Annotated in this window: 58 protein-coding genes, 1 tRNA gene and 1 pseudogene (1 of these 60 only partly in view); 35 read left to right on the top strand and 25 right to left on the bottom strand. The window is 69.4% G+C overall.

What is annotated here, in order from left to right; translation table 11 throughout:
• The 3 genes from EPO51_RS15850 to EPO51_RS15840 form a co-directional block, all read left to right on the top strand.
• A protein-coding gene (locus EPO51_RS15850) for a DUF899 domain-containing protein (protein WP_293352261.1) crosses the window boundary here: on the top strand, positions 1-284 show its final stretch. 472 nt of this gene lie to the left of the window's left edge; 284 of the gene's 756 nt are visible here — the last part of the coding sequence; its start codon lies beyond the left edge, outside the window; the stop codon is at positions 282-284.
• Positions 281-511: a hypothetical protein gene (locus EPO51_RS15845; RefSeq protein WP_293352260.1), complete on the top strand. Its 231-nt coding sequence runs from the start codon at positions 281-283 to the stop codon at positions 509-511. The genes EPO51_RS15850 and EPO51_RS15845 overlap by 4 nt, the downstream gene beginning before the upstream one ends.
• A gap of 68 nt (positions 512-579) precedes the next feature.
• The gene (locus tag EPO51_RS15840; protein ID WP_293352258.1) at positions 580-1110 is read left to right on the top strand and encodes a Rid family hydrolase; all 531 of its coding nucleotides are present in this window, start codon (positions 580-582) and stop codon (positions 1108-1110) included.
• A 4-nt stretch (positions 1111-1114) separates the two neighbouring features.
• On the opposite strand, the gene EPO51_RS15835 is transcribed toward EPO51_RS15840, so the two are convergent.
• The gene (locus EPO51_RS15835) at positions 1115-2962 is read right to left on the bottom strand and encodes a methyl-accepting chemotaxis protein (protein WP_293352256.1); all 1848 of its coding nucleotides are present in this window, start codon (positions 2960-2962) and stop codon (positions 1115-1117) included.
• Between the two features lie 225 nt (positions 2963-3187).
• On the opposite strand from EPO51_RS15835, the gene EPO51_RS15830 reads away from it, so the two are divergent.
• Positions 3188-4609, top strand: coding sequence for a porin (locus EPO51_RS15830; protein WP_293352254.1), 1422 nt, complete (start codon positions 3188-3190; stop codon positions 4607-4609).
• On the opposite strand, the gene EPO51_RS15825 is transcribed toward EPO51_RS15830, so the two are convergent.
• Complete coding sequence (locus tag EPO51_RS15825) at positions 4606-5292, bottom strand: DJ-1/PfpI family protein (RefSeq protein WP_293352252.1); 687 nt, start codon at positions 5290-5292, stop codon at positions 4606-4608. The two genes, EPO51_RS15830 and EPO51_RS15825, sit on opposite strands and share 4 nt — an antisense overlap.
• Before the next feature lie 96 nt (positions 5293-5388).
• On the opposite strand from EPO51_RS15825, the gene EPO51_RS15820 reads away from it, so the two are divergent.
• Positions 5389-6324, top strand: coding sequence for a GlxA family transcriptional regulator (locus EPO51_RS15820; RefSeq protein WP_293352250.1), 936 nt, complete (start codon positions 5389-5391; stop codon positions 6322-6324).
• A 14-nt stretch (positions 6325-6338) separates the two neighbouring features.
• Here the strand turns inward: EPO51_RS15820 and EPO51_RS15815 are convergent, their stop codons facing one another.
• Positions 6339-6584 (bottom strand): helix-turn-helix domain-containing protein, encoded by a 246-nt coding sequence (locus EPO51_RS15815; RefSeq protein ID WP_293352248.1) that lies wholly within the window; start codon positions 6582-6584, stop codon positions 6339-6341.
• A 260-nt stretch (positions 6585-6844) separates the two neighbouring features.
• On the opposite strand from EPO51_RS15815, the gene EPO51_RS15810 reads away from it, so the two are divergent.
• Positions 6845-7519, top strand: coding sequence for a PEPxxWA-CTERM sorting domain-containing protein (locus tag EPO51_RS15810; RefSeq protein WP_293352246.1), 675 nt, complete (start codon positions 6845-6847; stop codon positions 7517-7519).
• Positions 7520-7574: 55 nt separating this feature from the next.
• Here the strand turns inward: EPO51_RS15810 and EPO51_RS15805 are convergent, their stop codons facing one another.
• Positions 7575-8120 carry a DUF1003 domain-containing protein gene (locus EPO51_RS15805; RefSeq protein ID WP_293352244.1) on the bottom strand — a complete coding sequence of 182 codons (546 nt, stop codon included), beginning with the start codon at positions 8118-8120 and terminating at the stop codon, positions 7575-7577.
• A gap of 61 nt (positions 8121-8181) precedes the next feature.
• On the opposite strand from EPO51_RS15805, the gene EPO51_RS15800 reads away from it, so the two are divergent.
• Entirely contained in the window at positions 8182-9003 is an 822-nt protein-coding gene (locus tag EPO51_RS15800) for an SDR family oxidoreductase (RefSeq protein WP_293352242.1), read from the top strand.
• Here EPO51_RS15800 and EPO51_RS15795 read toward each other — a convergent pair.
• Entirely contained in the window at positions 8966-9808 is an 843-nt protein-coding gene (locus EPO51_RS15795; RefSeq protein WP_293352240.1) for a cell wall hydrolase, read from the bottom strand. The two genes, EPO51_RS15800 and EPO51_RS15795, sit on opposite strands and share 38 nt — an antisense overlap.
• A gap of 523 nt (positions 9809-10331) precedes the next feature.
• On the opposite strand from EPO51_RS15795, the gene EPO51_RS15790 reads away from it, so the two are divergent.
• Positions 10332-10508, top strand: a complete 177-nt coding sequence (locus EPO51_RS15790) for a hypothetical protein (RefSeq protein ID WP_293352238.1) — start codon at positions 10332-10334, stop codon at positions 10506-10508.
• Positions 10509-10733: 225 nt separating this feature from the next.
• Entirely contained in the window at positions 10734-11642 is a 909-nt protein-coding gene (locus tag EPO51_RS15785; protein ID WP_293352236.1) for an alpha/beta fold hydrolase, read from the top strand.
• On the opposite strand, the gene EPO51_RS15780 is transcribed toward EPO51_RS15785, so the two are convergent.
• Positions 11643-12752: an aromatic ring-hydroxylating oxygenase subunit alpha gene (locus EPO51_RS15780; protein WP_293352234.1), complete on the bottom strand. Its 1110-nt coding sequence runs from the start codon at positions 12750-12752 to the stop codon at positions 11643-11645.
• Between the two features lie 32 nt (positions 12753-12784).
• On the bottom strand, positions 12785-13975 hold the full coding sequence (locus tag EPO51_RS15775) for an NAD(P)H-dependent flavin oxidoreductase (RefSeq protein WP_293352232.1): 1191 nt from the start codon (positions 13973-13975) through the stop codon (positions 12785-12787).
• Here EPO51_RS15775 and EPO51_RS15770 point away from each other — a divergent pair.
• The 5 genes and pseudogenes from EPO51_RS15770 (at position 13956) to EPO51_RS15750 (ending at position 18675) form a co-directional block, all read left to right on the top strand.
• Positions 13956-14246 (top strand): helix-turn-helix domain-containing protein, encoded by a 291-nt coding sequence (locus EPO51_RS15770; protein ID WP_363200798.1) that lies wholly within the window; start codon positions 13956-13958, stop codon positions 14244-14246. The two genes, EPO51_RS15775 and EPO51_RS15770, sit on opposite strands and share 20 nt — an antisense overlap.
• A 92-nt stretch (positions 14247-14338) precedes the next feature.
• Positions 14339-16576 carry an excinuclease ABC subunit UvrB gene (gene uvrB, locus EPO51_RS15765; protein ID WP_293352230.1) on the top strand — a complete coding sequence of 746 codons (2238 nt, stop codon included), beginning with the start codon at positions 14339-14341 and terminating at the stop codon, positions 16574-16576.
• A gap of 183 nt (positions 16577-16759) precedes the next feature.
• Complete coding sequence (locus EPO51_RS15760) at positions 16760-17101, top strand: hypothetical protein (RefSeq protein WP_293352228.1); 342 nt, start codon at positions 16760-16762, stop codon at positions 17099-17101.
• A 704-nt stretch (positions 17102-17805) separates the two neighbouring features.
• A pseudogene (locus EPO51_RS28145) lies at positions 17806-17895 on the top strand (PEPxxWA-CTERM sorting domain-containing protein); the annotation flags it as partial.
• Between the two features lie 489 nt (positions 17896-18384).
• On the top strand, positions 18385-18675 hold the full coding sequence (locus tag EPO51_RS15750; RefSeq protein ID WP_293352224.1) for a hypothetical protein: 291 nt from the start codon (positions 18385-18387) through the stop codon (positions 18673-18675).
• A 199-nt stretch (positions 18676-18874) separates the two neighbouring features.
• Here EPO51_RS15750 and EPO51_RS15745 read toward each other — a convergent pair whose 3' ends face one another.
• Positions 18875-19402 (bottom strand): phosphoribosyltransferase, encoded by a 528-nt coding sequence (locus tag EPO51_RS15745; RefSeq protein ID WP_293352222.1) that lies wholly within the window; start codon positions 19400-19402, stop codon positions 18875-18877.
• Entirely contained in the window at positions 19395-20219 is an 825-nt protein-coding gene (locus EPO51_RS15740; protein WP_293352220.1) for a DUF3426 domain-containing protein, read from the bottom strand. The genes EPO51_RS15745 and EPO51_RS15740 overlap by 8 nt, the downstream gene beginning before the upstream one ends.
• A gap of 57 nt (positions 20220-20276) precedes the next feature.
• Here EPO51_RS15740 and ftsE point away from each other — a divergent pair, with 57 nt between their 5' ends.
• The 4 genes from ftsE to EPO51_RS15720 are packed head-to-tail and all read left to right on the top strand — an operon-like array spanning position 20277 to position 23247.
• On the top strand, positions 20277-21017 hold the full coding sequence (ftsE, locus tag EPO51_RS15735) for a cell division ATP-binding protein FtsE (RefSeq protein ID WP_293352218.1): 741 nt from the start codon (positions 20277-20279) through the stop codon (positions 21015-21017).
• Positions 21014-21904 (top strand): cell division protein FtsX, encoded by an 891-nt coding sequence (locus EPO51_RS15730; RefSeq protein ID WP_293352216.1) that lies wholly within the window; start codon positions 21014-21016, stop codon positions 21902-21904. Before ftsE ends, EPO51_RS15730 begins: the two co-directional genes overlap by 4 nt.
• A 12-nt stretch (positions 21905-21916) precedes the next feature.
• Positions 21917-22540 carry a YdcF family protein gene (locus EPO51_RS15725; RefSeq protein WP_293352214.1) on the top strand — a complete coding sequence of 208 codons (624 nt, stop codon included), beginning with the start codon at positions 21917-21919 and terminating at the stop codon, positions 22538-22540.
• Positions 22541-22542: 2 nt separating this feature from the next.
• The gene (locus tag EPO51_RS15720) at positions 22543-23247 is read left to right on the top strand and encodes a lysophospholipid acyltransferase family protein (RefSeq protein ID WP_293352212.1); all 705 of its coding nucleotides are present in this window, start codon (positions 22543-22545) and stop codon (positions 23245-23247) included.
• Here the strand turns inward: EPO51_RS15720 and EPO51_RS15715 are convergent.
• Entirely contained in the window at positions 23244-23768 is a 525-nt protein-coding gene (locus tag EPO51_RS15715; RefSeq protein ID WP_293352210.1) for a gamma-glutamylcyclotransferase, read from the bottom strand. The genes EPO51_RS15720 and EPO51_RS15715 overlap by 4 nt on opposite strands.
• Positions 23769-23791: 23 nt before the next feature.
• Here EPO51_RS15715 and EPO51_RS15710 point away from each other — a divergent pair, with 23 nt between their 5' ends.
• Complete coding sequence (locus tag EPO51_RS15710) at positions 23792-24841, top strand: DUF2125 domain-containing protein (protein ID WP_293352208.1); 1050 nt, start codon at positions 23792-23794, stop codon at positions 24839-24841.
• A 17-nt stretch (positions 24842-24858) separates the two neighbouring features.
• On the top strand, positions 24859-25479 hold the full coding sequence (locus EPO51_RS15705) for a class I SAM-dependent methyltransferase (protein ID WP_293352206.1): 621 nt from the start codon (positions 24859-24861) through the stop codon (positions 25477-25479).
• A 7-nt stretch (positions 25480-25486) separates the two neighbouring features.
• On the opposite strand, the gene EPO51_RS15700 is transcribed toward EPO51_RS15705, so the two are convergent.
• Positions 25487-25684: a hypothetical protein gene (locus EPO51_RS15700; protein WP_293352204.1), complete on the bottom strand. Its 198-nt coding sequence runs from the start codon at positions 25682-25684 to the stop codon at positions 25487-25489.
• A 179-nt stretch (positions 25685-25863) separates the two neighbouring features.
• Between EPO51_RS15700 and EPO51_RS15695 the strand changes: the two genes are divergently transcribed.
• Together EPO51_RS15695 and EPO51_RS15690 are read left to right on the top strand one after the other, a co-directional pair.
• On the top strand, positions 25864-26088 hold the full coding sequence (locus EPO51_RS15695; protein WP_293352202.1) for a hypothetical protein: 225 nt from the start codon (positions 25864-25866) through the stop codon (positions 26086-26088).
• 16 nt (positions 26089-26104) lie between these two features.
• The gene (locus tag EPO51_RS15690) at positions 26105-26641 is read left to right on the top strand and encodes a DUF1697 domain-containing protein (protein WP_293352200.1); all 537 of its coding nucleotides are present in this window, start codon (positions 26105-26107) and stop codon (positions 26639-26641) included.
• A gap of 24 nt (positions 26642-26665) precedes the next feature.
• Here EPO51_RS15690 and EPO51_RS15685 read toward each other — a convergent pair.
• Positions 26666-26742, bottom strand: a tRNA-Met gene (locus tag EPO51_RS15685).
• A gap of 101 nt (positions 26743-26843) precedes the next feature.
• On the opposite strand from EPO51_RS15685, the gene EPO51_RS15680 reads away from it, so the two are divergent.
• Genes EPO51_RS15680 through EPO51_RS15670 form a run of 3 tightly spaced genes read left to right on the top strand, consistent with a single transcriptional unit; the run spans position 26844 to position 30560 of the window.
• Positions 26844-27872 (top strand): glycosyltransferase, encoded by a 1029-nt coding sequence (locus EPO51_RS15680; protein ID WP_293352198.1) that lies wholly within the window; start codon positions 26844-26846, stop codon positions 27870-27872.
• Positions 27872-29683 carry an asparagine synthetase B family protein gene (locus EPO51_RS15675; protein ID WP_293352196.1) on the top strand — a complete coding sequence of 604 codons (1812 nt, stop codon included), beginning with the start codon at positions 27872-27874 and terminating at the stop codon, positions 29681-29683. Before EPO51_RS15680 ends, EPO51_RS15675 begins: the two co-directional genes overlap by 1 nt.
• A gap of 10 nt (positions 29684-29693) precedes the next feature.
• Positions 29694-30560, top strand: a complete 867-nt coding sequence (locus tag EPO51_RS15670) for an alpha/beta hydrolase family protein (protein WP_293352194.1) — start codon at positions 29694-29696, stop codon at positions 30558-30560.
• Here the strand turns inward: EPO51_RS15670 and EPO51_RS15665 are convergent, their stop codons facing one another.
• The 3 genes from EPO51_RS15665 to EPO51_RS15655 are packed head-to-tail and all read right to left on the bottom strand — an operon-like array spanning position 30561 to position 33380.
• Positions 30561-31511, bottom strand: a complete 951-nt coding sequence (locus EPO51_RS15665; protein WP_293352192.1) for an NAD(P)H-dependent flavin oxidoreductase — start codon at positions 31509-31511, stop codon at positions 30561-30563. It lies immediately after the preceding gene.
• Positions 31512-31558: 47 nt separating this feature from the next.
• A complete protein-coding gene (locus tag EPO51_RS15660; protein ID WP_293352190.1) occupies positions 31559-32683 on the bottom strand; it encodes an NAD(P)/FAD-dependent oxidoreductase in 1125 nt (374 codons plus the stop codon).
• 34 nt (positions 32684-32717) lie between these two features.
• Positions 32718-33380 carry a TetR/AcrR family transcriptional regulator gene (locus tag EPO51_RS15655; protein ID WP_293352188.1) on the bottom strand — a complete coding sequence of 221 codons (663 nt, stop codon included), beginning with the start codon at positions 33378-33380 and terminating at the stop codon, positions 32718-32720.
• 142 nt (positions 33381-33522) lie between these two features.
• Here EPO51_RS15655 and EPO51_RS15650 point away from each other — a divergent pair, with 142 nt between their 5' ends.
• Together EPO51_RS15650 and EPO51_RS15645 are read left to right on the top strand one after the other, a co-directional pair.
• Complete coding sequence (locus tag EPO51_RS15650; protein ID WP_293352186.1) at positions 33523-34821, top strand: tetratricopeptide repeat protein; 1299 nt, start codon at positions 33523-33525, stop codon at positions 34819-34821.
• A gap of 93 nt (positions 34822-34914) precedes the next feature.
• Positions 34915-36084 carry a serine hydrolase domain-containing protein gene (locus EPO51_RS15645; RefSeq protein ID WP_293352184.1) on the top strand — a complete coding sequence of 390 codons (1170 nt, stop codon included), beginning with the start codon at positions 34915-34917 and terminating at the stop codon, positions 36082-36084.
• Between the two features lie 10 nt (positions 36085-36094).
• Here EPO51_RS15645 and EPO51_RS15640 read toward each other — a convergent pair whose 3' ends face one another.
• Complete coding sequence (locus EPO51_RS15640; protein WP_293352183.1) at positions 36095-36310, bottom strand: hypothetical protein; 216 nt, start codon at positions 36308-36310, stop codon at positions 36095-36097.
• Positions 36311-36419: 109 nt separating this feature from the next.
• Positions 36420-37445: an aspartyl/asparaginyl beta-hydroxylase domain-containing protein gene (locus EPO51_RS15635; protein ID WP_293352181.1), complete on the bottom strand. Its 1026-nt coding sequence runs from the start codon at positions 37443-37445 to the stop codon at positions 36420-36422.
• A 156-nt stretch (positions 37446-37601) separates the two neighbouring features.
• On the opposite strand from EPO51_RS15635, the gene EPO51_RS15630 reads away from it, so the two are divergent.
• Positions 37602-38021, top strand: coding sequence for a surface-adhesin E family protein (locus EPO51_RS15630; RefSeq protein ID WP_293352179.1), 420 nt, complete (start codon positions 37602-37604; stop codon positions 38019-38021).
• Positions 38022-38028: 7 nt separating this feature from the next.
• Here the strand turns inward: EPO51_RS15630 and EPO51_RS15625 are convergent, their stop codons facing one another.
• A complete protein-coding gene (locus EPO51_RS15625) occupies positions 38029-39237 on the bottom strand; it encodes an acyl-CoA dehydrogenase family protein (RefSeq protein ID WP_293352177.1) in 1209 nt (402 codons plus the stop codon).
• A gap of 117 nt (positions 39238-39354) precedes the next feature.
• Here EPO51_RS15625 and EPO51_RS15620 point away from each other — a divergent pair, with 117 nt between their 5' ends.
• From EPO51_RS15620 to EPO51_RS15610, 3 genes are all read left to right on the top strand, one after another.
• Positions 39355-40026, top strand: coding sequence for a spermidine synthase (locus EPO51_RS15620; RefSeq protein WP_293352175.1), 672 nt, complete (start codon positions 39355-39357; stop codon positions 40024-40026).
• Positions 40023-40511, top strand: coding sequence for a YkgJ family cysteine cluster protein (locus EPO51_RS15615; protein ID WP_293352173.1), 489 nt, complete (start codon positions 40023-40025; stop codon positions 40509-40511). Before EPO51_RS15620 ends, EPO51_RS15615 begins: the two co-directional genes overlap by 4 nt.
• Before the next feature lie 80 nt (positions 40512-40591).
• Positions 40592-41539: a YwqG family protein gene (locus EPO51_RS15610; protein WP_293352171.1), complete on the top strand. Its 948-nt coding sequence runs from the start codon at positions 40592-40594 to the stop codon at positions 41537-41539.
• Here the strand turns inward: EPO51_RS15610 and EPO51_RS15605 are convergent.
• A complete protein-coding gene (locus EPO51_RS15605; RefSeq protein WP_293352169.1) occupies positions 41536-44976 on the bottom strand; it encodes an indolepyruvate ferredoxin oxidoreductase family protein in 3441 nt (1146 codons plus the stop codon). The genes EPO51_RS15610 and EPO51_RS15605 overlap by 4 nt on opposite strands.
• Before the next feature lie 142 nt (positions 44977-45118).
• Between EPO51_RS15605 and EPO51_RS15600 the strand changes: the two genes are divergently transcribed.
• Both EPO51_RS15600 and EPO51_RS15595 read left to right on the top strand, forming a co-directional pair.
• The gene (locus EPO51_RS15600) at positions 45119-45616 is read left to right on the top strand and encodes an Lrp/AsnC family transcriptional regulator (RefSeq protein WP_293352167.1); all 498 of its coding nucleotides are present in this window, start codon (positions 45119-45121) and stop codon (positions 45614-45616) included.
• Between the two features lie 23 nt (positions 45617-45639).
• The gene (locus EPO51_RS15595) at positions 45640-46530 is read left to right on the top strand and encodes a pirin family protein (protein WP_293352165.1); all 891 of its coding nucleotides are present in this window, start codon (positions 45640-45642) and stop codon (positions 46528-46530) included.
• Here the strand turns inward: EPO51_RS15595 and EPO51_RS15590 are convergent.
• Both EPO51_RS15590 and EPO51_RS15585 read right to left on the bottom strand, forming a co-directional pair.
• Positions 46484-47335: a CPBP family intramembrane glutamic endopeptidase gene (locus EPO51_RS15590; protein ID WP_293352163.1), complete on the bottom strand. Its 852-nt coding sequence runs from the start codon at positions 47333-47335 to the stop codon at positions 46484-46486. The two genes, EPO51_RS15595 and EPO51_RS15590, sit on opposite strands and share 47 nt — an antisense overlap.
• 50 nt (positions 47336-47385) lie before the next feature.
• Positions 47386-47571, bottom strand: a complete 186-nt coding sequence (locus EPO51_RS15585; RefSeq protein ID WP_293352161.1) for a hypothetical protein — start codon at positions 47569-47571, stop codon at positions 47386-47388.
• Between the two features lie 103 nt (positions 47572-47674).
• Between EPO51_RS15585 and EPO51_RS15580 the strand changes: the two genes are divergently transcribed.
• Positions 47675-49045 carry an L-serine ammonia-lyase gene (locus EPO51_RS15580; RefSeq protein WP_293352159.1) on the top strand — a complete coding sequence of 457 codons (1371 nt, stop codon included), beginning with the start codon at positions 47675-47677 and terminating at the stop codon, positions 49043-49045.
• Positions 49046-49106: 61 nt separating this feature from the next.
• Positions 49107-50384 carry a serine hydrolase domain-containing protein gene (locus EPO51_RS15575; RefSeq protein ID WP_293352157.1) on the top strand — a complete coding sequence of 426 codons (1278 nt, stop codon included), beginning with the start codon at positions 49107-49109 and terminating at the stop codon, positions 50382-50384.
• Here EPO51_RS15575 and pgsA read toward each other — a convergent pair.
• The 4 genes from pgsA to EPO51_RS15555 form a co-directional block, all read right to left on the bottom strand.
• Positions 50366-51001 (bottom strand): CDP-diacylglycerol--glycerol-3-phosphate 3-phosphatidyltransferase, encoded by a 636-nt coding sequence (gene pgsA, locus EPO51_RS15570; protein ID WP_293352155.1) that lies wholly within the window; start codon positions 50999-51001, stop codon positions 50366-50368. The two genes, EPO51_RS15575 and pgsA, sit on opposite strands and share 19 nt — an antisense overlap.
• A 91-nt stretch (positions 51002-51092) precedes the next feature.
• Positions 51093-51257 (bottom strand): hypothetical protein, encoded by a 165-nt coding sequence (locus tag EPO51_RS15565; RefSeq protein WP_293352153.1) that lies wholly within the window; start codon positions 51255-51257, stop codon positions 51093-51095.
• Between the two features lie 122 nt (positions 51258-51379).
• On the bottom strand, positions 51380-53020 hold the full coding sequence (locus EPO51_RS15560; RefSeq protein ID WP_293352151.1) for an amidohydrolase family protein: 1641 nt from the start codon (positions 53018-53020) through the stop codon (positions 51380-51382).
• 214 nt (positions 53021-53234) lie between these two features.
• The coding region (locus EPO51_RS15555; protein WP_293352149.1) for a hypothetical protein at positions 53235-53697 on the bottom strand (463 nt) is incomplete at its 5' end.

The following is a 53697-nucleotide window of genomic DNA, read 5'->3' as shown; positions in this document are numbered from 1 at the left end:
TGTTCTACCGCGATGACGACGGCCGCGTGTTCCGGACCTACTTCGTCAACAACCGCGGCGACGAGCAGATGGGGAGCACCTGGAACTACCTCGACATCACCCCGCTCGGCCGCCAGGAGGTCTGGGAGGACTCGCCGCAGGGCTATCCGCAGACCCCGACCTACAAGTGGTGGAACTGGCACGACAACTACGCGGCCGAAGCCGCGCCCGACCCCAAGTGGGTCGAGGTGTCCGACGCCGGCGAGGCGACGTTCCGGAAGCTCGACGAAGGCGCGCGGTCATGAGCCTGACCCCGCGCAGGGCCGCCGACGGCCTGGCCCTCGCGGCGGCTCCGACCTTCGCGGCGATGGCGTTCCTGAGCGCCCTGGATGCCGGCCCCGGGGTGATCCTGTGTTCGCCCGCGCATGCCTCGCCGCTCAGCGGAATGGTCCCGATGTACCTGCTGATGAGCGTGTTCCACGCCTCGCCGTGGCTGAAGCGGGTCCGCTCGGACGCGCCTCGTCGGACCTGAGGCGGCCTTCGTCGCATTAACGAGGTGTCATTAGCGCGGGTCGGCCCGATGCGCTTAGGGTCCGGGCCATGCTTAAGCCAGCCCTCATCGCCGCCGCCCTGCTCGCCATGGCCTCCGTCGCCCAGGCCCAGCCCGCCGCGGGCGGCTATCCGAAGCTGATTCCCGCCCCCGGCGGCGAGGTGGTCATCCCCGGCCCGGGCAGCCAGCAGGCGTATGACGAACTCAAATATGCGCCGGCCCGCCGAGCGGGCGACTACCTCTACATCTCCGGCGTTATCGCGGGCCCGCGGGGCGCGGCGGAGCGCGACGGCCCCGCCTTCACCGAACAGACAAGGCGCGCCTTCCGGTCAATCGAGGCGATCCTGAAGGCCGAGGGCGTGGGCTTCGCCGACGTCGTGATGATCAACACGTTCCACGTCTGGGACGGCCCGGGCTTCAAGGGCACGCGCGACGAGCAATTCGCGGCCTTCGCCAAGGCCAAGGACGAGTTCATGGCCGCCCCGCACCCCGCCTGGACGGCGGTGGGCACGACGGGCCTGCTGGCCGACGACGGGGTGGTGGAGATCCAGATGATCGCCTACGCACCCCGCAAACGCTAAGCCGTCAGCTCGCCTTCCTGAGCACCGCCACGCCGATGTCCGGGGCGCGGCTGCCCGCGCCCGGATGCACCTTGAAGGCGCTGATCAGCTGGCTGAGGTCGCGCGCCTGGCGCGACAGCGTGTGGCTGGCCGCCGTGCTCTGCTCGACCATGGCCGCGTTCTGCTGGGTCGAGTGATCCATCTGGTTGATCGACGTGTTGACCTGGCCCAGGGCCGACGACTGTTCCCGCGCCGAAGCCGCGATCTGGGTGACCACGACCGCGATCTCGTTGAACTGGCCGAAGATCTGGTTCAGCGCCTCGCCGGTCTGGGCGACCAGGTCGACGCCGGCGCCCACCTGGCGGCTGGAGGCCGAGATCAGGGTCTTGATCTCCTTGGCCGCATCGGCGGACCGCTGGGCCAGCTGGCGCACCTCGGAGGCCACGACCGCGAAGCCCTTGCCCGCCTCGCCGGCGCGAGCCGCCTCGACGCCGGCGTTCAAGGCCAGCAGGTTGGTCTGGAAAGCGATCTCGTCGATCACGCCGATGATCTGGCCGATCTGGTTTGACGAGGCCGAGATCTCGTCCATGGCGGCGACCGCGCGGCCCACGATCTCGCTGCTCGCGTCAGCGCTGGCGCGGGCGGAGGTGACGACGGTGTCGGCCTGCTGGGCGCCCTCGGCGGTCCGGCGGACCGTCGCGGTGATCTCGTCCAGGGCGGCGGCGGTCTGTTCGAGCGTCGCGGCCTGGGACTCGGTCCGGCGGGCCATGTTGTCGGCCGCCTGGCTGATCTCGGCCGAGCCGGCCGACATGGAGTTCGAGTTGTCCTGGATCTTGCCCAGGGTGCGCTCGAGGTTCGACAGCGCGCCGTTGAAGTCGTTGCGGAGCTGCTCGTAGGAGCCGTTGAACGCGGTGTCGATGCGATAGGTCAGGTCCCCGGCCGACAGGCGCGACAGCCCCTGGGCCAGGGCCTGGACGACGGCGGCCTGTTCGGCCTGCACCTGGGCGCGCTCGGCCTCGGTGGCGGCGCGCTGGCGGGTGACATCCTGGGCCGAGACCTCGGCCTCGTGCTCCAGGCGCAGCCGCGCCAGGGCGCCTTCCTTGAAGCTCAGCACGGCCTGGGCCATCTCGCCGACCTCGTCCTTGCGGTCGGCGGCGGGGATGGTGACTTCGTTGTCGCCGGACGCCAGCTTGCGCATGATCTGGGTCATCGCGCGCACCGGCGCGGCGATCGAGCGGGCGAGGATGGCGCAGCAGGCCACCGCCAGGACACCGAGCAGGACGATTCCACCGATCAGGCCCAGCGTCACGCGCTGCATGGCGGCGGCCTGAGCGGCCTTCTCCCGTTCCTGGGTCTTTACGGCCAGGTCGTTGATGGCATCAAGGGCGTCTTCCACCGGTCCGATCGCCTTGTCGGCGACGCCGTCGTTGCTCACCAGGGCGAAGGCCTGCTCGCGAGTCGTCGGGTCCGAGCCCAGGGCGATGCCGACGTTCAGCGCCACCTTCTCGTAGTTGGCGAAGGCGGTCTCGACCGCCTGCACGCGGGCCAGGTCGGCCGGGTCGCCGGTGGCCAGTTCGCGGAGCGCCTTCAGGGACTGGAAGAACTTGGGCTTATGCGCCTCGTTGATCCGTTTGATGTAGTAGTTGTCGCTCGAAATCAGGAACCCGCGCAGGGAGTTCTCCTGGCGCGCCAGCCGGAAGGTCGCGTCCTGCGCGGCCGATAGAACCTGGCGCGCGTGCTCGGTGCGACCCACCGAAGCGCTCAGCGACGCGTTGTTGAGGTAGAGCGCCAGACCACCGGCTGCGATGGTGGCGAGCATCGCCGAGAAGACCAAGATGAGCTTCGCTGAAATCGAGAAATTGCTGAACTTCACGGACATCCTGCCGGCAAGAGGAGATTTCCACTTCGACATACGCGGATATTGCTACTCGCCGATTAAGGTGAACGCGTTCGCAATGGGACAACATGTCGCAGATTCCCATTCTTCCCATGAAAATAAGCTTCTAGCGCTATGGTTGTAGTTCGCGTTGACCAGAGGTTCACTCTCTAACCTTAATGATGTGACTGACTTTCCAGCAGGCCACAGGTCAACACTCGAATGAACAAGCTACTTCGGACGTCGGCCCTCGCCGTCCTTCTCGCGAGCACGTCCGCCCACGCCATGGCGCAGACGACCGATGAGCGCATCGCGGCGCTGGAGGCCAGGATCGCGGCCCTGACCGGCGAACTGTCGGACCTCAAGGCTGAGACCAAGAAGGCCAACCAGGACATCAACAAGAAGCTGGCCGCCACCGCCACGCTCTCCAACGCGCGACCAACGATCACCAGCGCCGACGGCGCCAACAGGTTCGCCATCCGCGCCGTCGCCCAGTTCGACGCCGCTGCCTACGACCGGCGCAACGACGTGCCCAATGGCGCCGACTTCAACTCCGGCTCCAACTTCCGCCGCGCCCGCCTGGGCATCGAAGGCACGGTGGCCAAGGACTGGAACTACAACCTCACCGGCGAGTTCGGCGGCAGCGGTTCGGAAGCCGCCCAACTGAACGCGGCCTATGTCGAGTACGCCGGCTGGAAGCCCGCCGAAGGCGTCGCCGCCCGGCTGCGCATCGGCGCCTGGGCCACGCCCACCGGCCTGGAAGACGCCACCTCGAATACCGAGGGCCTGTTCCTGGAACGCGCCGCGGTCGCCGAGATGGTCCGCAACCTGGCCGGCGGCGATGGCCGTTCGGGCGTCGGCGTGCTGGCCAACGGCCAGCGCTGGACCGCCACCGCCGTCTTCACCGGCGCCCTGGTCGGCGGCACGGGCGAGTTCGACGAACAGACCGGCTACCTCGCCCGCTTGGCCTTCGCCCCGGTCCATGGCGAAGACTACGCCATCCACGTGGGCGGCAATATCCAGGTCGTCCTCAGTGTCGCCGACACCGGCGCCGGCGCGGCCAAGGTCACCCAGGTCCGGCTGCGCGAGCGGCCCGAGCTGCGCGTCGATGGCACGCGCCTGGTGGACACCAACGCCCTGAACGCCGACGGCGTCACGGCCTACGGGCTGGAGCTGGGCGCCAACTACCGAAACTTCCAGATCTCGGCCGAAGCCTTCCAGGTCGACGTCGATCGCACCACCGGCTTCAACCCGCGCTTCGGCGGCTGGTACGTCCAGGGAGCGTGGACCATCACCGGCGAACAGCACGCCTGGTCCAGCGCCACTGGCGGCTTCAAGGGGATCAAGCCCGCGAACAACTTCAGCCCCGCCGACGGGACCTGGGGCGCCTGGGAAATCGCCGGCCGCTACAGCGTCCTCGACCTCGACGACCATGCCGGGAACGCTGGCGTGGCCACCCCTGCGGGCGGCGTCCGCGGCGGCGAACAGACGATCGCGACCGTGGGCCTCAACTGGTATCCGAACGCGGTCTACCGCTTCCAGGCCCAGTACCAGCACGTGAACATCGACCGCCTGAGCGCCACCGGCGTCCAGGTCGGCGAAGATGTCGACATCGTCTCGCTGCGCAGCCAGTTCGCGTTCTAGGCCGGCTGCAGCCGGTTCGCCGCCTCGGCCGCCGCCTCCGCGCGGCTGTCGATGGCGGCGGCCATCCGGGCCTTCACCGCCGCCAGCACCTCCGGCCGCGCCAGTTCCGGCCGGCCTGAGTTGAACGGCGGCGCAGGCGCGTATTCCAGCCCGAGCTGCGTGCCCTCGGCATAATCGCGGCCAGCTAACTCCTCCAGCAGCACCAGGGCGAAGTCGATGCCCGCGGTCACTCCGCCGCCGGTGATCACATTGCCGTCCCGCGCCACGCGCTCCTCCGACACGATCGCGCCGAACGCCGGCAGCAGCTCGCGCCAGGCCCAGTGGGTCGCCGCCCGCTTGCCCTGCAGGAAGCCCGCCGCGCCCAGGATCAGCGACCCCGTACACACGGAGGTGAGGTAGGTCGCCTGCGCCCCCAGCCGGCGGATGTGGCCCATGAAGGCGTCGTTGAGCATCGCCTCCGTGGTCCCGAAGCCGCCCGGCAGGCAGAGCACGTCGCAGTGCTCGATCTTCGCCAGGTCGGCAAGCTTCGTGAAGGTCAGGCCCTCGGCGTCGACATCGACGCCGCCCAGCGACGCCACCGTCACCTCGGCGTTCGGCGTGCGCGCGAGGACCTGGTGCGGCCCGGTGAAGTCCAGGTGCGTCACACCCGGGTAGAGTACGAAGAGGATCTGCAGCTTGGGCATGGGCGCCTCCTGAATTGAGGCCGGCAAGCTAGGCTTGGCGCCGCCTGGCTGAAATGCCATTGTTCCGGCAATTCCTGCCATCCGCGGTCCCAGCCCATGAGCCGACGCCTCGCCCTGGTGATCTTCCCCGGCTTCCAGTTGCTGGACGCGGCCGGCCCCATCGCGGCCTTCGAGATCGCCGAGCGCTACCGGGGGGGCAGCTACGATCTCGCCGTCGTCGCGCCGGGCGGCGGCCAGGTCGCCAGCTCGTCCGGCGTGAAGTTCGCCGCCGCCACCCTGCCTGCGGGGCCGTTCGACACCATCATGATCTCCGGCGGCGACGGCACGCGTTCGCTCAAGGAGCTGGGCCAGATCGTGGCCTGGCTGAAACGCACGGCCGCCCGCCGTCAGACCAGCGTCTGCTCCGGCGCCTACGTCCTGGCCGAGGCAGGTTTGCTGGACGGCCGCCGCGCGACCACCCATTGGAGCCGCACCGACGACTTCGCGCGGCGCTACCCGAAGGTGAAGCTGGACGCCGACCGCATCTTCATCCGGGACGGCGAGGTCTGGACCTCGGCGGGCATCACCGCCGGCATCGACCTGGCGCTGGCCCTGGTTGAGGACGACCTGGGCGCCGAGGTCGCCCGGCGCGTGGCCCAGCAGCTGGTCGTCCACCAGCGCCGGCCCGGCGGCCAGTCGCAGTTCTCGGCCCTGGTCGAGCTGGGCGGTCGATCGGGCCGGTTCGCGGAGCTCATGGACTGGATGCGCGCCCACCTGGGCGAGGCCCTCACCGTCGAGCGCTTGGCCGCCGAAGCCGCCATGAGCCCGCGCAACTTCGCCCGCGCCTTCACCGCCGAGACCGGGACGACACCGGCCAAGGCCGTGGAACGCCTTCGCCTGGAAGCGGCTCGCACCGCGGTGGAGACCGGCCACGCGCCGATCGACCGGGTCGCGGAGTCCGCGGGCTTCGGCGACCCTGAGCGGATGCGTCGCGCGTTCCTGCGCGCCTTCGGGCAACCGCCGCAGGCCTTGCGGCGCGCGGCGCGGGCCTGAGCTCGCCCGGTCGGCTAAGACGCGGCGATCTTGGCGCCCTGCTCGAGGGGCTCGAGGAAATAGCCGATCGGCACGTCCAGGCACCGCGAGAGTTGCACCAGCATCGGCAACGACAGGGGAGTCTGGCCGGTCTCGTACTTGTGGATCTGCTGGAGGCTGACCCCGCAGCGCGCGGAGACCTGCGCCAGGGAAAGGCGCAGCTCGCGACGGCGGTCCCCCAGGCGCTTCCCCACCGCCCTGCTGATATCTTCAGGTGTCACGCAATGGCGCCCCAGGCTGTTCACGGGCGTCGCGGAGCAATCCGCGAGCCATCTACGCCCGCTTGATACCGCCGCCAGCTGACTGGGAGATGAACTGCCTCAGAAGTAGGCAACATCGTGTCGCACTGCAGCAATTGAACCCAATGTTCGCTTGTGAGTTGAAAGGAGGGTGCAGGCAGGAACCGCCCCACCTCCCCATGGTTGAGCGCCTGGGACGGCCGCGTGTAGCGGCTTCGGCTGCTTATTTCAGGGATGCACCAATGAAGTTCAGAGTTCTCTCAGCGCTGGCCTGCGCGTCGGCCTTCTGCTTCGCCGCAAGTGCGGCGCAGGCGGACGTGACCTTCATCGGCTATCAAACCGCCCCGAACGCGGGCGAAACGCTCGTGACGGACTTCGAAGGGGGTCCGACCCTCGGCGATGTGACCTTCCTGCTGCCCGGGTACACGCTCAGCGGCGACGGGTTGTTGTTCACTGGGTCAGTGTACGGGGTCAGCGCCGCTCCGGCGACCAGCGCGACGACGAAGGATACGACGCAGTATCTTACGCTGCAGCGCGGCGACATGGTCACGCTCGACACGCCGCTCCTGAAGTCGATCAGCTTCTACATCGGCTCGTTGGACCGCTTCAACAGCTTCACCTTCCACCTGGCCGACGGCACGACCGAGGTCGTGACCGGCGCGATCCTCGCCGCGCTCCCGGGCATGGACGCCAACGGCAGCCAGACCGGCTTCACGTCCAACGGCCGCCTGACGTTCACCTTCGACAGCTCGATCGACGGCATCGATTTTGCATCGGGCGGCAACTCACTTGAGATCGGCGACATCGCCGCGGTGAGCGCGGTGCCGGAGCCGGCGGCCTGGGCGATGATGATCCTGGGCTTCGGCGGCGTCGGCGGCCTGGTCCGCAAGCGCCGGGTGTGGCTCGCACCCGCCTGACATCCGTCCCTTGAACAAGGCCCGGCCGCCGCGCGGCCGGGCTGATTCCCTGCAGCTAGCTTCCCTTCCCCTGCCCGCGCAGGATTCGCAGGCTCTCGTTCTGCCGCTTGATGATGCCCAGAAGCTCGCGCTGGCGCACGGCGTCGATCTTGTCGTGCAAGTGCATGATCTCCAGCTCGGCCCTCAGGTTGACGATATAGTCGTGCTCGGCGTTTGCCCGATCGCGGGCGGCGGACCTGTTCTGGCTCATCATGATGATCGGCGCCTGGATGGCCGCGAGCGTTGACAGCACCAGGTTCAGGAAGATGAAGGGATAGGGGTCGAACGCCAGGCCAACCCCCTTTCCGAAGGCGTTCCAGCCCATCCACACCGCCAGCGCCACGCCGAAACCTATGATGAAGGCCCAGGAGCCGCCGATCGCGGCCACCCTGTCGGCCAGCCGTTCGCCGGGCGTGCGCTCGTCATGCTTGAGGCCGGCATGCAGGTCCGTGGGCGCCTCCGTGGCGATCAGGTCGATGACGCTGCGCTGCACCGGGGTCAGCGTTTCGTAGGCGCAGCCCAGAAGATCCTTGGCCAGTTGTTCGTGCGCGTCGAGGCTCATCGCGTTTTCCCTTCCGCATCGCATGCGGTGTATTCCCGGTGAGCTTCAGGGGGACTCAGGGATGGCCGCAAGCGGCAAGGCGAAGGCGAACGGCCGGCAGGCGATCTTCATCACCGGCGCGGCCAGCGGCATCGGCCTGTCCACGGCCAGGCGGTTCGCCCGCGGGGGCTGGTTCGTGGGCCTCGCCGACATCGACGCCAAGGGGCTGGCGGCCGCGCTGCAGGCGATCGGGCCGGACAACGGCGTGGCCCACAAACTGGACGTTCGCCACCGCAGCGCCTGGAAGGCTGAGCTTGCGGCCTTCGCCAGGCTGACCGACGGTCGCCTCGACGTGCTGCTCAACAACGCCGGCGTCGCCAAGGGCGGCTACCTGGAAGCCCAGGCCCCGGACGAGGTCGACCTGCAGGTCGATGTGAACCTCAAGGGCGTGCTGAACGGCTGCCAGGCCGCGTTCGAGCTGCTGGCCGCCACCCCGGGCGCGATGGTCGTGAACGTGGCGTCCGTCGCCGGCGTCGTGGCGCCGCCGCGGATGAGCGTCTACGCCGCCACCAAGTTCGCCGTGCGGGGGTTATCGGAGGCCCTTGAGGCCGAGTTCTCGCGGATCGGCGTCGGCGTCCGCTGCATCATGCCCTGGTTCATCGACACCCCGCTGCTCGACAAGGCGCGGTTCTCCGGCAACGAGGACCTGCGCGTGTCGCTCCGGCATCAGAAGGTGCCCGTCTATCCGGTCGAGCAAGTCTCCGACGCCATCTGGGCCGCGGTGCACGGCAGGCCGCGGCTGCACCACCTGGTGGGTGGGCAAGCCCGGCAACTCGGACTGTTGAACCGCCTCCTGCCCGACCTGGTCAGGAAGCGGCTGCAGCGACAGGTTGAGGCGTGGTGAGGAGCGCCGAGTCGGCCGGCTTCGGCGCGGGGTTGGCGGGCTGGGCCGACTTGGCCGGGACCGCGGAGGCCGTCGCCACCGGCTCGAGCGAATCCGCCACGGCCTTTTCCACCGCCACCGCCGACATCAGCCGCAGTTCCGGGATCTGATCGGCCGCGCCGCCGGTCAGGACCGCGTGCTCCACCGCCGGTGAGGCGGCCGGGGCGTTGCGCAGGCGATAGGGCGAGAAGCGGTAGAAGACGTGCGTGCCTACATTGGCCACTCGCAGCATCTGCGGGGCCCAGGCGGGCGAAACCGCCGTGGTGTGGAAATGGGTCGCCGAGCCGATCTCGGCCCGGAGCGCGCCCGACATGGCGCGCCCGGCGATGTCGCGAGCGCGATTCCAGGCCAGGCTCTCGCGGCGCTTCTTCATCGAGCCGTCGCAAGCGAAGCTGAATTGGCAGACCCGCCCGGCGCCCTGGAACACCACGGCGCAGACGCTCTTCGGGAAGGCCGGGTGCTTCACCCGGTTCATGACCACCTGGGCCACCGCGGCCTGCCCCCGCGCGCTCTCGCCGCGAGCCTCGTAGTAGACCGCTTCCGTCAGGCATTCGAGGTCGGCGCGGCGGCGGGCCTTGGCCGCGCCGCGGTCGGCGCCGAAGGCGTGGGCGACCGACTCCGCATCCGAACCCGCGCGAAACGCGTATCGTTGCAGGCCGAAGCGCAGGCCCTGGCCCTCGGCTTCGAGATAGGAGCCCGCGTAGCCGACGGCGGCGGCCTCGGCCATCTGGCGGGCCCGCGCATGGTCGGCGGCGTGGCCGGACATGCCGGCGGCAAGGAATAGAACGCCCAGGCCCAGGCCAAAGCCTGCGCCCGTCAAAACGGCGCCGAGCGGCGCACGCCATACGGCGCGCACCTTAGTGCTTGAAATCAAAACGGAACGGTCCTCAGCGGCGAGGGCCCACTGCCCCCCAACTCATTGACGCCGCGGCCGCCCCTGCTCGTGCTGGTAGCGTCCGCCGGCAGGCCTGACCCGAGATCCGTGTTGGGTGAGGCGACGGCAATTGATGAAGGGTGTATGAATGCCGGAAGCGCTGCTGGCAAGAATTTTTTGCAGCGCACCATTAACGGCGATGGGTCGGCCCGGGCCGCCCGAGATACCTCAGCCCTCGCAGAATGCTGACAACACAGGGCTTTTCCGGAAAGTTCCCCAGGGGGCGTATCTAGTCTTCGCGTAACGCTGAATTCGCCTGAAACCATATGGATTTACCTTGTTCGCCCCGCCCGCGAGCTTGGGCGGAACCTAAGGCCAGCTTGACTGTTCTCAAGCCGACCCTCCGGAGGACTCCATGCGTATCCCGCTCGCCTTGCTTACGGCCGCCGCCCTCACGCTGGGCGCCTGCGGCCACAACGTCGAACAGCGGGCCTCGACCGGCGCTGTCGCCGGCGCCGTGGTGGGCGGTCCGGTGGGCGCCGCGGCCGGCGCCGCCGTGGGAACCGTGATCAGCAAGGGCGTCGACAAATAGGCGGACTGCGGCGCGTCGCCGCATCTGGCGCACTCCTTGCTTCGTACCCATTTCGAGGCGTGAAGGACGGGGCGCACGATGCGCAATCTCTTACTGGCTGTGGTCGCCCTGATGGGCGTTCTGATGATGGCGGCGAGCGCGGTCCGCGGCTTCTAGGCTGTCGGAGCCTTGTTCTTCATCCCCTGCGGCGGATAGCCTACGCCGTAAATCATAAGGGGAGGTCCGATGTTCCGTCAGCTGGCCGCACTGGCCCTCGCGCTCGCCATGAGCGCCACCGCCGCGCACGCGGCTCCCCAGGACCGGACCGCCACGAACGGCGACGTGAAGATCCACTACGTGGTCGAGGGCAAGGGTCCGCTAGTGGTGATGGTCCACGGCTTTCCAGACTATTGGGCGACCTGGAAGCCACTGATGGCCGAGCTGAACAAGGCCGGCTACCGCACCGCGGCGCTCGACCTGCGCGGCTACAACCTCTCCGACAAGCCGCAGGGCGTGGCGGCCTACGCCATGCCGAACCTGATCGGCGACGTCGCCGCCGTGATCGCCGCCGAGGGGCAGAAGAACGCGATCGTCATCGGCCACGACTGGGGGGCGGCGATCTCCTGGCAGGTGGCGTTCAACCGCCCCGACCTGGTCGACAAGCTCGTCATCATGAGCGTGCCCCATCCGGCCGGCATGGCCCGGGAACTGGCGACCAACAAGGCCCAGCAGGAGGGCTCCAACTACGCCCGCAACTTCCAGAAGGAAGGCTCGGAGAAACTGCTGACTGCCGAGGGCCTGGCCGGCTGGGTCAAGGATCCCAGGGAGAAGGCGGGCTACGTCGAGGCCATGAAGCGCTCCGACTTCGCCGCCATGATGAACTACTACCGCGCCAACTATCCGCGCGGGTCCGGCGCCGAGACCGAGAAGCCCGCCACGATGGCCGCCCCGAACCAGCGGGTGAAGGTGCCGGTCCTGGTCATCCACGGCATGAAGGACACCGCCCTCAACGCCGCCGGCCACTCGGGAACCTGGAACTACGTCGACGCCGACACCACCCTCGTCATGGCCCCCACCGCCGGCCACTTTGTCCAGCACGACGCCGAGACCCTGGTGAACAAGACGGTGCGCGGGTGGCTGGAGGAGCGGAGGTAACTACTCCGCCGCTTCGGCGGTCACGCCGGTGAGCCCCGTCAGCTTCTCGGCGAAGCTCTTCAGGCACACCTCGGATGGGCCCAGCGGCCCGCTCGTGTAGCCGGAGCTCTCCATGCCGTCCTGCACCCGCTTGATCAGCACCGTGTCCTCGGCGTTGACTTGCCGGTTGATGCGCCAGTTGAGGTAGCGCGCAGCCTTGGCCTCGCGCCGGGCGTCGGGGCGGACGTAGGCGATCTCGCGGATCAGGGTCTCGGTGGGCGAGATCGGGATGAACTGCATGAAGTCGATCTGGTCGGGGTAGACGTCGAACGCCACGTTCGGCCAGAGCTTGTAGTAGTTCCAACGCCGCTGGTCGCGGCCCTCCAGGTGATCGAAGGCCGGCAGCAGGGCCTGGTAGTTGCGTTCCGCCCAGTTGGCCGACGGGGCCTCGGTGATGTCGCCCCACATCTTGTCCACCCAGGGCGCGGCCTCGATGCCGTAGGTCGGGCCGAACAGCCGCGTCAGGCCCGGGTGCGCCACCGGAATGTGCAGGCTGTCGGAGTAGTTGTCCGAGATGTTCTTCCAGTTCACCGGCCGGGGCCTGAGTGTCACCCGTCCCTGGGGGATCAGGTCGGGCGGGCAGTGCGGCGCGAGCTCGGCGGCATAGGGCGCCATCATCTCCGCCACACTGGGCAGGCCGCTTTCGAAGCGCACGAAGATGAAGCCGAGGAAGATCTCCTGCTCGATCGGCTTCAGGCCATGCTCGGCCTTGTCCAGGTCGTCGAACCCCTGCCAGCGCGGCACATTGGCGAGCCGGCCGTCCAGGCCGTAGCTCCAGGCGTGGTAGGGACAGACGATCCGATGGCCGCAGTTGCCCTGGTTCCCGTCCGCCAGCCGCGAAGCCCGGTGGCGGCAGGCGTTGTGGAAGCTCCGCACCTCGCCGTCGTCGCCGCGGACCGTCAGCACCTTCTCGCCCAGGAAGTCGAAGGCCTGGTAGTCGCCGGCCTCCGGGATGTCATTCAGGTGGCAGACTACCTGCCAGGCGGTGCGGAAGATCGTCGCCCGCTCGCGTTCGAAGAAGGCCTGGTCCGTGTACATCCAGGCGGGAAGGCTCTGCGCGGGCGCGTTCATCGTGGCTCTTGTTCCATGGCCGCCAGCCCCTGTCAGCCCGCGGTGGCCCGGGCGCCGGTCCGGTCCAGCAGCCCGGCCAGCCGCTGCGCGATCAGCGCCTCGGCCTCGGCCATGATCCGGTCGATCAGTTCCTTCACCGTAGGCACGTCGTGGATCAGCCCCGCGACCATGCCGCAGCTCCAGCCGCCGGCGTCCATGTCGCCGTCGCGCAGGATCCTCGGATAGACCCCGGCCACCTCGGGCGCGATGTCGGCGAAGGTGAGCTTGTCGCCCAGCGTCCGCTCCTTCTCCAGCAGCCGCTCGACCCCGGCGTTGGTCAGCACGCGCTCGGTGTTGCGCAGCGGCCGCATGATTAGGCGGGTGTCCAGCTCGCTGGCCGCCACCAGGGCGTCCTTCACGTTCTGGTGGACCGGCGCCTCCTGCGTGGCGATGAACCGGGTGCCCATGTTCATGCCCTCGGCGCCCATGGCCAGGGCCGCCACCAGCGACCGGCCGTCGGCCATGCCGCCCGAGGCGACGAAGGGAATCTTCAGCTCCTCGCCCGCCCGCGGCAGCAGGATGAAGTTGGGCACGTCGTCTTCGCCGGGGTGACCGCCGCACTCGAAGCCGTCGACGCTGACCGCGTCGCAGCCGATCGCCTCGGCCTTCAGCGAGTGGCGGACCGAGGTACACTTGTGGATCACCTTGATCCCGTTTTCCTTCAGCGCCGGCAGCCACTTCTGCGGATTGTTGCCCGCCGTCTCGACGATCTTGACCCCGCCCTTGATGATCGCCTCGACGAGGCCCGGATAGTCGGGCGGCGTCACGGCCGGCAGGAAGGTCAGGTTCACCCCGAACGGCTTGTCCGTCATCTCCCGGCAGCGGGCGATCTCCTTGGCCAGGTTCTCCGGCGTGCCCTGGGTCAGGCCGGTGATGATGCCCAGGCCCCCGGCGTTCGACACCGCCGCCGCCATCTCGGCGAACCCGACGTAGTGCATGCCGCCCTGGATGATCGGGTGCTCGATCTCGAGCATCTCGGTGATGCGGGTCTTCACGGGCGTCTCCTCCAAACGGGCGTTTGCACTGTAGTCGCCCGGCGTGGTGCGGGCCGCAAGGCCCGGCGGCTCGGCAATAAATCGGCTGCGCTCGGAACAAGCTCGGTCACGCCCTCCCGGTTGTCGGGGATACACGTCCCGGTGGTTGGAACGACACGGTATCGAGACGATGAGTGACGATGTGGACATCCTGGTGGGCCGCCAGCTGCGGCGGCGGCGTCGGCTGATGGGCCTGACCCAGCAGCAGGTCGCCGAGATGGTCGGCGTCCGCTTCCAGCAGATCCAGAAGTACGAGTGCGCCGGCAACCGCCTGTCCGTGGCCATGCTCTGGAAGCTGGCCTGCGCCCTGGACGTGGACGTCGCCTACTTCTTCACTGGGGCCCAGCGCCACGGCCAGATGCGCCCCGCGGCCAACCGCGCCCCCGACCGGGCGTGCGATCTGCGCGATCGCGCGGCCTGACCTGGTTCGAGAACCCATGCTGACACTCTGCTGTCAGCAGCACCGTACGCAGAGTGTGGCGAACCTGCCCCGGAGCGCCTACCTTGGACGCCATGCCTCGCCCCGCTGAGCCGACCGGAGTCGCCGACATGTCGGCCGTCTTCGACTACGACGAAAACACCATGCCCATGCTCTGGAAGCCGCACCGCCCGGTGCGGCCGGACAAGAGCGAGGGCGGGCGCAGGTTCAAGCTCAGCTCGGCCTACGAGCCGGCCGGCGACCAGCCGACCGCGATCCGCGAACTGGTGGCCGGGATCGAGGGCGGCGAGCGCGAGCAGGTGCTGCTGGGCGTCACCGGCTCCGGCAAGACCTTCACCATGGCCAAGATCATCGAGGAGACCCAGCGGCCCGCCCTGATCCTCGCTCCGAACAAGACCCTGGCCGCCCAGCTCTACAGCGAGTTCAAGAGCTTCTTCCCCGACAACGCGGTGGAGTTCTTCGTCTCCTACTACGACTACTACCAGCCCGAGGCCTACGTTCCCCGGACCGACACCTACATCGAGAAGGACAGCTCGATTAATGAGCAGATCGACCGGATGCGCCACTCGGCCACCCGCGCGATCCTGGAGCGCGACGACGTGATTGTCGTGGCTTCAGTCTCCTGCATCTACGGCATCGGCTCGGTCGAGACCTACTCGGCCATGACCTTCTCGCTCACGCCCGGCGACCGGATCGACGAGAAGAAGCTGATGGGGGACCTGGTGGCCCTCCAGTACAAGCGCAACGACGCCGCCTTCGAGCGCGGCACGTTCCGCCGCCGCGGCGACACCTTGGAGATCTTCCCCGCCCACTACGAGGACCGCGCCTGGCGCATCTCCCTGTTCGGCGACGAGATCGAGAGCATCACCGAGTTTGACCCGCTCACCGGCAAGAAGACCAACGACCTGCAGGGCGTGAAGATCTACGCAAACAGCCACTATGTGACGCCGCGCCCGACGCTCCGCCAGGCGATCAACCAGATCAAGGTCGAGCTCAAGGACCGCCTCGACTGGATGGTGGCCAACGGGAAGCTGCTGGAGGCCCAGCGCCTGGAGCAGCGCACCACCTTCGACATCGAGATGATCGAGGCCACCGGCTCCTGCGCCGGCATCGAGAACTACAGCCGCTACCTCACCGGCCGCCGGCCGGGCGAGCCCCCGCCCACCTTCTTCGAATACATCCCCGACAACGCCCTACTGTTCGTGGACGAGAGCCACCAGACCGTGCCCCAGATCGGCGGCATGTACCGGGGCGACTACCGCCGCAAGTTCACCCTGGCGGAGTACGGCTTCCGCCTGCCCTCCTGCATCGACAACCGCCCGCTCAAGTTCGAGGAGTGGGACGCCATGCGGCCGGACAGCGTCTTCGTCTCCGCCACCCCCGGCGGCTGGGAGATGGAGCGCGCCGGCGGCGTCTTCGCCGAGCAGGTGATCCGCCCCACCGGCCTGATCGATCCCCCGGTTGAGATCCGCCCGGTCTCCAAAAACGGCTTCAGCCAGGTCGATGACGTCATCGCCGAGGTGCGCGAGACCGCCGCCAAGGGCTACCGCAGCCTGATCACCGTCCTCACCAAGAAGATGGCCGAGGACCTCACTGAATACATGCACGAGCAGGGCCTCAGGGTCCGCTACATGCACTCCGACGTCGACACCCTGGAGCGGATCGAGATCATCCGCGACCTGCGGCTCGGCGCCTTCGACATCCTGGTGGGCATCAACCTGCTGCGCGAGGGCCTGGACATCCCCGAGTGCGGTCTGGTCGCGATCCTGGACGCCGACAAGGAGGGCTTCCTGCGCTCCGAGACCTCGCTGATCCAGACCATCGGCCGCGCCGCCCGGAACGTCGACGGCCACGTGATCCTCTACGCCGACAGCATCACCGGCTCCATGGAACGCGCCATGGCCGAGACGAAGCGTCGGCGGGAGAAGCAGGAGGCCTACAACCTCGAGCACGGCATCACGCCCGAGAGTGTGAAGAGCCAGATCAAGGACATCCTGGCCAGCCACTACGAGCGCGACCACGTCACCGTGCCGGTCGGCGTCGCCGAGGACGGCAAGCCCTTCATGGGCGACAACTTCAAGACCACGCTCAAGGACCTGGAGGCCCGCATGCGCGAGGCCGCCGCCAACCTGGAGTTCGAGACCGCCGCGCGCCTGCGCGACGAGATCAAGCGCCTGAAGATGCTCGACCTCGAATTCGCCAACGAGATGCTCACCCCCGAAGGCCAGACCGCCGACAAGGGCGCCGTGAAGCGCGTCAAGGCCGAAGCGCGGGCCGAGGCGGCGGAACGCTTCCGCAAGGGGCGGCTGTAAACTCGCTACTCATCCCCGCGAATGCGGGGACCCAGGCTTCGCTTCAATCCCCAATGCCCAGGACGCCAGGCAACTCTGGGTCCCCGCATGCGCGGGAATGAACAGATGGATGAGCGCCCCACCCCGCTTGACAGTCTCCCGTCCGCGCCGCGACGGTGACGGCTCAGCTACGGGGGCCGTCACATGCGCAGATCGATCCAGGGCCCGCTCGCGGCCGCTCTCACCTTGGCCGCCGCCCCCATGGCCGCCAGCGCCGATCCCGCCCCCGAGGCCGCCCGCGTCTCGGTCACCAACACCCAGGCCCAGCGCGTCGCCTACTGCACCCTGCTGGTCGACGGCCGCGCCCGCTCGAACCTCGCCATCCGCCCCGGAAAGACCTGGTCCGACGCCTTCGACCCCCGCCGCGAAGTGCTGCTGGTCTGCGACCGCGCGACGTCGCTGCGGTTCGGGCCGCTCAAGGCTGGGGTGAGCTATCGCCTGGTGGAGACGGAAGGGGCGAAGATCGGGTTGGCGGAGGGGCAGTAGCGCAAGCTCGGCTCACTCGTCCTGGGGAGCCCCTCACCTCCCCAGACTGGCTTCTCTCCCGTTGACTCCTCACCTCGACCCTGTTGGTTAACGGCACAGCTTTTGGGGAACACGGGATGAGACGTCTGCTTGCGACGGCACTTGCGGCCGCCTCTCTCTGCACGACCACGCCTTCCGCAGCGGCGACAGTGACTCTGAACATGACGGTCGACCTGAACGCGGCCAACATCTTCTACGACTATCCGCTCTACCTGCCGAACTTCGGCTTCAACACCAGCAAGCTGCCCGGCCCGATCAACGTCACACTCAACGAAGGCGACGTCTTGGAGTGGACGATCACGTTTACGGAAGCCTTCACCTTCGAAAGCCTGCAGAGCGTCACCCTGGGCTTGCGCGACGACAACTTGAACCCGTCTTCGCCTCGACATATCGCCGACGGCAGCGAGCCCTTGCGGATTCAGCTACTTGGCGACGGTGGCGCGGTGATTCTGGATCGCTCCAGGGCCAACACCTATACTCTGCCGGCCTTCAACTTCGATACGAACCTGAGCAACGGCAACCCCAATACGCCGAACGTCTTCAGCGGGCCGATGACCCTCACGGGCTTGCGGGCCTACATCCCGGTAGGAGACTTCACAGGCGGCACGAGCCGCACCTACCAGGGCGCCTTCCTGGGACTCTATCAGGATCTGACCTTCGGCGAGGTCCCGGAGCCGGCGACCTGGGCGCTCCTGATCCTGGGCTTCGGCGCAGCCGGCCATCAGCTCAGGCGACGCAGGACTGCGACAGCCTAGGTCGACGGCCGCGTCCACGGCGATCTGGCCATCCGCCGGGCGAGGCCTGGTCCGACACCTTCGACCCGAGGCGCGAAGTGCTCCTGGTTTGCGACCGCGCCACGTCCCCGAAGCTCGGCCCGCTCAAGGCGGGGGTGAGCTAACGGTTGGTGGAGACCGAGGGGCGAAGATCCAGATGACGGCTTGAGCGAGCGGCGGTGGTCGAGACACCTCGCTCATCCAATACGCGCTTAAGTGCTGGGCAGTGGTTCCGCCGACCGCCCACCCTTTCCACCCCGGCAACACACCTCATACCAACGGTTAACTAACAACCGTGGCGCCGAATCCCCACCTCTCAGAGCAGCACAGTTAACTGGCCCCGTTCATGCTGGCGACAGGGAACCTGTGCTGTGTTTGGGACGTAAGTTGAAGCAGCAAGGTCGACCGGGGCGTGATCCGAACGCGGTCCGCGGACGTAACGATCTTGGGGATCCTATGAGGTACATAAAGATGTCTCCGTCGCTCTCAGTTGTCGCCGACAACAATCTGAAGACCATCATCACGCCGAAGGCCGAATCCGTGTCCGAGCGCGTGCGCCGGCTGCAGGCCGAGGCCAAGCAGCTCGCCAAGGAGCACATCAAGTCGCTCAGCGCGGCCATGGTGGACCTGGAGCAGCTCGCCGCCGAGATCGCCGAGGGCGGCGACGCCTATGCGCCCGGCATCCGCGAGGTGGCCCGCCAGCTCGCCGAGGAGCTGGACAGCCGCGTCCAGACCCTGGAAGCCATCGCCGCCCGCACCTGAGCGGCGCCCTCCAGGCTGTCCGGTATTCCGGCCATCGGCGGGCGACGATCCCCCGCCGGCCGAGGGGCGCTACCGGACAACCCCCACGGTTAACCGCTTTCGTAAAGCCTGACGCCGCCGCGGCCCCGCCCGGCGGCGTCGCTATGTCGGGCGACCGACGCCATTTTGGAACAGGGCGGCGCGATGGGTCTGGCGGCCCTCAGTCCATCGCCCCGATGTACGGCAGGCCGCGCATCGTGCCGGCCACGTCCAGGCCGTAGCCCACCAGGAACCGGCCCGGGGCCTCCCAGGCGACGAAGTCCGGCTCCATGGCGCGCGGGGTGGGCCAGGGCTTGCGGGCGAAGACGGCGGTGAGCACCTCGGTCGCGCCGCTGTCGCGGACCAGGCGGGCGGCTTCGGACAGCGACAGGCCGGTGTCGAAGACGTCGTCCACCACCAGGGCCTTGCGCCCGGCGATCGGACGCTGCAGGTCGGCGCGCACCTCGCAGCGGCCGCTGGACTGGCGTTCGTCCTTGTAGGAGGCGAGCCACAGGGCGTCGAAGCGCACCAGGCGGCCGAGGCGGGCCAGGGCCCGGGTCAGGTCGGCGGCGAACCAGATGCCGCCGGTGAGCAGGCAGACCACCACCGTCTCGTCGTCGATGCGCGGGGCGATGTCGGCGGCCAGCGCCGCCACCCGGCGCATCACCTCGTCTTCGGAAATCAGGACGGCGGGGGCGGGCTCACTCATGCTTGGTCAGGGCGTCCGGAGAATTGGCGGGAAGGGGCTGGGCCTCGACCGGCGCCGCGGCGGCGGGCGCGGGCTCCGCGTGCGCGGCGGCGGCGGGTTCTGCGTGCGGCGCGCCGCCCTTGGCGGGTTCCTCGAAGGCGATGTCCAGCGCGTGCGCGCCGGCCGGCGGGTCGGCCAGGGTGACCGCGAAATAGCGGGTGGCGCCCGGCGGCACCTTGGCGTTCAGCGGCTGGGCCAGGACGCCGGCCACCGGCTTGCCGGCCTTGTCCACCAGGCTGATGCGGATCGGCGGGGCCTCGATGGAGTCCTTGCGCACGTTGCGGATGGCGCCGGTCACCGACAGCACCGGGCGCCCTGCCTGGAACGTCGCCTGCTGCTTCACGCCCTCGATCACCAGCCCCAGGGTGTTCACCGGCAGGCCGATGGCGGCGAACAGCGGCGCCGTGGCGGGGATCTTTTCGGACAGCGGCTGGCGGAAGATCACCGCCCCGCCCAGCGCCAGGGCCAGCCCCGCGGCCAGGCCGACGCCCACGACCATGGCGACGGAGGCCTTTTTCTTCTTCGGCTCCGGCTTTCGGATGGGCGCGGCCGGCGCCGCCATGAATTCGACGTCGTCGCCGGGCGCAGGGGTCGTCGGATCGCGCGGCGCCTCGACCAGCATCTCGTCTTCAAGGGGTGGGTGCTCGGGCTCGGCGCGGTCCTGGAAGGCGCGCCAGCGATTGCCGCACGAGGTACACTTGACCATGCGGCCGCCCCGCGGAATCCGCAGGTCGTCGACAAAATAGCTGGTGGCGCACTCGGGACAGGTCAGTATCATGAGGTCGAATCGGACGCTCCAGCACCCTCACTTCCGAGGTCGCCGATTTCGGCCTCCATGTCCAGAAACGCCATCGACGCCGCCGGGGACCACTCGGCCGACGAAATCCTCCGATTTACCGGCGTTTCCATGCGCTACGGCCGCGGGCCCGAGGTGCTGAGCGACGTTTCGCTGTCCCTGCCGCGCGGATCCTTCCACTTCGTCACCGGCCCGTCGGGCGCCGGGAAAAGTTCGCTGCTGAAGCTGATCTACCTGGCGGCGCGCCCGTCGGGCGGCTCGGTGCGGCTGTTCGGCGAGGACGTGGCGGCGATGCCGGCGCACGAGCTGCCCCGCACCCGGCGCCGGATCGGGGTGGTGTTCCAGGACCTGCTGCTGCTGGACCACCTGTCGGCGTTCGACAACACCGCGCTTCCCCTGCGCATCGCCGGCCACAAGCCGTCGGAATACCGCAACGACGTGGCCGAGCTCCTGACCTGGGTGGGCCTGGGGGCGCGAATGGAAGCCCTGCCCCCCACCCTGGCCGGGGGCGAGAAGCAGCGGCTGGCCATCGCCCGCGCCGTGGTCAACCGCCCCGAGATCCTGCTGGCGGACGAGCCGACCGGAAACGTCGACCACGAGATGGCGCTGCGCATCTACCGCCTGTTCGTCGAGCTGAACCGGCTGGGCACCACCATCATCATCGCCACCCACGACCAGGACCTGGTCGCCCGCTCGGCGCGCCCGGTGCTGCACCTGGACAAGGGCCGCCTGCGCCCGCTCCCGCCGCAAGGGCCGATGGCGCCCGAGGCGGCCGGATGAGCGAGCCCTTCGACCCCGCCCGCTGGCGGCCGGCCTCGTTCCTGCCGGAGGAGGACGCCCGCGACCCGGCCCTGCTGTTCGTGGTGGCGGTGCTCTGCTTCCTGGCCTGCCTGACCGCGCTGGGCGTGATCGCCGGCAACCGCGCCGCGCAGGACTGGGCCAGCCAGCTCACCGGCGAGGCCACGGTGATCGTCCGCGCCCGCGGCGGCGAGACCCCCGACGCGGCAGCGGCCCGCGCGGCGGAGGCCCTGGCCGGCGTGCCCGGCGTCACCGAGGCCCGGGCGCTGGAGAAGGAGAAGGCCTACGCGCTGATCAAGCCGTGGCTGGGCGACGTCGCCGACCTGGACGACCTGCCCGTGCCGCGCCTGGTGGCCGTGGGCCTGGACCGCAAGGCGCCCGCCACCGCTGCGGCCCTGGACAAGGCGCTGAAGGGCCACGGCCTGGACGCCGTCGTCGACGACCACAGCGTCTGGATCAAGGACATCCGCAAGGCCGCCGGCGTGGTCCGCTGGACGGCCGCCACCCTGCTGCTGCTGATCGCCGGGGCGGCCGCGGCCGTCATCGCCTTCGCCACCCGCGCCGGCCTGGCCGCGCGGCGCGACGTGGTCGAGGTGCTGCACCTGACCGGCGCCGAGGACGCCCAGATCGCCAGTCTGTTCGAGCTGCGCTTCGCCCGCGTGGCCGCCATCTCGGGGGCGGCGGGGGCGGCGGCGGCGGCGGCGCTGGGCGCGATCCTGCGCCTGATGGGCGGCGGCCAGGGGATCACGCCGGCCCTGCCCATCGCCTGGATCGACCTGCTGGCCGTCCTGCCCTGCCCGGTGCTGGCCGCCCTGGTCGCCGCGGTGGCCGCGCGCGTGACGGCCCGGCGGCTGATAAAAGCCCTGTAGAATGGGGCCGCAATGAAGTCGATCGCCGCCTTCCTGGTCGTGGCGCTGATCTGGTTCTCCGGGCTCCTCGCCTTCGCGGGCCGGGTCCAGCACCAGACGCCGGCCCGCGCGCCCATCCCCGCCCAGGGGATCGTGGCCCTGACCGGCGCGGGCTCGAACGAGCGCCTCGGCGCCGCCGTGGGCCTGCTGGAGGACGGCTACGGCAGCCGCGTCCTGGTCTCCGGCGTCAACCGCAAGGCCAGCCGGGAGGACATCCGCAACGTCTCGCGCGCCGTGCGCCGGCTCTACGACTGTTGCGTGGACCTGGGCTTCACCGCCGCCGACACGGTCGGCAACGCCCGCGAGACCGCGGCCTGGGCCCAGGCCATGCGCTACCGCAGCCTGATCGTCGTCACCGCCGACTACCACATGCCCCGCGCCATGCTGGAGCTGAACGCGGTCCTGCGCGGCACCGGGATCACGGCCCAGACCTACGCCGTCCCCACCCGGGCCCTGAAGGACCGGCGCTGGTGGCGCAATCCCGCCGCGGCCCGGTTGATGGTGGTGGAGTATTGCAAGTACCTGGCGATCCTCGGCCGCGAGGCCGTGCTGGGGCTCGGCCCCCGCGAAGCCCCCGCCGCGCAACCCAAGGCCTGACCGTGCAGACCCTCCGATCGACCGTCTACCTGATCCTGTTCAGCGTCTGGACGACGGTGGTCGCGGTCGGCTTCACGCCGATCCTGTTCGGCCCGCGCCGCTGGTCGCACTGGATGTTCAATTTCTGGGGCAAGGGCGTGATCGCCCTGCTGGGCTTGGTGGGCGTGCGGGTGGAGGTGCGCGGCCGCGAGTACATCCCCACCGGCGCGGCCCTGGTGGCGCCCAAGCACCAGTGCATGCTGGACGTCTTCGCCCAGTTCACCTGGCTGCCGGCCAACGCCTTCGTGATGAAGAAGGAACTGGCCTGGATCCCGTGGTTCGGCTGGTACGGGAAGAAGGCCGGGGCGATCGTCATCGACCGCGCCGGCGCCGCCAAGACCATGCGCCAGCTGATCCGCGAGGGGATCGACCGCTTCAAGTGGGGCGCCCAGCTGGTGATCTTCCCGGAAGGCACGCGCCAGCCGATCGGGGCCGCGCCCGACTACAAGCCCGGCATCGCCGCCCTCTACAAGGAGCTGAACGTGCCGGTCTATCCGGTGGCGACCAACGCCGGCGAGCACTGGTCGGCCAAGGGCCTGAAGCTGACGCCCGGCCTCATCGTCTACGAGTACCTCGAGCCGATCCCCCCCGGCCTGAAGCGCGCCGAGTTCATGCGCCTGCTGGAAGAGCGGATCGAGATGAAGTCGAACGAACTGCTGGGGCGCTAGGCGGCTTCCACCATCCCCAGCAACCGCTCCATGCCGGCGTCCCGCACCCGCATCTCGCGCAGGTGCTCGACCAGGTCGCGCAGGTAGTCGACGTTGCGGCCCGACAGCCCCGTGGCCCCGGCGATCAGCTCCGCCTGCCGCTCCGGCGTCAGCGCCCCCGCCCACTGCGGGTGGTGGACGTCCGACAGGAAGCACAGCGCCTCGACCCGGCGTCCGTCATCCAGCCGGACGGGCCGCCGCGCCTCGATGTAGGTCTCCGTCGGCTGCTCGCGGTCCAGCAGGTAGGCGTAGACCTCCGCCCAATCCTGCTCCGCCACCCGGTAGACCGCGCCCCGGCACGCCCCGCCCGGCGCCAGGCCCAGCACCAGGCCCGGCCGCTCGTGGGTGCCGCGGTGGTGGACGGAATAGATGCAGAAGGCCCGGCGACGTCCGTGTAAGGTGGCGCCTCGCCGCTCCGCGAACGGGAACCCTGGCCGCCACATCAGCGATCCGTAGCCGAAGACCCAGCGTTCCGACGCCATTCCACCCCTCGAACAAGTCCCGAATGTCTGTGCCCGATCCGACCGCGCCCCGCAAACTGAGCCGCCTGCGCCTCTACATCACCTTTGGCCTGTTCCTGGCCTTCGTCCTCGCCTGGACGGCCGCCTGGATCTGGGCGCGCAGCGAGGTCAAGGCGCGGATGGACGCCGGCGCCGCGACGCTGAAGGCGGCCGGCTACGAGGTGGCGTGGAAGGACCGGGCCATCGGCGGCTATCCCTTCCGGCTGAACGTGACCCTCACCGAGGCGCGCATCCGCGACCGCTCGGGCTGGGCCCTGGAAGCGCCGGAGCTGGAGGGCCAGGCGTTCATGCACGCGCCCACCACCTGGATCCTCGCCGCGCCCCAGGGCGTCACCTTCGTGCGGCCGGTGGGCGGGCCGGTGCGGGTCGGCGGCAAGTCGATCCGCGCCAGCCTAAGCCACTTCCAGAACACCCCGCCCAATGTCTCCTTCGAGGGCTCCGGCCTGACGTTCCAGCCTGCGGCGGGCGCCCAGCCCTTCGGCCTGCAGGCCGCCGAGCACGTCGAGTTCCACCTGCGTCAGGCCCCCAGCGAGGTGGGCGACGAGGCCGGGGTCTGGTTCTCGGTCAAGGACGGCAAGGCGCGGCTTTCCGGCCTGCTGGGCCGCATCGCGGGCGAGAAACCGATCTCCATCGAATGGGACGGCCGGGTGTCTAAAATCAGCGCCTTCCATGGCCGCGATTGGCCTGGCGCCGTCCGGAACTGGACCAACGCCGGAGGCCAGATGAGCGTCAAGCGGGGCGGGCTCACGGCCGGCGACGCGGTGATCGGCGCCAACTCCGGCACGCTGCGCGTCGGGATCGACGGGCGGCTGGCCGGCGTGCTGGACGTCTCGTTGCGCCAGGCGCCTCGCGCCCTGAACGCCATGGGTTCGACCGGGGCCATCCCGCAGGATCGCGCCGAGGCCGCCGCCGCCGTCACCGTAGCCCGGCAGGAGGGCGACCTGGCCCGCGCCACCCTCAATTTCGAGGCCGGCCAGACCACGCTCGGCCCCGTCGCCCTGGCGCCTGCGCCAAAGGTGTACGAACCCAATTAGCTGGGCCATGCTGGCTCATGGCCTCGCTCTACGATCGCTTCGTCCTGCCCAAGCTGCTGAAGTGCGCCTGCTCGGCGCCGCCGATGATGAAGCAACGGGCGAAAGTCGTGCCGAGGGCGGAGGGGCGCGTGCTGGAACTGGGCATCGGCATGGGCCTGAACCTGGCCCTCTACGACCCCGACAAGGTCACCAGCGTCACCGGGGTGGATCCCGCGCCCGAACTGCGCGCCATCGCGGAGGCTGCGCCGCGGGACCCGCGGCTTTCGGTAAAGGTCGAGGAAGGAACGGCCGAGGCCCTGCCTTTCGAGGACGCCGGCTTCGACTGCGTGGTCTGCACCTTCACGCTCTGCTCCGTGCAGGCGCCGGCCAAGGCCCTGGCGGAGGCGCGACGGGTCCTGAAGCCCGGCGGGCGGTTCCTGTACTGCGAGCATGGTCTTGCGCCCGACCCTGGCGTCGCCAAGTGGCAGCGGCGGATCGAACCGGTCTGGAAAGCCATCGCCGGCGGCTGCCACCTGACCCGCCCCGTCACCACGGCCATCGAGGCCGCCGGCTTCAAGGTCGGGCGTCGCGACAGCATGTACATCCCGGGCACGCCCCGGTTCGCCGGCTGGAACGAGTGGGGCGAGGCCGCCCCTTAAGCTCCGCTCAGTTGAGCGATTGCGTCACCGGCAGGGCGAACGCCCGGAACCGGCTGGGCAGGCGCATCGCCGCGCGGGTCGCCTCCCGGATGTTGATGAACTGCTGGGCCAGGTCCGACGCTTCCGTCCAGACCCCATGCGCCCCATCGGCGAGATACTCGAGCCCATCCGTCTTGGTGCGGGCTACAACAACGGAAGACGCCATCGGCTTGTCTCCATCGGCCGGCGTCCCGTTTTGGTCCGCCTAACGTGTTACGCAACAAGCCTCGTGCCAGACGCAGAAGCGCCCGCCGGGGATGGTTGGACCGCGCCGCGTTCGCGGAACGCTCGCCTTCCGGGCTCGAATCTGATTCGATTCCGCCTTGTCCGGCGGAGAGGCGCGCCATGGTCCCGGTGAACTACACGGTCGACTTCATCGACGGCGTCTGGAAGGTCGGTCTGAACGGCAGGCACTTCGGGCCCTATTCGACCCTGGACACCGCCGTGGCCGCCGCCAGCAACGCCGCGCACAAGGCCGAAGCCCAGGGCTACGACGCCTTCCTGACGATCAACACGCCGCCCCAGCCGGCCGAGGCGGAGACGCCGGAGGCCGAGGAACGCGCCGCCTGAGCCGCCGGCGCTCGTGGTGCGCTACGTCGCTCTTCTCTACAGCATCACGCTCAGCCGGGAGCGGCGGCTGAAGATGGCCGACTGGCTTCATGTGCTGGAGGGCGTCGGCGTAGAGCGGCCGCGCACGCTCCTCTCCACCGGCAACGCGGTCTTCGACGCCGAGGGCGCGGGCATCCGCAAGCTGGAGCGCCGGTTGGAAGACGCGTTCGAACAGGCCTTCGGGCGGCGCATCGACACCATCGTCCGCACCGCCGCCGCCTTCCGGAAGCTGGCGGCCGCCAACCCGTTTCCGGACGAGACCGCCCGCGATCCTGGCCATGTCGCCGTGCGGATGATGCGCGAGCCGATCGGGGACGCCGCCTTCGCGGCCCTGGCCGAGCGCGCCAGCCCGCGGGAGAAGGTCGCCCTGGTCGACGGCGACCTGTGGATCTACACGCCCGAACCGCCTGGCAAGTCGCGCGTGGTCGCGATGCTCTCCAGGGAACGCTCCGGCGTCGGCACGATCCGCGCCTGGAGCACGGTGCGCCGGATCGGCGAAATGCTGGAAGACTGAGGGAAAATCGCGCGACGGGCGCCCTGGTGGCGGGGGGCGGACTTGAACCGCCGACCTGTGGGTTATGAATCCACCGCTCTAACCAGCTGAGCTACCCAGCCACATCAGGGCGCCCGACGCGCGAGGCGCGGGTTATAGGGGCAGATACGGCGCGCTTCAAGCGCTTGGGCGAATGGGCGGGAGCCGTTAGGGTCGCACCTCGATGAGCGTCCTCCACCTCCTGGGAACGGCCGGCGAAGGCGGGGCTGAGACGTACTTCGTCGACCTCGTCGAGGCCTTGAAGCGCGCGGGGCTGGCCGAGGCCGCCGTCATCCGCGCCAATCCCGCCCGCGAGGCGCGGCTCCGCAAGGCCGGCGTGCCGGTGAAGGTGCTGCGGTTTGGCGGTCCGTTCGACATCCTGACCAAGCCGGCGGCCTCCGGCTTTGCAGCCCTTCAGAAGACCACGGTGGCCCTGGCCTGGATGAACCGCGCCGCGCGCCATACCCCGCGCGGGCCCTGGGCGCGGATCGGGCGGCTGGGGGGCTACTACAGCCTGAAATACTACAAGGGCTTCGACCACTTGGTGGCCAACACCGAAGACATCGCCGACTGGATCGTGGGCCAGGGCTGGCCGGCGGGACGGGTGACCTGCATCCCCAACTTCGCCGCCGCGCCGCCGGATGCCGGGCCGGTGGACCGCGCCGCCCTCGACACCCCCGAGGACGCGCCCCTGCTGCTGGCCATGGGCCGGCTCCACGAGAACAAGGCCCACGACGTGAGCCTCCAGGCGCTGGCCCAGCTTCCGGAGGCCTTCCTCTGGATCGCCGGCGTCGGTCCGCTGGAGGCCAAGCTGAAGGGCATGGCCGAGGCGCTGGGCGTGGCGAACCGGGTCCGCTTCCTGGGCTGGCGCACCGACGCCTCGGCGCTCTACCGGACCGCCGACGTCTGCGTCTTCCCTTCGCGCTTCGAGCCCTTGGGCAATGTGGTGATCCAGAGCTGGGCCCACGGCCTGCCGGTGATCGCCGCCGACAGCCAGGGCCCCAAGGCGCTGATCCAGGACGGCGGCGACGGCCTGCTGGTCCCGGTCGACGACGCCAACGCCCTGGCCGCCGGCGTGCGGCGCCTGCTGGCCGAGCCCATGCTGCGCGCGCGCCTGGCCGCCGCGGGCGGGGCCAGGGTGGAGGCCGAATTCTCGGAGGCCGCCGTCGTCGCCCAGTGGAAGGCGCTGTTCGCCGATTACGGAGCCGGCTGATGTGCGGCATCGCCGGGCAGCTCGGGGGAGCGGAGGATGCTCCCGTCGAGACCATGATCCGCGCCCTGACCCATCGGGGGCCGGACGGCGTGCGGCTGGAGACGATGGCGGGGGCCGCGCTGGCCCACGCACGCCTCTCGATCATCGACCTGGAGGGCGGCTGGCAACCGCTGCACGCCGCCGGCGGGACGGTGATCGGCAACGGCGAGATCTATAACTACGTCGAGCTGGCCAGGGATTTCGGCCTCTCGACGGCCACCGGCTCGGACTTCGAACCCCTGCTGCACCTCTACGCCCGCGAGGGCGAGGCGGCCTTCGACCGGCTGCGCGGCATGTACGCCCTCTGCTTGATCGGTCCGGACGGCCGCTCCTGGCTGGCTCGCGACCCGTTCGGCATCAAGCCGCTCTACATCATGGAGCACGATGGGGGCCTGGCCTTCGCCTCCGAACCCCGCGCCTTCTTCGCCGCCGGCCTGATGCGGAAGGTCCTGGACGAAGGCGCCGCCCGCGAACTGATCGACCTGAACTACGTCCTCGGCGAACGCACGCCCTTCCTGGGCCTCCGCCGCCTGGCCCCCGGCGAGGTGGTCGAGGTCCGCGACGGCCGGATCGTGAGCGGGCATCGACGAAGCCCGCTCCTCCCTCGTCCCGCAGACGACGGCGGAGGTGGCTCGGCGCGCCAGCGACGAGACGGAGGGGGCGCCAAGCCCCAAACGCCGAGTTCGCCGCTTCACGCCCCCTCCATCGCCCACCGGGTCGCTCGCGACCCAGCGCTTCCTCGCCGCACCCCCGCGCTCTTCGGAGCGGGGGAGGAGCGAGGCCTACTTGCCCAACTCGACGCCGTCCTCGAAGACAGCGTCCGCGTTCACCAGCGCTCGGACGTGCCCTACGGCCTGTTCCTGTCCGGCGGGATCGATAGCGCCGCCATCGCCACCCTCATGTCCCGCCTCAACGAGCGGCCCGTCACCGCCTTCACCTGCGGCTTCGACGCCCCGGGCGCCAAGGACGAGCGGGCCCAGGCCGAGAAGGTCGCCCGGGCCCTGAACCTGGACTGGCGCGAGACTGCGTTCGGCGAAGCGGACTTCTGGCGCATCCTGCCTGAGGTCGCCTGGGTGCTGGACGACCCCACCGCCGACTACGCCGTCCTGCCCACCTACAAGCTGGCCGAGGCCGCCAAGGGCACGCTCACCGTCGTGCTCACCGGCGAGGGCGGCGACGAGCTCTTCGGCGGCTACGGCCGCTACCGCCGGGCGCTCAGGCCCAGGCTGCTGGGCGGCCGTCCGGCCGAGCCGCGCGGCGCCCGGCCCGAGGTGCTGGCCGCCTGGCGCGAGCAGGCGCGGGCGCCTCTGGGTCTCACCGCCCTGCAGAGCGCCCAATGGGCCGACGCGGTGACTTGGCTGCCCAACGACCTGCTGCTGAAGCTGGACCGCTGCCTGATGGCGCAGGGGCTGGAGGGGCGCACGCCGTTCCTGGACCGCGACGTCGCCGCCTTCGCCTGGCCGCTGGCCGACCGCTTCAAGGTGCGGGGCGGCTACGGCAAGTGGTTGTTGCGCAAGTGGCTTGAGCGGGCCTGCCCGGCGGCCGATCCCTGGGCGAAGAAACAGGGCTTCACCGTCCCGGTGGAAGCCTGGATCGCCCCCCGCGCCGGGGACATCCGCTCGGGCCTGGGCAAGGTGGACGCGGTGCGTCGCCTGGGCGGTCCAGGAGACACGGCGCTCTGGCCCTGGCTATTCTTCGGGATCTGGGCCCTGATCCATCTGGAGGACGCCGCGCCCGCCGACGCGTTGCGCGCCGTCGTGGGCGAGATTTGAGGGGATGGCGATGAGGTCCTGGATGCTGGCGGCCTGCGCCGCCCTCGCGATCGGTTGCGGCGCGGAGGCCCAGACCAGGCCGCCCGCCGCCATCTACGCCGACCCGCCGGCCGACAAGGCGAACCCCGCCCGCTCCGAGGTCCTGCACATCCCGAGCGGCGGGGTGCAGATCAACGGGCTGGCCTACCTCGCGGCCGGCCCCGGCGCCCATCCGACCGTCGTCCTGCTGCACGGCCTGCCCGGCAACGAGAAGAACCTCGACCTGGCCCAGGCCCTGCGGCGCGGCGGCTGGAACGTCGTCACCTTCAACTACCGCGGCTCCTGGGGCAGTCCCGGGACTTTCAGCTTCAAGGGCAATCTCGACGACGCCAAGGCCGTGCTGGCCTACCTGCGGACGCCTGCCAACGCCGCCGCCCTGAGGATCGCCCCCGAACGGCTGGTGATCATGGGGCACAGCATGGGCGCCTGGGTGACATCGCAAGTCGCGGCTGGCGATGCCGCGCTTGCAGGCGCGGCCCTCATCTCGGCCGCCGACATGGGCAAGCGCGCCGGAAACCCGATCGAGCGGAACACGAACCTCGCGGCCCAGAACATGGAGAGCCTCGCCGGCGTGACGGCCCAGAGCATGGCGCGTGAAATGGCGGAGCTCGGACCGTACACCTTCGCCGCCGCCGCTCCCGGACTGACGAAGGTCCCCCTGCTCGTGCTCACGTCGGACGATGGCCTTGCGCCAGACGCGCAGGCTCTGGTGATGGACGTCAAGCGGCGCGGCGGGCGGGTGAAGGTCGTCCACGTCGCCAGCGACCACGGCTGGAACACCGCCCGTATCCGCTTGCAGACAGAGATCCTGGCCTGGCTCGGGACGCTGCCGAAATAGTCAGGCCGGCTCGCCGACCTTCCCGTACTTGCGGCCCAACTCCGCCGTCACGGCCTCGAATTCCTCGACCGTCTCGCGGATGATCTGGGCGACCGGCTTCACGCTGTCGATCCGCCCCGCCACCTGGCCCGACAGCGCGATGGCCGCCTCCATGTCGCCCCCGAAGTAGAGGGCCAGGGCGTTTGCCATCTCCGCCATGATGTTCGGCGGCGGGTCGAGTTCGAAGCGCGTGGTCTTCTCGGTGCGCAGCGCCCGGAGCGCCGGGCCCGGGCCCTGGCGGTTCAGGAAGACGGTGTCCGTCTCCTTGGCGTTCACGATCATGTCCTTCCAGTTCTGGTGGACCGGGCTCTCGGCGGCGGAGACCATCCGCGTCCCCATCTGCACCGCCTCGGCGCCGAGCGCGAAGGCCGCGGCCATGGAGCGGCCGTCGGTGATACCGCCCGCCGCGATCACCGGGAGGTCGGTCTTCGAGCAGACCAGCGGCAGCAGGACCATGGTCGCCACGTCGCGGCTGTTCTTGAACCCGCCGCCCTCGCCGCCTTCCACCACCAGGCCGTCGACGCCCGCCGCGATGGCCTTCTCCGCCGCCGCCAGGTTCGGCACGACATGGAAGACGGTCAGGCCCTTGGACTTCAGCGCCTCGCAGTACTTGTTGGGATCGCCCGCCGAGGTGGTGACGAACTTCACGCCCTGGTCCGCCACGAAGCTCACGATGTCCGGGTCGCGCACGAAGGCCTGGGCGACGTTGATGCCCCACGGCTTGTCCGTGAGGGTCTTCATCTTCTTCACCTCCTCGCGCACCTCGTCGAGGCGGCCGGAGGAAGTCTCGATGATGCCGAGGCCGCCGGCGTTGGAGACGGCGCTGGCCAGCTGGGCCCGGGCGATCCAGCCCATCGGCGCCTGGACGATAGGGTACTTCACCCCCAGCAGGTCGGTGATGCGATTCTTCATGGCGCGGTTCTCCCTGGGACCTGACTATCGCCATTCCCGGGCGGAATTCAAACGCCCGTTTGGAGCCCCAGACGAACCGCCACCTCTTCCCCGATCGCCAGTGAAGACGTGAGGCCGGGACTCTCGATCCCGAACAGGGCCACTAGGCCCGGCAACCCGTGGATCTCGGAGGCGTCGAGCCGGAAGTCTGGCTGGGCCTCTCCGGGGCCATGGATCTTAGGCCGCACGCCAGCGTAGTCGGGGCTGAGCGCCCCGTCCGGCAGGCCAGGCCAGAACTTGCGAATGTAGGTGTAAAAGGCCGGCGCCGCCGACGGATCGACCGTGTAGTCCGGCTCGTCGACATAGTTCAGGTCCGGCCCGAACACCCCCTGCCCGCCCAGGTCCCGCCGATAGTGGGTGCCCAGCGCGCCCGGGATCGGCGGCGGATAGATCAGCCGCGCGAACGGCGCCTTGCCCATCAGCCGGAAGTACATTCCCTTGCCGAAATGGGCCTCGGGGATCACCTCCCTGGGGAATCCGTCGATCTCGGCGGCCACATGCTGGGCCGACAGTCCGGGGGCGGTCACCAGATAACGGCAGGTAAGCACCGTCGGCTCCGCGCCGCCGGCCCGCACCGAGAAGCCGCCGCCGTCTAGCGGGCTCGCGCCCTCGAACGGCGTCGCCAGCACCACCGCACCGCCGGCGGCCTCGATCTCGCCCTGCAGGGCCAGCATGTAGGCGTGGCTTTCGAACACCCCGCTCTGCGGCGACAACAGCGCGCCCTCGCAGGCGAGCTCCGGCTCCAAGGCCAGCGCCTGGGCCTTGGTCAGCGTCTCCATGCCCTCGACGTCGTTCTCGCGCGCCTGGGACAGGATGGCTTCAAGGCGTTCCAGGTCATCGACACTCTCGGCCACCACGAGCTTGCCGCAGCGGTCGTACTCGACGTGGTGGCCGTCGCAGAAGGCGTACAGCATTCGCCGGCCCTCGACGCAGAGCCGCGCCTTCAGCGAGCCGGTCGGGTAGTAGAGGCCGCCGTGGATCACCTCGGAGTTGCGCGAGGACACGCCCTGGCCGATAGCCACGTCCTTCTCCAGAACCGCCACCGTCAGACCGCGCCGCGACAGCGCGTACCCGCACGCCAGCCCGACGGCGCCTGCACCCACGACCACCGCGTCAAAGTCGAATTCGGCCATGCCCTGGCCTAGCGCGTCGCACCCCGGCTTGTCATCAGGCGCCCAGGAAGTGGAGCCGCACGGTCTCGCGGAACATCAGCGCCTGCCGGCTGATGGCGGTGGGGTCGCCCAGCGCCTTCGCCAGCGTCATGCCGCCATAGGTGAAAGCCAGGATCGCGTCGGCGAGATCCGCGAGCTCGGCCTTGCCCTTGGGCGGATAGACCACGGCGATCTCCTCCAGCCAGCCGATGAAGCGGCCGCGCCAGTTCAGCACGCTGTCGATGGTGAGCTGGCGGGTCTCGCGGTCCCACGACCGATCCTGGAAGGTCACCGTGGCCACCATGCAGCCAGGGTGGGCGTAGACCAGCTCACGCATCGCCTCGGCGTACAGTTTGAGGAAGATCAGGAAGCTGTGCAGCGGGTCGTCGCTGAGCTCGCGGGCGCGGCCGGCCATCTCGTCGAGGAACCGCGCGTTCTCGCCGGTGTAGCGCTCGATCAGCTGGCGTGCGAGGTCGGCCTTGTCCTTGAAGTGGTAGAAGAACCCGCTCTTGGTGATGCCCGCGGCCTCGACCAGTTCCTCGATCGAGGTGGCCGCGAACCCCTTCCGGATCACCGCCTCATAGGTGATGTCGAGGATGCGTTCGCGGGTGCGTTCGCCCTTGGTGCGGGGTTCCGACTGCACCGCCGGTGCAGTTTCTTCGGAAGTCTGGGTCGTCATCGCTGCGCCCCTCTGCTCGAAATCCGCCCAAGATATTCAAATCGTTCCGGAAACCGGACCCGCCAGGAACCGACCGCTTGACCGCTGGAGCGCTCGGCCGCAAACCCGTACCCCTCGCCGCCCAAAACCGAGGAAGGACGAGATGGCCGTGAAAGACCAATACGGACACGACCTGTCGGGCGCGAGCGCCACGGCGGCGGAACTATATCAGAAGGCGCTGGACGCCTACCATTGCTACGCGGGCGAACCTTTCCCGCTGCTGCAGCAGGCGGTGGCCGACAGCCCCGGCTTCGTCATGGCCCATGTGCTGATGGCGTACATGACCCTGGTGGGCACCGACACCGACACCGCCCGGATCGGCGTCGGCGCGTTCGATGTGGCCAAGGACCTGCCGGCGACCGCCCGCGAGACGGGGCATCTGGCCGCCATCGGCAGCCTGCTCGCGGGGGAGATCCGCGCCGCGGGCCGGATCCTGGAGGACGTCTCCATCGCCCATCCGCGCGACGTGCTCGCTCTCCAGGCCGGCCAGCTCATGGACTTCCTGCTCGGGGACAGCCGGATGCTGCGCGACCGCATCGGCCGCGCCCTGCCCGCCTGGTCGGCGGACATGCCGAACTATCACGCGATCCTCGGCATGCACGCCTTCGGCCTGGAGGAAACCGCCCTCTACGACCGCGCCGAGGCGGCGGGCCGCCTAGCCATCCACCTGGAGCCTCGCAACAACTGGGCCCAGCACGCCGTCGCCCACGTCCTCGAGATGCAGGACCGCCGTGCCGACGGGGTCACCTGGATGCGCCAAGACAGCGGGACCTGGAGCCACCAGAGCTTCTTCGCCATCCACAACTGGTGGCATCTGGCGCTCTTCCACCTGGGCCTGGGCGAGATCGACGAGGTGCTGGCCCTGTACGACGGCCCGATCTACGGCGACCGCTCCGGGATGGCCTTCGACATGGTGGACGCCGCCGCCCTGCTCTGGCGGCTGAAGCTGCGGGGCGTGGACGTGGGCGACCGCTGGGCGGTGCTGGCGGGGAACTACGCCACCCAGCCGCGCGGCGGCTATGCGTTCGACGACGTGCACGCCGTGATGGCTTTCGTCGGCGCCGGCCGCGACGCCGAGGCGGAAGCTGCGCTGGCCGCCATGGCCGCGGCCGTCGAGGGGCCGGGCGACAACGCCATGTTCACCCGCGACGTCGGCCTTCCGGTGGCCCAGGCGCTCACCGCCTTCGGGCGCGGCGAGTACGCCCGCACCTGCGAGCTGCTGCGCGGCGTCCGCAACCGCGCCGGCCGCTTTGGCGGCAGCCACGCCCAGCGCGACCTGCTGGACCTCACCCTGATCGCGGCCGCCGGCCGCGCCGGCGAGACCAGCCTGGAACGCGCGCTGCTGGCCGAGCGGGCCGAGGCGATGCCGCTGGTGAAGGCGTCGCGTTCGCTCGCGGCCTGACTCGGACACCTTCGCCCGATACAGGACGAAGGTGATTGTTGTTCAGTTGGCGCAACGCCCTTAGCCTCCCCGCAAAATCGGGGAGGCTTCGGCATGCGTAAGGTAGTTGGACTGGCCGTCGTGGCGGCTTTGGCGGGAAGCGGGGTCTATGCCCAGGTCCCCGTCAGGCCGGACATTCCCTCGATCCTGGTCTGGACGCCCCAGCAGCAGTCCGACTGGTACCGCGACATCGAGAGCGTCTACCGCGTCGAGACGGTCAAGCGCGGCGACAAGGTCCACCCGCTGCCCAAGGCCGAGACGCAGATCGATTTCAGCTTCGACTATGGCGGCAAGACCTTCTCCGTCGGCGATTACATGAAGGCCTACAACGTGTCGGGCGTCCTGGTGCTCAAGGACGGCAAGGTGGTCATGGAGCGCTACGGCCTGGGCCGGAAGGCCGAGGACCGCTGGACCTCGTTCTCGGTGGCCAAGTCGGTAACCTCGACACTTGTCGGCGCCGCGATCCAGGACGGCAAGATCAAGAGCCTGAACTCGCCCGTCACCGACTACATCCCCCAGCTGAAGGGCTCCGGCTACGACGGCGTCACCGTCCGCCAACTCCTGATGATGAGCTCGGGCGTGAAGTGGAACGAGGACTACACCGACCCGAAGTCGGACGTGGCCCTGTCGGCGACACTACCTCTGGAGCCGGGCAAGAATCCGCTGGTGACCTACATGGCGCGCCTGCCCCGCGCCCATGAGCCGGGGACGTTCTTCAACTACAACACCGGTGAGACCGACCTGGTCGGCATCCTGGTTTCCAACGCGGTGGGCAAGAGCCTGTCGCAGTACGCGTCGGAGAAGATCTGGAAGCCCTACGGCATGGAACGCGACGCCATCTGGGTGGTCGACCCGGCCGGCCACGAGCGCGGCGGCTGCTGCATGTCGATCACGCTGAAGGACTACGCCCGCCTCGGCCAATTCATGCTCGACGGCGGCAAGGCCGGGGACAAGCAGATCCTTCCCGCGGGCTGGACCGCCGAGGCCACCACGCCCCAGATCACCAACGGGACCCGTGAGCGCGGCTACGGCTACTTCTGGTGGATGCCCGACAATGGAGCCTTCGAGGCCCGCGGCATCTTCGGCCAGTCCATCACCGTCTTCCGCGACGACCGCATCGTCATCGTCACCAACGCCGCCTGGCCCAACGCCACGGGCCGCGAGCTGAGCGTGGCGCGGGCGGCGTTCCTGAACGCGGCGCGGGCGGCGGCGAAGGCGATGTAGCGACCGGCGCTCAGTGGGTCCCGCCGCGCCAGCGGAAGCGGTCCAGCGGGATCACCTGGGCGTCCCTGTGCCGTTCGTCGTCAACCCGGACCGCGCGGCCTTCCAGGCCCAGCACGCGGTAGATCGGCATCCCGCCCGCGTCCACCGAGACGACGTCGCCGATGTCGACCGGGCGGTCGGCGGTGTGATCGAGAAGAACCCAGTCGATGGCGTGAGAGGTCGCCATGGCGTCACCTTGAGGCTTTGCATCCGCGTCTGTGCGGCTTGCAGCAAGGTTTGCGCCATCCCGGTTGAGGCGGACCTGAGGCCTGCGTTTAGGTTCGGTTCAGGTCCGGTCAGCCTTCGGCGCCGCGGGCGTAGGCGGGCAGGTCGCCATAGTAGTCGCTGACGCCTGCGGTGAGGGCGGTGACCATCTCGCGCTCGGGCTCGCTGAGGAACGGGTTCCAGCAGTCCAGGATCAGGACGGCGCGGGGCTGGTCGCTGTCGTTCCAGGCCTCATGCTCGATGGTGTCGTCGAAGACGAAGGCCTTCCCGGGCTCCCACGACCGCTGCTCGGCGCCGACGCGGAAACCGCAGCCGGACGGCACGACCAGCGGCACATGGACGATCAGCCGGGCGTTGTTGACCCCGACGTGCGGCGGGATGCGGGTCTTGGCGTCCAGGATCGAGAACACCGCGGTCGGCCCGGTGCCCTCCAGGCGGCACTGCGGCCAGGCCTCCAGCGCCCTGGCGGTCCTGGGGCAGCGAGCCAGGTTCTCCTCGACTGGCACGCCGGCGCGCCAGAGGTAGAAGACCCCCCAGCGCCGCGAATTGGCCAGCTCCCGCCACCGCGGTTGTGGCGTGCCGTCGATAGCGACGTAGGGTTCGAGCACCTCGGCTCCGCCGGCCAGGACCTGCGTCAGCTCGGCCTGGATGTCCGCCGTCGCGGCTTCCAGCGTGTCCAGCCAGGGGAACAGGTCACGGTCGTAGAATTCCATGGCCGGGAGCTGCGGCACATACATGAAGCTGGGCGAGGGGCGGTAGACGCGACGCCGGCGCAGCAGGATGTCCCTCGACTGCTCTACCCGGTCCAGGCGGGCCCCGGCGTGGCGCGATCGGAATCCCGCCAACCGCGCTTCCAGGAACTCGGCCAGCTCCGCGTCGTTGGCGTCGACCACCGCCTTGGCGTGGTCCAGCGCGGGCCGCACCGACGGCGACAGGAACCGGGGGATCGACTGCAGGGCGGTGCGATAGGTGGCGGCGGCGGCGCGGGTCTCGCCCTGCGCCTCGTGCTGCAGGGCGGCCTGCAGCATCGCGCGGAAGGGGCCGGGCTCCATCGCCTCGACGAGCTGGCGGATACGCAGGTCTTCGGACTCGATCACGGGCAGCAACCCCAACTCGGCGGCCTTGGCCCGTCGGCTATCACAAGGCGCGCGGGCAGGGATTGCGGGCTCGTCAAACGCGTTGTGGCGCGCGACCAGCGGTCGGGCGCGCCAGGCGGCTAGACACCCGGCCGCGTTCAGGGCGTTGTTGCCGCCATGCGTTCCGCCCTCGCCCTTACCCTGTCGATACTCGCCGCCGCCCCGGCCGCCGCCGCGCCGTTCGGGCTGGAAAAGGCGGGCTGGACCCTGGTCACCGCCAGCGACGACACGTGGGTCTACATGCGCCATCACGCCCACGGCGACGACGGCGTGCGCAAGGCCTGGACGGCCTATGACTCGGACAAGTCGCTTCAGCGCGACGGCTTCGCTTTCCGCTCGGTCGAGAGCCTGGGCGAGTTCGACTGCCGCAAGGGACTGTCGCGGGTGGTCGACGAGATCTACCACGACAAGCCGAACCTCGCGGGCCGCGCCTGGCGCTCGCCGAAGTTCATGGTCACGCCCTGGGCGGCGCCGGCGCCCGAGTCGGTGGGCGCCGTGCGCATGGCCTTCGCCTGCCGGGCGATCACCCAGACCTGAGCCGCCCTCAGGCCGACTGGGTCGTGTCCGGCAGCCCCAGGATCCGCTTGGAGACGATGTTGTTCTGGATCTCGGACGAGCCGCCGTAGATCGACATCGCCTTGCCGAACAGCCAGCCGCGCACGGTCTCCAGCTCCTCCGGCTTGAAGTCGGCGCCCTCCCAGCCCAGGCCCTGGTGGCCCATGATCTCCAGGGTCAGTTCGGCGCGGGTCTGGGCCACATGGGTCGCGGAGTTCTTCAGCACGGAGGCGGCGTTGCCCGGGCTGTTGTTACCCTTCGCCTCGGCCATGGCGCGGGCCAGGGTCAGGCCGTGGACCTTGGCGTCCATCTGGTGCTTCACCACCCGCGTCCGCAGGTCGGCGTCGGCGATCCGGCCCTGCTCATCCAGGCCGACGTACTGTTTCGCGATGTCGGACACCGGCGGCGGCGGCCGTCCGCCGGTGGAGGCGCCGGTCTGGCTGGCCCGCTCGTGCTGCAGCAGGCGCTTGCCCACCGTCCAGCCCACGTTGAGCTGGCCCAGCAGCGCGTCGCGCGGCGCCTTGGCGTCGGTGAAGAAGGTCTCGCAGAAGGGTGAGGCCCCAGCGATCAGGGCGATCGGCCGGGTCTCGATCCCCGGCTGATGCATGTCGATCAGCATGAAGGAGATGCCCTCGTGCTTCTTGGCCGAGGGGTCGGTGCGCACCAGGCAGCCGCACCAGTCGGAATACTGCGCCCCGCTGGTCCACGTCTTCTGGCCGTTGATGGTCCAGCCGTCGCCGTTGTCCACGGCCTTGGTCTGCAGGCTGGCCAGGTCCGAGCCGGCGTTGGGCTCGGAGTAGCCGACGCACCACTGGACCTCGCCGCGCACGATCGGCGGCAGGTGCTTCTGCTTCTGCGCCTCGGTGCCGTAGTCCATGATCGTCGGGCCGATCATCGTCACGCCCATGCCGAACATCAGCGGATTGAAGGCGCCGATCCTGGTCATCTCCTGGAGGAGCACACGGGCCTGCTGGGGCGATAGCCCACCACCGCCGTACTCCTTCGGCCAGGTCGGCGTGCCCCAGCCCTTCTCGCCCATGGCCTTGCGCCACTTGGCCAGGTCGGGGTCGTTCACGCGGACCTCGGCGGTCCCCAGGCTGGACTTGCCCTTCAGGGCCGGCGGGAAGTTGGCCTCCAGCCAGGTCTTCGCCTCGCCGCGGAAGGCCTCGAGATCGGTGTCGCCGCCGAAGTCGGCCATGGGAAATCCTCCTGCTCGCGCCGCCGAACTTGAGACGACGCGCTGTCCAGCCAACCCTAAAGCGGATGACGTGGCGACAGCGAAGGGCTGTATGGAGAGGTCCATCACGGAGCGACGATGAATCCCTGGATCCACCTGGACACGGCCCAGATCCCCGGCGGCGGCGAGCTGAAGCTCATGCAGCGCGGCCAGGACTATTCGATCATGTCCGGCAATATCGAGCTGATGAACAGCCGCCTCTACGGCTCCGAGGTGGCGCTGTTCAAGCTGGCCTGGGCCAAGGCGGCCCAGCGCCGGGCGCCGCGCATCCTGATCGGCGGGCTGGGCATGGGCTTCACCCTGCGCGCGGCCCTGGCCGACCTGCCGAAGGACGGCCGGATCGTGGTGGCCGAGCTGGTGCCCGAGGTGATCGCCTGGGCCGGCAGTCACCTCGCTCCGCTCTACGGCGACAGCCTCTCCGACCCCCGCGCCAGGATCGTCCAGGGCGACGTGGCCGACCGGCTGGCCGAGGCCAAGCCGCCATACGACCTGATCCTGATGGACGTCGACAACGGCCCCGACGGCCTGAACCGCGACGCCAACGACAGCCTCTATTCCCTGCACGGCCTCACCAACCTGAAGCGCGCGACCAAGCCCGGCGGCGTCGTGGCGATCTGGTCGGCCGCCCACGACGACAAGTTCGCCCGCCGGTTCGCTCATGCCGGCTTCACCGTCACCGAGCACAAGGTCGGCGCCAGCCCCTCCGGCAAGGGCCCGAAGCACGTGATCTGGGTGGGCGTGGTCCGGTGAAGTCCTGCGGCCCGTGCACCCAGTGCTGCCGGGTGCTGGCGGTCGAGGAACTGGCCAAGCCGATGGGCAAGCTGTGCGTCCATGCCAGGCCCGGCGCCGGCTGCGGGATCTACGAGACCCGCCCGCACAGCTGCCGCACCTTCGAATGCGTCTGGCTGATGGACCCAGAGATGCCCCACCGCTTCCGCCCGGACCAGACCAAGGTGGTCCTGGACCAGGACCCGCAAGGCCTCTGGCTCATCGCCCGCTGCGACGCGGCCAACCCCCAGGCCTGGCGCAGGAACCCGATGTACGCGGCGCTCAAGGCCTTCGCCACGGAGCACTGGGGCAAGGGCAAGCTGGTGCTGGCGGTGGCCGGTCGGCGGACGTGGGTGATCACGCCCAAGGCGGACATCGATCTGGGCGAGATCGATCCACGGTCGGGATTGAAGGTGGTGGAGGGGCCGGGGGGTGTCACGATCGAGGTGAGCGCATCGAAGGCCTAGCGAAGTTCTATATTTGTTCTTGACGAACCTTTCGTTCGCGGGGTGTCCTGCAAGCGTGGCTTTAGGCGGTCGATTGGCGGATGGGACATCTCGAACTTGTTCGCGCAGCAGCGATCAGCTTAGGCGCGGGCCTTCTCTATCTTCTCGCCACGGTCGCGGTCGTGGTCCTCGTCGCCCTCGTGCAGCACTGGGTATATCTTCGCAAGCAGCGCAACGCAGGCCCTCGGCTTTCATCGGACGCGCCTCGAATCAAGGCCAAGATGATGCGCATGGCGCGGCCGACTCTGGTGCTGGCGCCAGCGAAAGAGCCCGCGTTCTCGAAGGTTGGCGGCAATCCGGAATTACCCCCCAACCTTGCGTGGCCTGACGACGGCGGGCGGCCTCGGACCTTCGTGGCACAGATCGACCTCGCTGCGGTCCGCAGTTGCGGCGGACCGGAATGGCTTCCGTTCACCGGGCGCCTCTACGCATTTGTCGATGAAATGCGGTACGGGTTTGCCGACTTGGTTCGCGTGATCAGCGTCGATGAGCCGTTTGGCCCGGCGGTCGCGCCTCCACCCCGTATCGGCGGACGTGCAGACAGACGCTTAGCCGCCGCCTTCCCGGAGCGGCGCATCGCGTTCGTGAGCTACACCTCACTCCCGAGTCTGGACTGGTTGGGGATCGACCTGTCCGAGCTTGATCTCAGTGAGGAAGAGCTCGACGCACTCGCCGAAGCGCCCGACGCGCCATTCGGCGACGAACTCCAACATCGCATTGGCGGCTATCCGTCCGAGATCCAGGATGAGCAAATGGCCATCTCGTGCGAACTGATGCGTCGCGGCTTGCCGCCAGAGTACGAGGGCACAGAAATCACCCCACCCATCGAGCGCGCCTCGAAGCAGTGGCGGCTGTTGCTGCAAGTCGATTCCGATCCGGCGCTGAAGATGAACTGGGGCGACGGCGGCCGGCTCTATGTCTTCATCCGCGAGAAGGACGCCCTAGCAGGTGATTTCTCGCGGACAGTGACGATTTCGCAGACCTACTAAACTCCCACCGCTTCCTTCGCCCCGACCTTCTCCCACTCGCCCCACAGCCGTTTCGCCTCAGCCTTCGCCGGTCCCACCGACGCGTCCTTCACGTGGCCATAGCCGCGGATCTTCTGCGGGACGGCGGCGATCTGGGCGGCGAGGTGGAGGCGGTCCTTGTTGAGGCCCGCCAGCAGGCGGTCGAGGTCGGCTTCGAAGTCGGCGATCAGGCCGCGCTCCATCCTGCGCTCGGCGGTCATGCCGAAGATGTCGAGGGCCGAGCCGCGCAGGCCCTTCAGCTTGGCCAGCGTCGGGAACGCCAAGTCCAGCATCCAGGGCGAGAAGGCCATTTTCACCGGCTTCCCGTCCGGCCCTTTGCGGGCGAGGATCGGTGGGCTGAGCCACACCTTGGCCTTGCCGCCCTTGAAGCTCTCCGCGCGATACTTGGCGAAGCGGCCGTCGGAGTAGAGGCGCGCGACCTCGTACTCGTCCTTGTAGGCCATCAGCTTGTAGAGACTGACCGCCACGGCGCGGGTCAGGGCAGTCGAGCCCAGCGGCGCTTCGGCGGCGCGCACGCGCTCCACCCTGGCCACGTAGTGGTCGGCGTAGGCCTTGTTCTGGTAGGCCGTCAGCTCGCGCGCGCGGTGGGCGATCAGCTCGTCCAGCGGCATGGTCTCGGGCGTCGGGACGTCGTCCTCGCGCTTGCCGCGGGCGGTGGGGTCAAAGGCCGCCTTACGACCGAGCTCGAAGGCCTGGAGGTTGGCCTCGACTTCCACGCCGTTCAGCCGGATGGACCGGTAGAGCGCGCGGCTGGAGACCGGCACCACGCCCTTCTGCCAGGCGAAGCCCAGCATGATCATGTTGGCGTAGATGGCGTCGCCCAGGTTGGTTTCCGCCAGGTGGCTGGCCGGGGCGGCGTCATAGGTCTGGGTGGCCGCCGCGATCCGCTTGCCCTGCTCGTCGGCGTCGAAACGCACATCGCGGTCCGTCACGAAGTCGGCGGTGGGCGCGAAGTCGGCGTTGCCGACCGCGACGGTGCGGTCCTTGGCGTAGAGCGCCAGGGCGTCCGGGCCGGCGGCCGACAGCAGGTCGCAGGCGATCAGGACGTTGGCGCTGGCGGCGGGGACGCGGCCGCCGATCGTCGTGGTCTCGGTCTCGCCGATGCGGACGTGGCTGAACACCGCCCCGCCCTTCTGGGCCAAGCCGGTCATGTCGACCACCGAGGCGGCGCGGCCATCGACGTGGGCGGCCATGGCCAGGATCGAGGCGACGGTCGTCACGCCCGTGCCGCCGACGCCGGTGAAGACGATGTTCTGGACGCCCTTCAGTTCCTGGAAGGTCGGCAGCGGCGTGGAGTCGGCGGTCAGCGCCGGGCCGGCCTCGTGGTGCGCGTTCTCGGCGCCCTCCAGGGTGATGAAGGACGGGCAGAAGCCGTCCAGGCACGAATAGTCCTGGTTGCAGCTGGACTGGTTGATCTTCCGCTTGCGGCCGAACTCGGTGTTCAGCGGCTCGACAGAGACGCAGTTGGACTTCACCGAGCAATCGCCGCAGCCCTCACAAACAAGCGGATTGATCATGACCCGCATCGGCGCGGCGGCCATCTTGCCGCGCTTGCGCCGGCGGCGCTTCTCGGTGGCGCAGACCTGGTCGTAGATCAGGACGCTCACGCCGGGGGTGTCGCGCAGCTCGCGCTGGACCTTCATCAGCTCGATGCGCGGGCGCACCTCGACCCCGGGGGCCAGGTCGGTGACCGTCTGGTAGCGCTCGGGCTCGGCGGCCACGACCACCACCTTCGGCACGCCCTCGGCGGCGAGCTGGCGGGTGATCTGCGGTACGGTGAAGCCGCTCTCGGCCGCCTGGCCGCCGGTCATGGCGACGGCGTCGTTGAACAGCAGCTTGTAGGTCATGTTCGCCCCGGCCGCGACGGCGGCGCGGATCGCGAGCGAACCGGAGTGATTGTAGGTGCCGTCCCCCAGGTTGACGAAGACGTGCTTCTCATCGGTGAAGGGCGAGGCGCCCACCCAGCTCAGGCCCTCGCCGCCCATGTGGCTGTTCAGGTCGGTGGAGGGGTCGTTGAAGCTGGCCATGTAGTGGCAGCCGATGCCGGCCAGGGCGCGGGAGCCTTCCGGCAGTCGGGTCGAGGTGTTGTGCGGGCAGCCCGAGCAGAAGAACGGCTTGCGCTGCTGGTCGCTGGAGAGCGTGACCGCGGCCATCGAGGCGGCCGAGACCCGGTTCAGGTAGTCGTACACCCGGTCCATGTGCGGGCCGGCGGGCAGGCGGTCGGCGATGGCCAGCGCGATCTCGGCGACCGACAGCGACGTCAGCTCCGAGAGCAGCGGCGCGCCCTTCTCGTCGGTCTTGCCGATGATCGTCGGCCGGGCGTGCGCGGGCAGGTCGTAAAGCGCCGCGCGGGCCTGGACCTCGATCAGCGGGCGCTTGTGCTCGATGACCATCATGGTCTCGAGACCGGCCGCGAACCCGCGCAACCCGACTGGCTCCAAGGGCCAGGGCATGCCGACCTTGTAGATGGCGACGCCCAGCGACGCGGCCTCGGCCTGGGAAATGCCCATGGCGGCGAAGGCCTCGATCACGTCCTTGTAGGCTTGGCCCTGGCAGACGATGCCCAGGCGCGGCCGGGCGGCGCCCAGCATGATCCGGTCGATGCGGTTGGCGCGAGCGAAGGCCAGGGCGGCGGGGATCTTCTGGGTCCGCAGGCGCCGTTCCTTGTCGAGCGGCTGGTCCTTCAGGCGGATTCCGAGTCCGCCCGCCGGCAGGCGGAAGTTCTCGGGCGTGGTGAACTTATGGCGCGCGAGCGAGACGTCGATGGTCGCGCCGGAGTCCATGGTGTCGGCCAGCGCGATCATGCCAACCCAGAGGCCGGAGAAGCGCGACAGGGCGTAGCCCAGCAGGCCGTAATCCAGCACCTCCTGCACGTCGGCCGGCGACAGCACCGGCATCTCGAAGTCCTGGAAGGCGTATTCCGACTGCGACGGCAGGGTGGAGGACTTGCAGTTGTGGTCGTCGCCGGCCACCGCCAGCACGCCGCCCTTGGCGTGGACGCCGGCGAAGTTCGCGTGCTTGAAGACGTCGCCGGTGCGGTCGACGCCGGGCGCCTTGCCGTACCACATGCCGAAAACGCCGTCGTAGCGGGCGCCCGGGAACAGATTGGCCTGCTGGCTGCCCCAGACGGCTGTGGCGGCGAGGTCCTCGTTCAGGCCTTCCTTGAACACCACCTCGGCGGTCTTCAGGTATTTCCCCGCTCGCGCGGCCTGCTGGTCGAGGCCGCCCAGAGGCGAGCCGCGATAACCCGAAACGAATCCCGCCGTGTTGAGCCCGGCCGCGCGATCCAGCCGGTGCTGATCGATCAGAACACGGAGCAGCGTCTGGACGCCGGTGATGAACACCCGGCCATCCGTGAGCAGAAATTTGTCGTCGAGCGTCACTTCCTGGTGGCGCATCGCAATTTTTTTCCTTTCGGGCCTCCCCTAACGGATTGCACGATCATATAAGTGCGCCGCAATTGCTTGCCAAAAGCATGCCCCGCCACGGTGGTTCTGGGGCAAGAACAATATGCTCTCGTGCCAATTACAGGAGGAAATGTTGTCTGAGGTCCTCGACGCCGTCGATGCCAAGATCCTGGATCTGATCCAGCACGACGCCGGGCTGTCCGTCGCCGAGATCGCCGACCGCGTCGGATTGTCCTCAAGCCCCTGCTGGCGGCGCATCAAGCGGCTGGAGGACGCCGGCGTGATCCAGCGCCGCGTGACCATCCTGGACCGCGACAAGCTGGGCCTGGGCTTCGAGGTCTATTGCACCGTCAAGCTCTCACTGCCGACCAAGGACAACCTCGACGCCTTCGAGACCGCCATCACCAAGCTGGCCGAGGTGGTGCAGTGCGCCACCGTGACCGGCTCGGCGGACTATGAGCTGCGGATCGTCACGCGCGACATGCACGCCTTCGACGACTTCCTGCGCGACAAGATCCTGAGCCTCGGCCTGGTTTCGAACATCGAGAGCCGGATCGTCATCCGCTCCGTCAAGAACACCACCGCTGCGCCGCTGGGTCTGGTCAGCCCCTATGTGAGTGCGCAAAGCTAGGTCTCCACCACAGGAGGCCTTCCATGATCGAACTCGTCATCGACCAGCGCCGGAAGGACCTCGGCGGCTTCGAGGTCGGCCGAGTGTTGCCCTTCGCCAAGCGGCGGATGGTCGGGCCGTTCGTGTTCTTCGACCACATGGGGCCGGTTGAGTTCCAGGCCGGCTTCGGCCGCAACGTCGACGTTCGGCCCCACCCGCACATTGGCCTGTCGACGGTGACCTACCTGTTCGACGGCCACATCACCCACCGCGACAGCGTCGGCGCGATCCAGGAGATCAATCCAGGCGAGGTGAACTGGATGACCGCCGGCAGGGGCATCACCCACTCAGAGCGCTTCGAGACCCTGCGCGCCCAGGGCGGCAAGATGCACGGCATCCAGGCCTGGGTGGCCCTGCCCACCGAGCTGGAGGAGACCGACCCCAGCTTCGCAAACCACGGCCCGGACGACCTGCCGACCTACGAGGGCGGGGGCATGTGGGCGCGGCTGATCGCCGGCAAGGCGTTCGGCGCCGAGGCGAAGGTGAAGACCCACTCGCCGATGTTCTACGTCCATTGGCGGCTTGACGCCGGCGCCAAGGCCGAGCTCCCAGCCGAGTATCCCGAACGCGCGGCCTATGTGGCGCAGGGTGTGGTCGAAGTGGACGGCCGCGAGTTCCAGCCCGGCCAGATGATCGTGTTCCAGCCCGGGCAGCCGGCGCTGTTCACGGCCGTGACCGACGCCATCGTCATGCTCCTGGGCGGTGAGCCGGTGGGACCACGCTTCATCGAATGGAACTTCGTCTCCTCGTCAAAGGAGCGCCTCGAGCAGGCCAAGGCCGACTGGCGCGCCGGCCGGATGAAACTGCCCGACGCCGACCACGACGAGTTCATCCCCCTGCCCGAGCCGCCCCCGAGCGCGCCCGCGATGAGCTGAGCGTCGCGGGGCCCCACACCAGGACGACGGCCAGCGCCACCGCGGCCAGGATCAACGCATTGATGCGCGGGTCGAACCACGAGCCGTGGACCGGGTAGAGCTGCCAGCCGAGATTGGTCATGGCGTGGAAGACGGCCACGCCGAATACGCTGCGCCCGGTGTTGTTGAACAGCCAGATGATGATCACCCGCGTGGCCACCGTCGCCAGTGTCCACCAGCCGATCCAGGCCACGGCGCGGTGGGCCTGGGCAAGGGCCGGGTAGTGCCAGATCGCCCACACGACCCCCACGATGAGGGCGCCCGGAAGTGCGCCCCAGCGCGCCTGCAGCGGGCCGATGGCGAAGCCGGACCATCCCAGTTCTTCCGCCAGCGCGGCGACGAGGAACAACACGAAGAGCGCCGCCGCCGAAGCCGGCGCGAACTGGGGATCGGGAATGGAGGAGCCGCCGAGGCGCATCGCCAGAAACATCGCGATCATCACACAGGGCGAGAGCAGCACGAGCGCCAGCCACCAGACCTTCGGGCGGATCCGCCGGACGTCGAAGGCGCCCGCCAGGAACCTTCCTCCGGCCGGGAGCCCGTGGGCTCGCCAGGTGAGGATGAAAGCCGCCGTCGCCGGGCAGACGACGGCGAGCGCGGCGATCGGCAGGCCGGGAAGGATCTCCACCTCGAGCACGGCGCCGAGAACCCAGAACGGCGTGGTGAGCAGAACGGTGAGGACGAAGAACACGATGACCGAGCCGACGGTCCGGTCGGCGGGCGCACCGGAATGTTGGTCGGCAAGGACGTGTGATGTGTCGGCCATGGGCCCCGCCCTCGATCCGCCTCACCGTACCATAAGAGGGCGCCGGCGGGTCAGATGTCGGAGGCGGCGAGGGTATAGAGGTGGTCGACCCCCTGCAGCACCTCGGCCGTCTGGGCGCCGCTCGCATCCAGCAGGGCCCTGGCGCGGCCCATCACCTCGATAGGCGAGCAGACGAGCGGGACGGTCGCAGACGTCCCGTCAGCCTCCCGCAGAATAACCAGGTACTGATGCAGCATGTGTGGCGAAACGCACCATTTCGCCGAGCCGGCGTTTGATCTGAATCAAAAACGGCGGACGGGCCCGGTTGAGCCGGCTGGCCGCGCGGGCTAGAGCCCCAGGATGAACGTCAGCGTCTTCGACCTCTTCAAGCTGGGCGTCGGCCCCTCCAGTTCGCACACCATGGGGCCGATGACAGCCGCGGGGCGGTTCCTGGCCTGGCTGGGGACGGACGTGGAACGCGTGGGCCGCGTGGAGACCACGCTCTATGCGTCGCTGGCCCTGACCGGGCGCGGACACGCCACGGACCGGGCGGTGATCCTGGGGCTGGCGGGATTCGAGCCCCGCACCCTGGACCCCGATGCCGCCGACACGGTGATCGCCGAGGTGCGCGAAGCCAACCGCCTGAGGCTGGGGGGCCGTCGAGAGATCGCCTTCGACGAGGCGCGCGACCTGCTGTGGGAGGGCCGCACCCGCCTGCCCCAGCATCCCAACGCCATGAAGTTCACCGCCTTCGACGCGGCCGGCCAGGCGCTGGGCAGCCGGATCTACTTCTCGGTCGGGGGCGGCTTCGTGCGCGACGAGGACGAGTTCGGCCAGAACACCGCGCCCGAGCGCGCTCTGCCGGCGCCCCATCCCTTCGAGAGCGGCGCGGAGCTGCTGGCCCAGGCTGACGCGGCCGGCCTCTCCATCGCCGGGCTGATGACCGCCAACGAGCTGGTCCTGCGCTCCGAGGACGAGATCGTCACCGGGCTCGATGAGATCATCGGGGCCATGTACGCCTGCATCGAGCGCGGAATGCGCACGCCGGGCGTGCTGCCGGGCGCGCTGAAGGTGACCCGTCGCGCGCACGGCATCTGGCGCAGCCTGGTCGAGGACGCCGACAAGCGGCTTGCCGATCCGCTGGCGGCGCTGGACTGGGTGAACCTGTGGGCTCTGGCCGTAAACGAGGAGAATGCCGCCGGCGGCAAGGTCGTGACGGCGCCCACCAATGGCGCGGCGGGCCTGCTGCCGGCGGTGCTGCGCTATTACGACCGTTTCCACCAGGGCACGCCGGCGGGACGGCACACCTTCCTGCTGACCGCGGCGGCGATCGGCGCGCTCTACAAGACCAACGCCTCGATCTCGGGGGCGGAGGTCGGCTGCCAGGGCGAGGTGGGCGTGGCCTGCTCGATGGCGGCGGCCGGGCTGGCCGCGGCGCTGGGCGCCTCCAACGCCCAGATCGAGAACGCCGCCGAGATCGCCATGGAGCACAACCTGGGCCTCACCTGCGACCCGATCGGCGGTCTGGTGCAGATCCCCTGCATCGAGCGCAACGCCATGGGCGCGGTGAAGGCCATCGACGCCGCCCGACTGGCCATGCTGGGCGACGGCCAGCATTCGGTCAGCCTGGACAAGGTCATCGCCACCATGAAGCGCACGGGCGAGGACATGAGCCATATCTACAAAGAGACGTCGCTGGGCGGCCTCGCGGTGAATCTGGCGGAGTGCTGACAGGGTTTGTCGGGGCCGCGCAGCTTCGTCCGTCCTTGGGTGGCAGCACGAGGAGCCCGACATGTCCGAGTTCGCCTGGATGAGCCGCCGCCACGCCCTGGCGGGCACGGTCGCCGTGGCGGGCCTCGCCGCGTGCGGGCGCAAACTACCGGAGGCACGCAAGGTGGGATTCAGCGATACCGGGCTCGCCAAGCTGGAGGCCGACCTGAAGGCCAATGTGGCCAAGGGCCAGCCGCCCGGCCTCGTGGCGCTCGTCGCCCGCGGGGGCCAGACCCACATCTGGCCGGTGGGAGCCATGACCCTGGAGAGCAAGCCGCCGGTCCACCGCGACACCATCTTCCGCCTGGCCTCAATGACCAAGCCGATCACCTCGGTGGCGGCGATGATGCTGATCGAGGACGGCAAGCTGAAGCTGGACGAGCCGATCGACCGGCTGGCGCCCGAGCTGGCCAACCGCCGGGTGCTGAGGCGGATGGATGGCCCCCTGGACGACACCGTACCCGCCGCGCGGCCGATCACCCTCGAGGACGTGCTGAGCTTCCGCCTGGGCTGGGGCATCGACTTCAACCCCGAGGCGCCGTTCGTAAAGGCGAGCGCCGAGCTCCCGGGCTTCGGCATGCCCAATCCCGCGGCGCCCTACTCGCCGGACAGCTGGATGAAGGCCATGGGCGCCCTGCCCCTGCAGGCCCAGCCGGGTGAGCGCTGGCTCTACACCGCCGGCTCCAACCTCCTGGGGGTGCTGGTCGCCCGCGCGTCGGGCCGGCCGCTGGAGGCGTTCTTCCAGGAGCGGATCCTGGGGCCGCTGGGCATGAAGGACACCGCCTTCCACTGCCCACCCGAGAAGAAGGACCGGCTGATCACCGGGTATATGAACCAGGACGGCAGGCTGGTCCCGTTCGAGCCCTACAACGACATGTTCCTGAAGGCGCCCAGCTTCCCGGCGGGCGACAGCGGTCTCGTCTCGACCGCGGATGACTATGGGGCGTTCGCGAAGTTCATGTTCACCGGCCTGGCTCCGGACGGGACGCGGCTGCTGTCGGACGCGTCGCTGAAGGCGATGACCGCCAATCGCCTGACGCCTGAGCAGATGAAGGACGGCGAGATGATCCTGGGCGCCGGCCGCGGCTGGGGCCTGGGCCTCGGCGTCCAGGTCGCGACCAGCCCAAGCGGCGTGCAGCCCGGCGCCTATGGCTGGGACGGCGGCTTCGGGACATCGTGGTTCAACGACCCGGCCAAGGGGCTGTCGGCGATCCTGCTGACGCAGCGGGTGTTCGACAGCCCCGATCCGCCGCCGGTCCACAAGGACTTCTGGAGGGACGCCTACGGGGCGCTGGGCTGATCGGCGAGGGCCTTTCGGGTCTGCTCCCAGTATTGGACGCCGGTGATCAGGGTCACCAGGGCGGCAAGCCAGAACAGGCCGTGAGCGGCGACTTCGAAGCCCGCGCGGAAGGCGGTGCCGTCCGGGAGGCTGAACGCCCCCCAGGCGGCCACGATCAGCTCCATGGCCAGCGCCGTGAGCTGCAGGGTGGTCTTCCACTTGGCGAGCAGGGTGACCGGCAGCTTCACGCCCTTGCCGGCGCCCACCTCGCGCAGCGCGCTGACCGTGAACTCGCGGAAGAGGATCAGGCCGGCGGGCAGCACGACCATCGGCTGGGGCCCGAGCGACATCAGGCCCAGGATGGCGCCGCAGACCAGCACCTTGTCGCCGATCGGGTCCAGGATCGCGCCCCAGACGCTCTCGGCGTGGAGCTTGCGGGCCAGCCAGCCGTCGAAGAAGTCGGTCACCGCCGCCACCACGAAGGCGTAGACCGCCCACCGCTGCAGGGCGAACTGGGCGTCCGGCTCGAGGCGGTTGGAGAAGTAGGGCACGGCGCCCGCCGCGGCGGCGAACGCCACGAACATGAAGAGCGCCATGACGAGGCGCGATCCGGTGAGGATGTTCGGGAGGGACTTCATACGGGGAACGAGCGTCCAAGGCTTAAGCTTCGTTCCAACCTTAACTGCTTCGCTTGCGGAAGGGCGCCGGGATTCGGCGAACGCGCGCCGCTTAGAACAGGATCGGCAGCGCGACGACGGCGGCCATGAACGCGACGTTCCACAGCACGATCCGGACGGCCGCGCGCTGGCGGTTGGGGGAGCGCCGGTGCGGCAGTTCGGTGGTGGCCACCACGCGGAAGGCGCCGTCGATGATGTCGGGGGTGGTCGCGGTCATTGTCCTGGTCTCCTCGAGAGCGATCTACGCCCCAAGGACGTTCGACAGGATGGATATGCGACATGCGCCTTGTGAGAAATCAGCGTGTTTGCGGGTGAGTTCGGCGGATTTGCAGAGCGCCCCTATTTCCCGGCGCGCTCGGCCTTCTGCCGGTCGACCATGGCCTTGACGTCCGCCAGCAACGCCCGCGCGTCGTAGGCGACCCCGCGGGTGACGGTCCACTTCACGCCGCCGACGGTCTCGATCCTGTTGTCGGCGTTCAGCCGCTGGTGGCCCGTGCCGTACAGGGTCTTGAAGTTGGCCAGCGGGTTCTCGGGCGTGATCACCAGGTCGGCGCTCATCCCCGGCCGCACGATGCCGAAGCTGGGCGGCTGGCCCCTGGGATCGGCCAGGGTGCGGGCGCCGTTGCTGGTGGCGGCCTGGATCACCTCCAGCGGGGTGAAGCCCGCCTCCTGCAGCAGCTCCAGCTCCTCGATGTAGCCGAAGCCGTACAGCTTCCAGATGAAGCCGCTGTCCGAGCCCGTCGACACCCGGCCGCCCATGTTCTTGTAGTCGTTCACCAGCCGCATGAAGCGGCCGTAGAAGTTGCGCCACGCCACCTCGTTGCCGGTGGTCCAGTCGTAGAAATAGCTGCCGTGATTGTCGCGGGTGGAGACGAAGTAGTCGTTCAGCGTGGGCAGGGTGTAGACGGCGTGCCAGTCGGCGTTCCTGGCCCGCATCAGGTCGCGCGACGCGGCGTAGATGGTCATGGTCGGGTCGAAGTCGACGTGGGCCGCCTCCTGCGCCTTCAGGTAGTCGACCCAGGCCTCCGAGCCCGGCTCCACCTCGTCCCAGATCTCGGCGGCCTCGCCGAAGCGCTTGGCCTCGTCGTAGAAGTTGTAGTCGGCCGGGTACTTCTGCAGCCGGCCGTCCTTCAGCATGGACTCGAAGTGGCCGTAGAAGTGGGTGACCGTGCCCAGGCCCGCCTCGCCGAACTGCCGGGCGTTCAGGCCCGCGACCCCGGGCTGGGAGATGTGGGCCACCGTGCCCAGGCCCAGCTTCCTGGCCTCGTCGATGGCCGCGGTCATCACCTCGGGCGTCTCGTCGTTCCAGCCGAAGAACTTGATGCCGTCGATGTTGTTCTTCGCCGCCCACTGGACCCAGGCCCGCGCCTTGGCCGGCCCGTCGATGCGGCCGCCGCTCCAGCCCTGGCCCATCGTCTGGTAGTTGAAGATGCGCGGCGCGACGATCTCGCCCCGGGCGCTGCGGGCCTTCTCGGAGCTCGCCAGCTCCTGGGGCGCCAGGCTGACGCCGCGCACGGTCGTCACGCCGTGGGCCAGCCACAGCTTGTAGGCGTATTCCAGGTCGGGGGATTTCACCGGGTCGCCGCCATGGGTGTGCATGTCGACGAAGCCCGGCAGGGCGTACATGCCGGTGGCGTCGATCTCGTGGTCGGCGTCGCGCGGCGCCCGGTCGGCCTTCAGCGGCATGCCCGGCCAGCCGGCCTGCAGCACGTCGGTGATCTTGTCGTTCTCGATGACGATGTCGACGGGACCGCGCGGCGGCGCGCCCGTGCCGTCGATCAGGGTGACGCCCCGGATCACCAGCTTGCGGTAGGGCCCGAAGCCCTCGTTGGCGCGCCGGGCCGGCGCGGGGTGCATGGCGGGCTTAGTCGCGGTCGCGACGGGCGCCGGCGCGACCGTCTGGGCCAGGCTCGGCGCGCCCATGCCGATCGTCGCGGCCGCGAGGCCCGCGCCGCAGAACCGCCAGATCGAACGCCGCATGGAATCCCCCTCGAGCACCGGCGCCGACGATAGCGGCGCCGTGACGAGCCGCAACCGTCCGGCTGTGCGCGCCGCAGGCGCTGTCATTGGAACCGCAGAAAACGCAGAATGACGCGGAACGCGCAGCAGGCACGCCGCCTCTGCGCCTTCTGCGCATTCTGCGGTGAATCCTTTGGGCGCTGACGCGCCGGGGGCGTCGCGTCGACGTCCCTGGTCAGGCGGAGCTTGGGGGCTGGGGTTCCGGGGCCCCGGGGTCGGGGGGCGGAACCTGCGCCTCATCCGACAGGTCGAACGGGTCCGGCAGGTCGCGCCAGTTCTGGGCGGCTTCCTCGGACAGGCCCATCTCCTGGCAGAGGCGGGCGATGTGGTCGTCCAGCGGCTCGGCGCAGAAGTCGTCGCGCAGGCAGCCCTCGGCGATCGCCTCGTCCATCATCTCTTCCAGCCAGGCGATGGTGTCGTCCGTCTCGGTCTCGTGCCAGATCACCCGGGTGACCGCGTCGCGCACGGTGTCGATCCGGCGCGACAGCTCAACGCCGCTGGGTTTGCGGGGCGGCGTCGCCGCCGCGACCCGCTCGGCCTCGCGGGCGTCCAGCGCCTGCTGGCGCGCCAGCCTGGCCTCCAGCGCCACGGTCTGGCGCACCGAGCGCGAGATGGTGTGGAACGCCTTCACCAGCGCG

The organism is Phenylobacterium sp. (assembly GCF_004297125.1).
GTDB lineage: Bacteria > Pseudomonadota > Alphaproteobacteria > Caulobacterales > Caulobacteraceae > Phenylobacterium.
The sequence above is the reverse complement of the archived record's forward strand: the minus strand, read 5'-3'. Positions and strand labels throughout refer to the sequence as shown.

Bases quoted from the DNA above. Each gene is read 5' to 3' on its own strand.
- EPO51_RS15830 (WP_293352254.1), top strand. From the start codon at position 3,188: ATGAACAAGCTACTTCGGACGTCGGCCCTCGCCGTCCTTCTCGCGAGC.
- EPO51_RS15785 (WP_293352236.1), top strand. From the start codon at position 10,734: ATGTTCCGTCAGCTGGCCGCACTGGCCCTCGCGCTCGCCATGAGCGCC.
- EPO51_RS15805 (WP_293352244.1), bottom strand. From the start codon at position 8,120: ATGAGCCTCGACGCGCACGAACAACTGGCCAAGGATCTTCTGGGCTGC.
- EPO51_RS15605 (WP_293352169.1), bottom strand. From the start codon at position 44,976: ATGCGCCACCAGGAAGTGACGCTCGACGACAAATTTCTGCTCACGGAT.
- EPO51_RS15730 (WP_293352216.1), top strand. From the start codon at position 21,014: ATGAGCGAGCCCTTCGACCCCGCCCGCTGGCGGCCGGCCTCGTTCCTG.
- EPO51_RS15820 (WP_293352250.1), top strand. From the start codon at position 5,389: ATGAGCCGACGCCTCGCCCTGGTGATCTTCCCCGGCTTCCAGTTGCTG.
- EPO51_RS15695 (WP_293352202.1), top strand. From the start codon at position 25,864: ATGGTCCCGGTGAACTACACGGTCGACTTCATCGACGGCGTCTGGAAG.
- EPO51_RS15780 (WP_293352234.1), bottom strand. From the start codon at position 12,752: ATGAACGCGCCCGCGCAGAGCCTTCCCGCCTGGATGTACACGGACCAG.
- EPO51_RS15760 (WP_293352228.1), top strand. From the start codon at position 16,760: ATGCGCAGATCGATCCAGGGCCCGCTCGCGGCCGCTCTCACCTTGGCC.
- EPO51_RS15640 (WP_293352183.1), bottom strand. From the start codon at position 36,310: ATGGCGACCTCTCACGCCATCGACTGGGTTCTTCTCGATCACACCGCC.
- EPO51_RS15585 (WP_293352161.1), bottom strand. From the start codon at position 47,571: ATGCTGCATCAGTACCTGGTTATTCTGCGGGAGGCTGACGGGACGTCT.
- EPO51_RS15770 (WP_363200798.1), top strand. From the start codon at position 13,956: ATGAGTGACGATGTGGACATCCTGGTGGGCCGCCAGCTGCGGCGGCGG.
- EPO51_RS15715 (WP_293352210.1), bottom strand. From the start codon at position 23,768: ATGGCGTCGGAACGCTGGGTCTTCGGCTACGGATCGCTGATGTGGCGG.
- EPO51_RS15845 (WP_293352260.1), top strand. From the start codon at position 281: ATGAGCCTGACCCCGCGCAGGGCCGCCGACGGCCTGGCCCTCGCGGCG.
- EPO51_RS15740 (WP_293352220.1), bottom strand. From the start codon at position 20,219: ATGATACTGACCTGTCCCGAGTGCGCCACCAGCTATTTTGTCGACGAC.
- EPO51_RS15650 (WP_293352186.1), top strand. From the start codon at position 33,523: ATGGCCGTGAAAGACCAATACGGACACGACCTGTCGGGCGCGAGCGCC.
- EPO51_RS15745 (WP_293352222.1), bottom strand. From the start codon at position 19,402: ATGAGTGAGCCCGCCCCCGCCGTCCTGATTTCCGAAGACGAGGTGATG.
- EPO51_RS15725 (WP_293352214.1), top strand. From the start codon at position 21,917: ATGAAGTCGATCGCCGCCTTCCTGGTCGTGGCGCTGATCTGGTTCTCC.
- EPO51_RS15655 (WP_293352188.1), bottom strand. From the start codon at position 33,380: ATGACGACCCAGACTTCCGAAGAAACTGCACCGGCGGTGCAGTCGGAA.
- EPO51_RS15665 (WP_293352192.1), bottom strand. From the start codon at position 31,511: ATGAAGAATCGCATCACCGACCTGCTGGGGGTGAAGTACCCTATCGTC.
- EPO51_RS15620 (WP_293352175.1), top strand. From the start codon at position 39,355: ATGAATCCCTGGATCCACCTGGACACGGCCCAGATCCCCGGCGGCGGC.
- EPO51_RS15710 (WP_293352208.1), top strand. From the start codon at position 23,792: ATGTCTGTGCCCGATCCGACCGCGCCCCGCAAACTGAGCCGCCTGCGC.
- EPO51_RS15680 (WP_293352198.1), top strand. From the start codon at position 26,844: ATGAGCGTCCTCCACCTCCTGGGAACGGCCGGCGAAGGCGGGGCTGAG.
- EPO51_RS15800 (WP_293352242.1), top strand. From the start codon at position 8,182: ATGGCCGCAAGCGGCAAGGCGAAGGCGAACGGCCGGCAGGCGATCTTC.
- EPO51_RS15575 (WP_293352157.1), top strand. From the start codon at position 49,107: ATGTCCGAGTTCGCCTGGATGAGCCGCCGCCACGCCCTGGCGGGCACG.
- EPO51_RS15560 (WP_293352151.1), bottom strand. From the start codon at position 53,020: ATGCGGCGTTCGATCTGGCGGTTCTGCGGCGCGGGCCTCGCGGCCGCG.
- EPO51_RS15670 (WP_293352194.1), top strand. From the start codon at position 29,694: ATGAGGTCCTGGATGCTGGCGGCCTGCGCCGCCCTCGCGATCGGTTGC.
- EPO51_RS15565 (WP_293352153.1), bottom strand. From the start codon at position 51,257: ATGACCGCGACCACCCCCGACATCATCGACGGCGCCTTCCGCGTGGTG.
- EPO51_RS15610 (WP_293352171.1), top strand. From the start codon at position 40,592: ATGGGACATCTCGAACTTGTTCGCGCAGCAGCGATCAGCTTAGGCGCG.
- EPO51_RS15750 (WP_293352224.1), top strand. From the start codon at position 18,385: ATGTCTCCGTCGCTCTCAGTTGTCGCCGACAACAATCTGAAGACCATC.
- EPO51_RS15810 (WP_293352246.1), top strand. From the start codon at position 6,845: ATGAAGTTCAGAGTTCTCTCAGCGCTGGCCTGCGCGTCGGCCTTCTGC.
- uvrB (WP_293352230.1), top strand. From the start codon at position 14,339: ATGCCTCGCCCCGCTGAGCCGACCGGAGTCGCCGACATGTCGGCCGTC.
- EPO51_RS15775 (WP_293352232.1), bottom strand. From the start codon at position 13,975: ATGTCCACATCGTCACTCATCGTCTCGATACCGTGTCGTTCCAACCAC.
- EPO51_RS15645 (WP_293352184.1), top strand. From the start codon at position 34,915: ATGCGTAAGGTAGTTGGACTGGCCGTCGTGGCGGCTTTGGCGGGAAGC.
- pgsA (WP_293352155.1), bottom strand. From the start codon at position 51,001: ATGAAGTCCCTCCCGAACATCCTCACCGGATCGCGCCTCGTCATGGCG.
- EPO51_RS15790 (WP_293352238.1), top strand. From the start codon at position 10,332: ATGCGTATCCCGCTCGCCTTGCTTACGGCCGCCGCCCTCACGCTGGGC.
- EPO51_RS15840 (WP_293352258.1), top strand. From the start codon at position 580: ATGCTTAAGCCAGCCCTCATCGCCGCCGCCCTGCTCGCCATGGCCTCC.
- EPO51_RS15630 (WP_293352179.1), top strand. From the start codon at position 37,602: ATGCGTTCCGCCCTCGCCCTTACCCTGTCGATACTCGCCGCCGCCCCG.
- EPO51_RS15625 (WP_293352177.1), bottom strand. From the start codon at position 39,237: ATGGCCGACTTCGGCGGCGACACCGATCTCGAGGCCTTCCGCGGCGAG.
- EPO51_RS15660 (WP_293352190.1), bottom strand. From the start codon at position 32,683: ATGGCCGAATTCGACTTTGACGCGGTGGTCGTGGGTGCAGGCGCCGTC.
- EPO51_RS15675 (WP_293352196.1), top strand. From the start codon at position 27,872: ATGTGCGGCATCGCCGGGCAGCTCGGGGGAGCGGAGGATGCTCCCGTC.
- ftsE (WP_293352218.1), top strand. From the start codon at position 20,277: ATGTCCAGAAACGCCATCGACGCCGCCGGGGACCACTCGGCCGACGAA.
- EPO51_RS15795 (WP_293352240.1), bottom strand. From the start codon at position 9,808: ATGTCCGGCCACGCCGCCGACCATGCGCGGGCCCGCCAGATGGCCGAG.
- EPO51_RS15700 (WP_293352204.1), bottom strand. From the start codon at position 25,684: ATGGCGTCTTCCGTTGTTGTAGCCCGCACCAAGACGGATGGGCTCGAG.
- EPO51_RS15705 (WP_293352206.1), top strand. From the start codon at position 24,859: ATGGCCTCGCTCTACGATCGCTTCGTCCTGCCCAAGCTGCTGAAGTGC.
- EPO51_RS15580 (WP_293352159.1), top strand. From the start codon at position 47,675: ATGAACGTCAGCGTCTTCGACCTCTTCAAGCTGGGCGTCGGCCCCTCC.
- EPO51_RS15595 (WP_293352165.1), top strand. From the start codon at position 45,640: ATGATCGAACTCGTCATCGACCAGCGCCGGAAGGACCTCGGCGGCTTC.
- EPO51_RS15825 (WP_293352252.1), bottom strand. From the start codon at position 5,292: ATGCCCAAGCTGCAGATCCTCTTCGTACTCTACCCGGGTGTGACGCAC.
- EPO51_RS15590 (WP_293352163.1), bottom strand. From the start codon at position 47,335: ATGGCCGACACATCACACGTCCTTGCCGACCAACATTCCGGTGCGCCC.